Origin of the sequence: Cupriavidus sp. TMH.W2 (assembly GCF_050847365.1) — a bacterium.
GTDB lineage: Bacteria > Pseudomonadota > Gammaproteobacteria > Burkholderiales > Burkholderiaceae > Cupriavidus.
On sequence record NZ_CP193795.1, the window covers coordinates 57,672 to 109,669 of the forward strand.

The 51,998-nt window shown below is 59.3% G+C and carries 73 protein-coding genes and 1 pseudogene (1 of these 74 only partly in view); 52 read left to right on the forward strand and 22 right to left on the reverse strand.

Going from position 1 to position 51,998, the window contains the following annotated elements:
• A protein-coding gene (locus ACREYQ_RS31910) for a hypothetical protein (protein WP_432263282.1) crosses the window boundary here: on the forward strand, positions 1-449 show its 3' portion. It extends 193 nt beyond the left edge of the window; the window shows 449 of its 642 coding nt (coding positions 194-642); its start codon lies off the left edge, out of view; the stop codon is at positions 447-449.
• A 101-nt stretch (positions 450-550) separates the two neighbouring features.
• Here the strand turns inward: ACREYQ_RS31910 and ACREYQ_RS31915 are convergent, their stop codons facing one another.
• From ACREYQ_RS31915 to ACREYQ_RS31970, 12 genes are all read right to left on the reverse strand, one after another.
• Positions 551-766, reverse strand: coding sequence for a hypothetical protein (locus tag ACREYQ_RS31915; RefSeq protein WP_432263283.1), 216 nt, complete (start codon positions 764-766; stop codon positions 551-553).
• Positions 767-965: 199 nt separating this feature from the next.
• Positions 966-1,310 carry a hypothetical protein gene (locus tag ACREYQ_RS31920; RefSeq protein ID WP_432263284.1) on the reverse strand — a complete coding sequence of 115 codons (345 nt, stop codon included), beginning with the start codon at positions 1,308-1,310 and terminating at the stop codon, positions 966-968.
• 167 nt (positions 1,311-1,477) lie between these two features.
• A complete protein-coding gene (locus ACREYQ_RS31925; RefSeq protein WP_432263285.1) occupies positions 1,478-2,044 on the reverse strand; it encodes a hypothetical protein in 567 nt (188 codons plus the stop codon).
• A 208-nt stretch (positions 2,045-2,252) separates the two neighbouring features.
• Entirely contained in the window at positions 2,253-2,606 is a 354-nt protein-coding gene (locus tag ACREYQ_RS31930) for a hypothetical protein (RefSeq protein ID WP_432263286.1), read from the reverse strand.
• A gap of 86 nt (positions 2,607-2,692) precedes the next feature.
• The gene (locus ACREYQ_RS31935; protein ID WP_432263287.1) at positions 2,693-3,139 is read right to left on the reverse strand and encodes a hypothetical protein; all 447 of its coding nucleotides are present in this window, start codon (positions 3,137-3,139) and stop codon (positions 2,693-2,695) included.
• On the reverse strand, positions 3,136-3,516 hold the full coding sequence (locus ACREYQ_RS31940) for a hypothetical protein (protein WP_432263288.1): 381 nt from the start codon (positions 3,514-3,516) through the stop codon (positions 3,136-3,138). The genes ACREYQ_RS31935 and ACREYQ_RS31940 overlap by 4 nt, the downstream gene beginning before the upstream one ends.
• Before the next feature lie 76 nt (positions 3,517-3,592).
• Positions 3,593-3,868 carry a hypothetical protein gene (locus tag ACREYQ_RS31945; protein ID WP_432263289.1) on the reverse strand — a complete coding sequence of 92 codons (276 nt, stop codon included), beginning with the start codon at positions 3,866-3,868 and terminating at the stop codon, positions 3,593-3,595.
• Between the two features lie 10 nt (positions 3,869-3,878).
• The gene (locus ACREYQ_RS31950) at positions 3,879-4,469 is read right to left on the reverse strand and encodes an RDD family protein (RefSeq protein ID WP_432263290.1); all 591 of its coding nucleotides are present in this window, start codon (positions 4,467-4,469) and stop codon (positions 3,879-3,881) included.
• Between the two features lie 10 nt (positions 4,470-4,479).
• Positions 4,480-5,319 carry a DNA/RNA non-specific endonuclease gene (locus tag ACREYQ_RS31955; RefSeq protein WP_432263291.1) on the reverse strand — a complete coding sequence of 280 codons (840 nt, stop codon included), beginning with the start codon at positions 5,317-5,319 and terminating at the stop codon, positions 4,480-4,482.
• On the reverse strand, positions 5,316-5,696 hold the full coding sequence (locus tag ACREYQ_RS31960) for a VRR-NUC domain-containing protein (RefSeq protein WP_432263292.1): 381 nt from the start codon (positions 5,694-5,696) through the stop codon (positions 5,316-5,318). Before ACREYQ_RS31960 ends, ACREYQ_RS31955 begins: the two co-directional genes overlap by 4 nt.
• Before the next feature lie 131 nt (positions 5,697-5,827).
• Complete coding sequence (locus ACREYQ_RS31965) at positions 5,828-6,493, reverse strand: hypothetical protein (RefSeq protein WP_432263293.1); 666 nt, start codon at positions 6,491-6,493, stop codon at positions 5,828-5,830.
• The gene (locus ACREYQ_RS31970) at positions 6,486-7,511 is read right to left on the reverse strand and encodes a ParM/StbA family protein (protein ID WP_432263294.1); all 1,026 of its coding nucleotides are present in this window, start codon (positions 7,509-7,511) and stop codon (positions 6,486-6,488) included. Before ACREYQ_RS31970 ends, ACREYQ_RS31965 begins: the two co-directional genes overlap by 8 nt.
• 235 nt (positions 7,512-7,746) lie before the next feature.
• Here ACREYQ_RS31970 and ACREYQ_RS31975 point away from each other — a divergent pair, with 235 nt between their 5' ends.
• From ACREYQ_RS31975 to ACREYQ_RS32070, 20 genes are all read left to right on the forward strand, one after another.
• On the forward strand, positions 7,747-8,271 hold the full coding sequence (locus tag ACREYQ_RS31975; RefSeq protein WP_432263295.1) for a hypothetical protein: 525 nt from the start codon (positions 7,747-7,749) through the stop codon (positions 8,269-8,271).
• A gap of 2,028 nt (positions 8,272-10,299) precedes the next feature.
• On the forward strand, positions 10,300-10,581 hold the full coding sequence (locus ACREYQ_RS31980) for a hypothetical protein (RefSeq protein WP_432263296.1): 282 nt from the start codon (positions 10,300-10,302) through the stop codon (positions 10,579-10,581).
• A gap of 37 nt (positions 10,582-10,618) precedes the next feature.
• On the forward strand, positions 10,619-12,412 hold the full coding sequence (locus ACREYQ_RS31985) for a UvrD-helicase domain-containing protein (RefSeq protein WP_432263297.1): 1,794 nt from the start codon (positions 10,619-10,621) through the stop codon (positions 12,410-12,412).
• Positions 12,413-12,440: 28 nt separating this feature from the next.
• Positions 12,441-13,022 (forward strand): hypothetical protein, encoded by a 582-nt coding sequence (locus ACREYQ_RS31990; RefSeq protein ID WP_432263298.1) that lies wholly within the window; start codon positions 12,441-12,443, stop codon positions 13,020-13,022.
• A gap of 110 nt (positions 13,023-13,132) precedes the next feature.
• Entirely contained in the window at positions 13,133-13,438 is a 306-nt protein-coding gene (locus ACREYQ_RS31995; protein WP_432263299.1) for a hypothetical protein, read from the forward strand.
• Positions 13,439-13,480: 42 nt separating this feature from the next.
• Positions 13,481-13,846, forward strand: coding sequence for a hypothetical protein (locus ACREYQ_RS32000; protein WP_432263300.1), 366 nt, complete (start codon positions 13,481-13,483; stop codon positions 13,844-13,846).
• Positions 13,847-13,957: 111 nt separating this feature from the next.
• Complete coding sequence (locus ACREYQ_RS32005; RefSeq protein ID WP_432263301.1) at positions 13,958-14,461, forward strand: hypothetical protein; 504 nt, start codon at positions 13,958-13,960, stop codon at positions 14,459-14,461.
• Positions 14,462-14,510: 49 nt separating this feature from the next.
• Positions 14,511-15,125 carry a hypothetical protein gene (locus ACREYQ_RS32010; RefSeq protein ID WP_432263302.1) on the forward strand — a complete coding sequence of 205 codons (615 nt, stop codon included), beginning with the start codon at positions 14,511-14,513 and terminating at the stop codon, positions 15,123-15,125.
• 47 nt (positions 15,126-15,172) lie between these two features.
• Entirely contained in the window at positions 15,173-15,559 is a 387-nt protein-coding gene (locus ACREYQ_RS32015) for a hypothetical protein (RefSeq protein WP_432263303.1), read from the forward strand.
• Positions 15,560-15,612: 53 nt separating this feature from the next.
• Entirely contained in the window at positions 15,613-16,077 is a 465-nt protein-coding gene (locus tag ACREYQ_RS32020; protein WP_432263304.1) for a hypothetical protein, read from the forward strand.
• 33 nt (positions 16,078-16,110) lie between these two features.
• On the forward strand, positions 16,111-17,256 hold the full coding sequence (locus tag ACREYQ_RS32025) for a hypothetical protein (RefSeq protein WP_432263305.1): 1,146 nt from the start codon (positions 16,111-16,113) through the stop codon (positions 17,254-17,256).
• Positions 17,253-18,050: a hypothetical protein gene (locus ACREYQ_RS32030; protein ID WP_432263306.1), complete on the forward strand. Its 798-nt coding sequence runs from the start codon at positions 17,253-17,255 to the stop codon at positions 18,048-18,050. The genes ACREYQ_RS32025 and ACREYQ_RS32030 overlap by 4 nt, the downstream gene beginning before the upstream one ends.
• A gap of 25 nt (positions 18,051-18,075) precedes the next feature.
• The gene (locus tag ACREYQ_RS32035; protein ID WP_432263307.1) at positions 18,076-18,279 is read left to right on the forward strand and encodes a hypothetical protein; all 204 of its coding nucleotides are present in this window, start codon (positions 18,076-18,078) and stop codon (positions 18,277-18,279) included.
• 57 nt (positions 18,280-18,336) lie between these two features.
• Positions 18,337-18,684 carry a hypothetical protein gene (locus tag ACREYQ_RS32040; protein WP_432263308.1) on the forward strand — a complete coding sequence of 116 codons (348 nt, stop codon included), beginning with the start codon at positions 18,337-18,339 and terminating at the stop codon, positions 18,682-18,684.
• Positions 18,685-18,777: 93 nt separating this feature from the next.
• On the forward strand, positions 18,778-19,155 hold the full coding sequence (locus tag ACREYQ_RS32045; RefSeq protein WP_432263309.1) for a hypothetical protein: 378 nt from the start codon (positions 18,778-18,780) through the stop codon (positions 19,153-19,155).
• A 136-nt stretch (positions 19,156-19,291) separates the two neighbouring features.
• The gene (locus ACREYQ_RS32050) at positions 19,292-21,367 is read left to right on the forward strand and encodes a hypothetical protein (protein WP_432263310.1); all 2,076 of its coding nucleotides are present in this window, start codon (positions 19,292-19,294) and stop codon (positions 21,365-21,367) included.
• Entirely contained in the window at positions 21,367-21,864 is a 498-nt protein-coding gene (locus ACREYQ_RS32055; RefSeq protein ID WP_432263311.1) for an ASCH domain-containing protein, read from the forward strand. Before ACREYQ_RS32050 ends, ACREYQ_RS32055 begins: the two co-directional genes overlap by 1 nt.
• 2 nt (positions 21,865-21,866) lie before the next feature.
• Positions 21,867-23,471: a hypothetical protein gene (locus tag ACREYQ_RS32060; RefSeq protein WP_432263312.1), complete on the forward strand. Its 1,605-nt coding sequence runs from the start codon at positions 21,867-21,869 to the stop codon at positions 23,469-23,471.
• A 14-nt stretch (positions 23,472-23,485) separates the two neighbouring features.
• Positions 23,486-23,686, forward strand: a complete 201-nt coding sequence (locus ACREYQ_RS32065) for a hypothetical protein (RefSeq protein WP_432263313.1) — start codon at positions 23,486-23,488, stop codon at positions 23,684-23,686.
• Positions 23,679-24,932 carry a hypothetical protein gene (locus ACREYQ_RS32070; RefSeq protein WP_432263314.1) on the forward strand — a complete coding sequence of 418 codons (1,254 nt, stop codon included), beginning with the start codon at positions 23,679-23,681 and terminating at the stop codon, positions 24,930-24,932. Before ACREYQ_RS32065 ends, ACREYQ_RS32070 begins: the two co-directional genes overlap by 8 nt.
• A 169-nt stretch (positions 24,933-25,101) precedes the next feature.
• Here the strand turns inward: ACREYQ_RS32070 and ACREYQ_RS32075 are convergent, their stop codons facing one another.
• The gene (locus ACREYQ_RS32075) at positions 25,102-26,670 is read right to left on the reverse strand and encodes a hypothetical protein (RefSeq protein WP_432263315.1); all 1,569 of its coding nucleotides are present in this window, start codon (positions 26,668-26,670) and stop codon (positions 25,102-25,104) included.
• A gap of 506 nt (positions 26,671-27,176) precedes the next feature.
• Between ACREYQ_RS32075 and ACREYQ_RS32080 the strand changes: the two genes are divergently transcribed.
• From ACREYQ_RS32080 to ACREYQ_RS32090, 3 genes are read left to right on the forward strand one after another with little or no spacing between them, the layout of a single operon-like run.
• Entirely contained in the window at positions 27,177-27,371 is a 195-nt protein-coding gene (locus ACREYQ_RS32080) for a hypothetical protein (protein ID WP_432263316.1), read from the forward strand.
• 5 nt (positions 27,372-27,376) lie between these two features.
• The gene (locus ACREYQ_RS32085; protein ID WP_432263317.1) at positions 27,377-27,712 is read left to right on the forward strand and encodes a hypothetical protein; all 336 of its coding nucleotides are present in this window, start codon (positions 27,377-27,379) and stop codon (positions 27,710-27,712) included.
• A 40-nt stretch (positions 27,713-27,752) separates the two neighbouring features.
• Positions 27,753-28,238: a hypothetical protein gene (locus ACREYQ_RS32090; protein ID WP_432263318.1), complete on the forward strand. Its 486-nt coding sequence runs from the start codon at positions 27,753-27,755 to the stop codon at positions 28,236-28,238.
• Positions 28,239-29,376: 1,138 nt separating this feature from the next.
• Here the strand turns inward: ACREYQ_RS32090 and ACREYQ_RS32095 are convergent.
• The 3 genes from ACREYQ_RS32095 to ACREYQ_RS32105 form a co-directional block, all read right to left on the reverse strand.
• The gene (locus ACREYQ_RS32095) at positions 29,377-30,300 is read right to left on the reverse strand and encodes a hypothetical protein (protein ID WP_432263319.1); all 924 of its coding nucleotides are present in this window, start codon (positions 30,298-30,300) and stop codon (positions 29,377-29,379) included.
• The gene (locus tag ACREYQ_RS32100) at positions 30,301-31,413 is read right to left on the reverse strand and encodes a type IV toxin-antitoxin system AbiEi family antitoxin (protein WP_432263320.1); all 1,113 of its coding nucleotides are present in this window, start codon (positions 31,411-31,413) and stop codon (positions 30,301-30,303) included.
• 200 nt (positions 31,414-31,613) lie between these two features.
• Positions 31,614-31,751 carry a hypothetical protein gene (locus ACREYQ_RS32105; RefSeq protein ID WP_432263321.1) on the reverse strand — a complete coding sequence of 46 codons (138 nt, stop codon included), beginning with the start codon at positions 31,749-31,751 and terminating at the stop codon, positions 31,614-31,616.
• A gap of 351 nt (positions 31,752-32,102) precedes the next feature.
• On the opposite strand from ACREYQ_RS32105, the gene ACREYQ_RS32110 reads away from it, so the two are divergent.
• Positions 32,103-33,017, forward strand: coding sequence for a hypothetical protein (locus ACREYQ_RS32110; protein WP_432263322.1), 915 nt, complete (start codon positions 32,103-32,105; stop codon positions 33,015-33,017).
• Between the two features lie 194 nt (positions 33,018-33,211).
• Entirely contained in the window at positions 33,212-34,435 is a 1,224-nt protein-coding gene (locus ACREYQ_RS32115) for a DNA methyltransferase (protein WP_432263323.1), read from the forward strand.
• A 178-nt stretch (positions 34,436-34,613) separates the two neighbouring features.
• Here ACREYQ_RS32115 and ACREYQ_RS32120 read toward each other — a convergent pair whose 3' ends face one another.
• On the reverse strand, positions 34,614-35,147 hold the full coding sequence (locus tag ACREYQ_RS32120; protein ID WP_432263324.1) for a hypothetical protein: 534 nt from the start codon (positions 35,145-35,147) through the stop codon (positions 34,614-34,616).
• 840 nt (positions 35,148-35,987) lie between these two features.
• On the opposite strand from ACREYQ_RS32120, the gene ACREYQ_RS32125 reads away from it, so the two are divergent.
• Complete coding sequence (locus ACREYQ_RS32125; RefSeq protein WP_432263325.1) at positions 35,988-36,320, forward strand: hypothetical protein; 333 nt, start codon at positions 35,988-35,990, stop codon at positions 36,318-36,320.
• A gap of 116 nt (positions 36,321-36,436) precedes the next feature.
• On the opposite strand, the gene ACREYQ_RS32130 is transcribed toward ACREYQ_RS32125, so the two are convergent.
• The 4 genes and pseudogenes from ACREYQ_RS32130 to ACREYQ_RS32145 all read right to left on the reverse strand — a co-directional run bounded on the left by ACREYQ_RS32130 (position 36,437) and on the right by ACREYQ_RS32145 (position 38,609).
• On the reverse strand, positions 36,437-37,135 hold the full coding sequence (locus tag ACREYQ_RS32130; protein WP_432263326.1) for a hypothetical protein: 699 nt from the start codon (positions 37,133-37,135) through the stop codon (positions 36,437-36,439).
• Positions 37,132-37,719, reverse strand: a complete 588-nt coding sequence (locus ACREYQ_RS32135; protein ID WP_432263327.1) for a hypothetical protein — start codon at positions 37,717-37,719, stop codon at positions 37,132-37,134. Before ACREYQ_RS32135 ends, ACREYQ_RS32130 begins: the two co-directional genes overlap by 4 nt.
• Before the next feature lie 54 nt (positions 37,720-37,773).
• Positions 37,774-37,878 (reverse strand): annotated as a pseudogene (locus tag ACREYQ_RS32140) (nucleotidyl transferase AbiEii/AbiGii toxin family protein); the annotation flags it as partial.
• Positions 37,878-38,609, reverse strand: coding sequence for a type IV toxin-antitoxin system AbiEi family antitoxin domain-containing protein (locus ACREYQ_RS32145; RefSeq protein WP_432263328.1), 732 nt, complete (start codon positions 38,607-38,609; stop codon positions 37,878-37,880). The pseudogene ACREYQ_RS32140 and the gene ACREYQ_RS32145, both read right to left, overlap by 1 nt.
• Positions 38,610-38,908: 299 nt before the next feature.
• Between ACREYQ_RS32145 and ACREYQ_RS32150 the strand changes: the two genes are divergently transcribed.
• From ACREYQ_RS32150 to ACREYQ_RS32270, 25 genes are all read left to right on the forward strand, one after another.
• Entirely contained in the window at positions 38,909-39,214 is a 306-nt protein-coding gene (locus ACREYQ_RS32150) for a hypothetical protein (RefSeq protein ID WP_432263329.1), read from the forward strand.
• A 367-nt stretch (positions 39,215-39,581) separates the two neighbouring features.
• Positions 39,582-39,815, forward strand: a complete 234-nt coding sequence (locus tag ACREYQ_RS32155) for a hypothetical protein (protein WP_432263330.1) — start codon at positions 39,582-39,584, stop codon at positions 39,813-39,815.
• A gap of 55 nt (positions 39,816-39,870) precedes the next feature.
• Positions 39,871-40,074, forward strand: coding sequence for a hypothetical protein (locus ACREYQ_RS32160; protein ID WP_432263331.1), 204 nt, complete (start codon positions 39,871-39,873; stop codon positions 40,072-40,074).
• An 87-nt stretch (positions 40,075-40,161) separates the two neighbouring features.
• Positions 40,162-40,494, forward strand: coding sequence for a hypothetical protein (locus tag ACREYQ_RS32165; RefSeq protein ID WP_432263332.1), 333 nt, complete (start codon positions 40,162-40,164; stop codon positions 40,492-40,494).
• Positions 40,495-40,506: 12 nt separating this feature from the next.
• Entirely contained in the window at positions 40,507-40,788 is a 282-nt protein-coding gene (locus ACREYQ_RS32170; protein WP_432263333.1) for a hypothetical protein, read from the forward strand.
• A 75-nt stretch (positions 40,789-40,863) separates the two neighbouring features.
• Positions 40,864-41,265 (forward strand): hypothetical protein, encoded by a 402-nt coding sequence (locus ACREYQ_RS32175; RefSeq protein WP_432263334.1) that lies wholly within the window; start codon positions 40,864-40,866, stop codon positions 41,263-41,265.
• Complete coding sequence (locus ACREYQ_RS32180; protein WP_432263335.1) at positions 41,262-41,564, forward strand: hypothetical protein; 303 nt, start codon at positions 41,262-41,264, stop codon at positions 41,562-41,564. The genes ACREYQ_RS32175 and ACREYQ_RS32180 overlap by 4 nt, the downstream gene beginning before the upstream one ends.
• A gap of 1 nt (position 41,565) precedes the next feature.
• The gene (locus ACREYQ_RS32185; protein ID WP_432263336.1) at positions 41,566-41,856 is read left to right on the forward strand and encodes a hypothetical protein; all 291 of its coding nucleotides are present in this window, start codon (positions 41,566-41,568) and stop codon (positions 41,854-41,856) included.
• Positions 41,857-41,999: 143 nt separating this feature from the next.
• Positions 42,000-42,155 carry a hypothetical protein gene (locus ACREYQ_RS32190; protein ID WP_432263337.1) on the forward strand — a complete coding sequence of 52 codons (156 nt, stop codon included), beginning with the start codon at positions 42,000-42,002 and terminating at the stop codon, positions 42,153-42,155.
• A gap of 10 nt (positions 42,156-42,165) precedes the next feature.
• On the forward strand, positions 42,166-42,561 hold the full coding sequence (locus ACREYQ_RS32195; protein ID WP_432263338.1) for a hypothetical protein: 396 nt from the start codon (positions 42,166-42,168) through the stop codon (positions 42,559-42,561).
• Between the two features lie 21 nt (positions 42,562-42,582).
• A complete protein-coding gene (locus ACREYQ_RS32200; protein ID WP_432263339.1) occupies positions 42,583-42,921 on the forward strand; it encodes a hypothetical protein in 339 nt (112 codons plus the stop codon).
• Positions 42,922-42,937: 16 nt separating this feature from the next.
• Positions 42,938-43,243, forward strand: coding sequence for a hypothetical protein (locus ACREYQ_RS32205; protein WP_432263340.1), 306 nt, complete (start codon positions 42,938-42,940; stop codon positions 43,241-43,243).
• A 40-nt stretch (positions 43,244-43,283) separates the two neighbouring features.
• The gene (locus ACREYQ_RS32210) at positions 43,284-43,634 is read left to right on the forward strand and encodes a hypothetical protein (protein ID WP_432263341.1); all 351 of its coding nucleotides are present in this window, start codon (positions 43,284-43,286) and stop codon (positions 43,632-43,634) included.
• A gap of 1,269 nt (positions 43,635-44,903) precedes the next feature.
• A complete protein-coding gene (locus tag ACREYQ_RS32215) occupies positions 44,904-45,176 on the forward strand; it encodes a hypothetical protein (RefSeq protein WP_432263342.1) in 273 nt (90 codons plus the stop codon).
• Positions 45,177-45,193: 17 nt separating this feature from the next.
• Positions 45,194-45,382, forward strand: coding sequence for a hypothetical protein (locus ACREYQ_RS32220; protein WP_432263343.1), 189 nt, complete (start codon positions 45,194-45,196; stop codon positions 45,380-45,382).
• 15 nt (positions 45,383-45,397) lie between these two features.
• A complete protein-coding gene (locus ACREYQ_RS32225; protein WP_432263344.1) occupies positions 45,398-45,685 on the forward strand; it encodes a hypothetical protein in 288 nt (95 codons plus the stop codon).
• Positions 45,686-45,698: 13 nt separating this feature from the next.
• Positions 45,699-46,181, forward strand: a complete 483-nt coding sequence (locus ACREYQ_RS32230) for a hypothetical protein (RefSeq protein WP_432263345.1) — start codon at positions 45,699-45,701, stop codon at positions 46,179-46,181.
• 15 nt (positions 46,182-46,196) lie between these two features.
• Entirely contained in the window at positions 46,197-46,955 is a 759-nt protein-coding gene (locus ACREYQ_RS32235) for a TIGR02391 family protein (RefSeq protein WP_432263346.1), read from the forward strand.
• A gap of 14 nt (positions 46,956-46,969) precedes the next feature.
• Positions 46,970-47,542: a DUF4337 domain-containing protein gene (locus tag ACREYQ_RS32240; RefSeq protein ID WP_432263347.1), complete on the forward strand. Its 573-nt coding sequence runs from the start codon at positions 46,970-46,972 to the stop codon at positions 47,540-47,542.
• A gap of 13 nt (positions 47,543-47,555) precedes the next feature.
• Positions 47,556-47,771 (forward strand): hypothetical protein, encoded by a 216-nt coding sequence (locus ACREYQ_RS32245; RefSeq protein WP_432263348.1) that lies wholly within the window; start codon positions 47,556-47,558, stop codon positions 47,769-47,771.
• 30 nt (positions 47,772-47,801) lie between these two features.
• Entirely contained in the window at positions 47,802-47,996 is a 195-nt protein-coding gene (locus tag ACREYQ_RS32250; protein ID WP_432263349.1) for a hypothetical protein, read from the forward strand.
• A 149-nt stretch (positions 47,997-48,145) separates the two neighbouring features.
• A complete protein-coding gene (locus ACREYQ_RS32255) occupies positions 48,146-48,343 on the forward strand; it encodes a hypothetical protein (protein ID WP_432263350.1) in 198 nt (65 codons plus the stop codon).
• Positions 48,344-48,365: 22 nt separating this feature from the next.
• A complete protein-coding gene (locus tag ACREYQ_RS32260; protein WP_432263351.1) occupies positions 48,366-48,617 on the forward strand; it encodes a hypothetical protein in 252 nt (83 codons plus the stop codon).
• Between the two features lie 14 nt (positions 48,618-48,631).
• A complete protein-coding gene (locus ACREYQ_RS32265; protein ID WP_432263352.1) occupies positions 48,632-49,327 on the forward strand; it encodes an HNH endonuclease in 696 nt (231 codons plus the stop codon).
• Positions 49,328-49,374: 47 nt separating this feature from the next.
• Complete coding sequence (locus tag ACREYQ_RS32270; protein WP_432263353.1) at positions 49,375-49,962, forward strand: uracil-DNA glycosylase family protein; 588 nt, start codon at positions 49,375-49,377, stop codon at positions 49,960-49,962.
• Positions 49,963-50,150: 188 nt separating this feature from the next.
• On the opposite strand, the gene dsbD is transcribed toward ACREYQ_RS32270, so the two are convergent.
• On the reverse strand, positions 50,151-51,989 hold the full coding sequence (gene dsbD / locus ACREYQ_RS32275; RefSeq protein ID WP_432263354.1) for a protein-disulfide reductase DsbD: 1,839 nt from the start codon (positions 51,987-51,989) through the stop codon (positions 50,151-50,153).
• Between the last annotated feature and the right edge of the window lie 9 nt (positions 51,990-51,998).

Sequence of the window (51,998 nt, forward strand, 5' to 3'; positions counted from 1 at the left end):
ATGACGATCTCTTTATGAGGCGCGCAATCGAATTGGGCCACGGCGAGAGTAGTGCGCTCATCGGCGCAAGCATCATGCGTGTCATCGGGCGTGAGTTGCCGGAGGTGAAACTCCATCAGTCTGAGGAAGACCTTGCGGACGAAATCCGGCTCAGCGTTGAGGCGGACATCAGCAACAGCGGTGAGTTCAGCAGCGCCCAGGCGGAGACAAACGGCGGAATGGCCGTGTTTGATCTTGAGTTTTCGTCTGAGGAGGGGGTCGCCGAGGATGCCGAGGAGTGGGGGTTTGATGTGTCAGGTTCTGCCTCCTTGGAGCACGACGAAGACAGGGTCTACTGGGGGCACGAACTGAACGTGACTTCACGCGTCGTCTTTCCGAAGCTAGGGCGTCGGGTCCTCGGGGATTTCACAGTGAAAGACGTGGGTGCTAGCGTCTTGCCTTGGCGCTGACCTCTGGAAGTCCCGCTATCATCGCGCACCGAATTCCGGACGAATGAAATAGAAAGCCCCCTCATCGATGAGGGGGCTGCTGGTTGGGTTGGATATCCTCCTTATGCGACGAGCGTATGGAGGGACGAGTACACCACGAGGGATACTATGGAGGCGATTGCTGCCTGCACTTGCCAAGGCTGCGCGCAGATAGCCCTCCACAGTTCCCGAGGGTGCGTAAGCACGAAGATGACCGTCAACAACAGGTCAAACAACGCGAAGCCGCCTTTTGCCATGAGGCGCAGGACGGCGCTTGAGAAACGGACAATTTTGTCCATTCTGGCTCCTACTTAGCGAGAGGTTGACCGGCAAGGCCGGTTTGCCCAGAAGGTGGGCCGCCCCCCGAGGGAGGCGCAAGTGTCGGCTCGCTATTGCCCGACACATCGATCTGGATTTCGATCAGGATTTCCAGCCTCTCGTGTATAGCGACAAATTGGACGGTCTTCGTCCATTCCTCAACTTCTACGTAACGGCAGGCTAGGCCATACCTGTAGCGAGCGTTTCCAGGTAGCTGGCTCTGAAGGAGCCACACCCCAGAACCCACCGCCCTTCCTCCTCCATCTCGTACTCAGAGAAGACCCTGCCGGCGGCAAGACACTTCTCTTCGTTCTTGATAGCGCTTTCGAGCCGGATGATTTCGGTTTCGTTGAGTCGTCGGATGCTGCTCGTGAGCAGGTGCCTCAGACCCGATTTGTACTCGGGGCTTCCATGTCGATCCAGCCAGCGGGCGTGATCCCACATTGCATGGTCAGATTCGAATCCGAGCGCCGCGGCTTCGTCGCTGACTTCTGGCTTCTGTTCTGACGCCTTACCTGCATGCATGACTTCCTCCTGGATTGTTGAGCGTGCATTCCGGGATGAGAAACTCCCAAGGAGAAGGGGAGGCATCTGCGACAAGGAGCGCGCCAGCCAGCTTCTGTCCTTCCTTCCTGTCGTCGGCAAAAGAAAAGCCCGGCAGCCTGCTGGCGTGCCGGGTTCGGTATTGACGCTCAAGGAGCGGGTGAAACCCCGTTTATGTCGCGAGGCCTCTCAGATGCACGAGCGATCGCGGCATCTGCATGCATTCCCGAGAAGACTTCGACAGCGGCCAGGCGTCGACGATCAAGCCATTCATCACTAGGTCGCTCGTTGGACAGCCTGATGCCTTCGCAGTTGGCCACCAAGCACTCTCCTGTGCGCCGGTCCCAGAGACCGTACACGCCGTTTGTGCACGTCACCACCTGCTGGTTGGATGAAGACAACACGGAATACTCCCGGCCGGCATCGTCATACACCGGAAGACCAGGTTCGAGAGGAGCTACGGCCCTTGGATCGGCCTCCTGCAACACTGACAAGCTCCGCACGCGCTCAGCAGAGGATGCGGCGGCGGAAGGATCGCCGTAAGCATGTTCCTCATCGACCTCGCGAACCTCGAAGGTAAATCTGATTGCCGTTCCACGCTGAGTTTGCCCAGGGTGCCCGGAGAGGACGGCAGCCTTGATGATGTCGAGTTGAGCGGCCACTTGCTCAAGGGAAGCGTTGACGCCACCTTGGATTTTGATACTGAGTTGGTACATTTGAGACGCTCCTGTTTCCTGAGAGACAAAGGGTAGGTGTAGGCATTGCTAGTTGTTATGAGGAACAGCAGCTTGTACCCGACCTGCTGCTCCTTGACAGCCCTTGATTTGCAGGAAACCGACACCCTCAAGAGGTGCTGAAATCGGGCACGAAAAAGCCCTCCGAACGCAGATGCGCAGGGAGGGCTGAGAGCCACAAAAATTACGCTCAGGGGCGGGATGTGTTCTGTGGCTTAGTATCCTGTTGACCTAGCAGACGAACCGAATACGCTCCTGCAATCTTGCGCTCCATCGCAGCGACAAGCGCTGCGATAGTTTGCTCGATTTCGTTCTGAAGCATGCCGACGGGAAAAATCGCATAGCTAGCCGCTAGTACATTTTCGCCTGCACTGGTGAAGTCTCCGTTGGTGAGCCACCAGCGATTGCACTCCTGATCGAAACTCAACCAGATGCTGGCTTGTTTCGGCGCAACAACGGTCTCGAATGTCTTGCTGAAGGCATCGACAATTCGATCTTTATGCCAGCCGAACTGCGCAAGGCACTCAACAATCTTTTCTTTCATGATTTCCCCTGAAACGTGCCAATGTGCGGGTTTGCCTGGCAGAAGGGGATGCTGCACATGGTTTGATACCAAAAATTTCGGAGGGTCTAGGTCTTCAGCAGAAAGCGGAAGGCCTCAACCCAGCGGAATCTTGCGAAGCAGTGGAGTGCGTAGGCTTGGCGCATCCGACGCAAAACCAGCGGGTTTGCGCCGTCTGTTGGGGCCTGCAAGCGCAAGCCGAAACGCTCGGCTGCGAAAACGGCGACAGCGGCTGAACGGGACACGCCGTCATGACAGTGGATGGCCATTTCGTCGATGCCTTCTTGGGCTTGCTGCTCGATGAACCCGACAAGGCGAACCGCCTGCCGCAAGGTCATCATCTTGAAGTCGCCATAGCGGCTATCGATGTCATGAAATGTTTCTGCGTAGATCGCTTTCCAGCCGGGGACAAACTCGGGTGGCTCGGTGCCGGGATTGCGAATCGACACCACGACTCCGTTCGGGTTGCTGTCTCGATAGGCGATGTCGCGCCAATTGAAGAAGGCGATATTCATGCAACCAACTCCAAGGTGACGAGTTGCGGTTGTGTTTGGCCCAGAAGTCGGTCAAGTTCCTCGGCGATCATTGCGCCAGCCTTCGCAAGAAGCTCGATGCGCTCCTCGGTTGAACACGTGGTAGGGTCGGCCGGGAGCGTTCCGCCATACAGGCGCCGCTCGCCTACCGCTTGCCTGAGATCTTGACGACGATCCCACGGCCACGGATCTGCCATCGTGCAATCGCTGTCGTCCCCGTCGAGTTTGAAGAGTTGCTCGGGGGCGGCATAGCAGGCCGCGGCCATAGCCAACTGGCCGTCTTGGGTATCGGTGGCCAGGATTCGGCCGGCGGCGATGTGCCGCGCGTGCTCCATGGCGATGAGTTCTACTCCAGTCATATCGTTGCGCTCCAGGCCGGGGGGCAATACTGAGCCCACCGCGACTCGCCGCCCCTCATTTGAGGGCGACGGTGATTTAGTTGGTTCCGCCGCCGAACGGGTTGTCCACTTGCCGCGGCGGGGTCACCTTCACTTCCTCTGGAAGGTGCTCGCTTTGAAGTTTGGCGACGATTGCGTCCACATTGGCCTTCAGTGCCAGGGCAAGCCGAAGGCCTTTCTTGTCTCGCGTCAGGTCGAGGCTGCCGAAGATGGATACGCGGTCGATGCGGTTCTCGATGGAGAAGTCGCTCCCCAGTGTTACAGCGTCGGACTCGTTCTCGAAGGCGGAGATGGGCGTGATTCGGTCGGTCATGATGTTCTCCTCAAGCCGGTTTGCGGGAAAGCCAGGCCCTCCAGTTTGCCTTGGTCACGACGTTGGTTCCCGGGATGAAATCGTGCAAGAACTGGCCGCGCGTGCTCAGAAGAGGGATAAGCAACAGGAGAATAGCAACCACCGCGAGGAACACGGGGGAGGAAATAAAGAGCAGGCAAAGCACGGTCATAACCTTCATCGCGCTGCGCATGAGTGTTTCGCCCAGGCGGGCGTCACGATCCTTTGAGCTTGTCGTCTTGAGACAGAGCAGCCATTTCCCCGGGGTGCATTTCACCTTCCCCCAGGAGAACAGCGATTCGTACAGCCACCAGATAGCCGGCGAGGCTGCAAGTACGTATGGAGCAATGCCTCGCGCGATCGCCTCATACCAGGCGTAGGAGAGCCGGTCGTTCGGTACGCCCTGGAACAGTACCTGCAACTGCTCCATCGACGGTTGGTCCTTGATGGTCACCGCCAGCCAGGCGGCAGCGAGCGTAAAGATGGCCACAAAGGCCAGAAGCACGACAGCATCCGCTACGGTAGCGAGAAGTCGTCGAGCAACGAGGCCAAGCCTGGCCGGGATTTGGGCTTTCTGGATCACGAGTTTCTCCTTAGTGAATCAGTTGCTGAATGGAGCGTGCAATGGTCTTCAGGACGTGCTCCTCCTGATTGCCACGGCGGGCAGAATATCCGCGTGTGTTGGGGGAGGGGAGTGTCAGCTTGGTGCTCTTTGCTTGCTCTGGCAGTCCGGGAAAGAAGGTAATGCCAGCTACCTGCTCCAGTTCTGTGATCGACACAACGGAGTAGTCTGAGCCTTCCGCGTTGTTGGCAAGGTAAGCGGCGCCTTTGCCGGAGCGCGGATCGAAGACCAGCTTGAACAGCCGGGGGGGCACCAATACTCGCCCGTTCAGTTGGTTCAGCTTGCCTCCGGTGAAGAGAGGACCGGTGATCACGAACAACTCGCCCCGTCGCTCTGCCAAATCACGGACGGCTGTTTCGATTCCTGCCCACAGATGCCTGTTGTTGTCGGGATTCTGCGGAACGATATTGGCGAGGGAAAAACTCTCGTATTGAGCCTCCGCGGTGCTCATATCGCCACTTGGAGCGATATGGCCTCGATCCATTCCGGATCGGGAGAAGTCCTTCAGTTCGGATCGCTCCTCGCGTTCCAGCTTCGTCTCAGGATGGAAGGCATCGTTGCGCTCCATGGACCGAGCGCTCCTTACTCGCTGGGCCGTCAGGTGTTCAGCCGACCAGAGCGGAGTGCGGCTGATGCCTGAATGCATCACCGCAAACTGGCTGAAGCACAAGGCCTTGGTGCCTTGTGCCAGTTTGGCACTGGTGATAGCAGGCGCTTTGCCGTTGAAGTAGCTGATGGAGCAGTCTGCTTCATACGCATGGGCCACCATCGACACCGCGGCCAGTACGGCAGCGGCCAAGATCTTCTTCATTTTTTGTCCTTCGTGTGGGGGCAGTACACCGAACAGGGGAGGGTCTTCACTTGCAAACGGGCTGGGATGAAGTCCGCCAGTTGCGCCGGGTCATCGACCCATCCCGCGACGCCCCCGCCTTTGGCGACGTTCCGCAGGAATGCCCACTGATCATCGGTCGGCGTGTTTCCGGGGCGCTTGACCTCCACCGCGAAAAACCTGCCGTCCTTCAGTTGGCCAACGATGTCCGACACTCCGGGTTCCGAGAATTTGACGAATCGCTGGTTCTCACCTTCGCCAAACACCGCTGCACCGGTGTTCATCCGCATACACCAGGCGACACTCGGGTGGTGCTCAAGCAGCTCGAGGCAAGCCAGAAGAATGTCGGTCTCACGCACGCGCGGTTGGCGTGGGGACCGCTTCTTCTTTGCCTTGACGACGGCTTCAGACGGCAACGTTGGGGGAGCCGTCCTGCTGAGGCGACCTTGGATCGCGGCTAGATCTTTCTCTGTGAACCTGATTCCCATGATCAGCCAAACATCGTGTCCAGTCCCTCCAGCTCCCTGAGGGCGGCCGGATCAATCTCGGACGGGTTTGGCATCTGGATGGGCTGATCAGCACCGGTGGGCAATTCGTTTGAGACCGATGTTCCTGACCGTTCCGACTCCAGGGGCACCGAGGCGGATGAAATCACAGGAGCGTTGATTCCGATCCGTGTCCCTTGTTCGTCCTGGAGGGCGGGAGGCGCCTCGGGGCTCCGCTTCGGGGGTGCTTGAACGGCAGCAACAGCCGGCGGTGGCTGCGGTACCTCCACTGGTGCGGCTGGCGGCCCTGCTTCTTCCGCCGGGGCAACAGAGGCCGATCTGGTAGCCGGCTTTGCTGTCACGGAACGTTGCCGGACTGCCTTGTTGCCCCGACTGCGGGTCGGAACCTTCTTTGCCTGGCGAACCGGTGGGCCGGCTTCAATCAGTCCGCCCGAGCCTTCGAGGGCCTTATTGATCGCCGCGTCGAGCGTCCCAGCATCCCGGTGCGTGACGAACCACTGGTAGACGATGCCCCGGATCAGCGGAGTTTCGGTGCGGTACGGCATTTCCGCGAGAAACTCCAGCAGACCTGGGCAGGACGCCTCCGGGATCACCAGGTTGATCCGACGCTCCGTTTCCTCGGGGTCGAATACCCGGATGAGCTTAGCCATTCACAGCTTCCTGGGCTTGATTCTTCATGGCGCGGCGCAGGGCAATGCCCATGCCGTAGCGACAGAAGCCATTGGCAACAGCCATCCGTGGGTTCTCGAGCAGCACGCAATGAGGCCACTTCTTTTGGAGTTCCTCGACGATGAGCGGGGCACCACCCCCGGCCAAGAGCACGCCGTGCAGCTTGCGCACGTCGGTCGACAGGAGGGAGTCGGCCTTGGCGATGATCTTCTGGGCGACGTGAGACACGGCCACTGCCACGTCGTCAGCGATGTTCACGTCTTGGCCGAACTGGAGAATCGTCTTGGTGCGAATCGCCTGTTCGCATTCGATCAGGTTGGTGTGGATGCCCTTGCCGTTGAGGATACGCAGCAGATGCTCCGCAGCGAAGTTCAGCCCCTCGCACGAGCTCGCGCCGCGTTCGATGTATTGACCTTCGAGCATCAAGAGGAAGTCGGTCGTGAAGTGTCCGACTTCGATGACCGCCCAACTCTTCTTCCGGCCGGCGCTGTCCTGCATGTGTTGCTTCATCGGGACGCCGGACTTGTCGAGGTAGAAGTCACAGTAAGCACCCATCGGTTGCGGCAGCACCCGCATATCCGCCTGGACGATCTTCAGAGTTTCGGATTTGAGTTGTTCCTGCTGAGAACCGTACAGGGAAGCGGGGGTGCCAATAACCAGGAGCGGGTCGCTCAGGCCGGGAACGCCGCGGGCGGCAAAGCGCTTCATTGTCGAACCCACCAGCGCCAAGTATTCCGGGGTGTTGATCCAGTCGTGCGACAGGCCGACAGTCGTTCCGGCGCTACCTTGGAGGCGAGCCGTGTCTCCGGTGAAATAACGCTTGCCGTGCACCTCGATGATCTCGGCTTCGGCGCGGCGTGCCGTGGATTCGTCGGTCAGATCGATCGCGGGGGAGACGATCGACGGGAAGGTCAGCGGGTAAAACATTCCATGAGCGAAGGCGGTGGCCTTCACGGCGCTGCGGCCTACATCAAGGCCGATGATGGTCTGGTTCTGCATGAAATCCTCTCGATACAAGTCGGGAAACTGCCCTCATCGGGCCTGTTTTTGATGCGCAATGAGCAATGCCAATTGCGCAATGCTCATTGTGTAGTGCATACAGCACACTCCACACTGGCAGTTATTCTAGGATACATAACACGTATTGACAATGCACCTAGCAAGAAAAGATAATCTGGCCGTCTTGGCCCAACCCGCACAGTAGAACTCGACCCCCCCGACGCACGCTTAATACATGGTAGATACGACCCCCCCGACTATCGCGGAATTAGCCGATCTCAAAGAGAAGGCAATCAAAGCTGTCTCAGCAGCCATCTCCTTCATCTCCGACATCGACTCAACCCTCGCGATGATCGATGGTTTGATGTACGTGATGCAGCCGTTTAAGAGCGGACGGATCGGTATCAAATTCATCAAAAACAATGGCAAACTGCGCCCTCAAGCACGCGTGTTCCGTCAGCTTCGCAGTCGCCGGTGGGTCTCTGACTACGTGAACCACAAAGGTCTGGTTCGGCGGGTCAGGAAGTCTCGTGAGTTCGAGGCAAACCACCAGTTGCTAAGGACGCTATGCGAGCACGTCACGAATCTCATTCAGATGCGCATGGACATGGTTGATCGCCTGAAGGTGGCAGACATGTCGTTCACGAACACCTTGAAGGCTCGCGGCGCCTACATGAAGCAGACCTCCTCACTCATCGGCGCCATGCACGAGAGGATCGCGGAGCGGTTTGAAGGTGAGATGGAGATGGACGACGAGTAGAGCAGCGGAGTGATTCTCTTAGCCGGGCGGAGCCCTGGTGCCTAGCGGTGCCGGGGCTTTTTGTTTGCGCAAAGTGATTGCTTCGGCCGGGCGGAATCCTGAGCGGAGTTGATCACTCGGCTTGGCCGGGTTGAGCCGAGCCACTGGCCTGGCGGAGTATGTCGGCGGAGACGCTGCCGGGCTTGGCGCGGGGGTAGCGAACATGCTGGCCTGGCGGAGATTTGGGTGAGGTGATCACTGGGCTTCGGTCGATGCGTAGTTGCTCCTTCGGCAGAGCGAGGTCATGGGTGGTACGGCGCCGGGGCTTTGCTGGGTGGAGCGGGCATGTTCTCTCGGCGTGGGCACGGGTTTGGCTGTGCCTGTCCTTCGTCCGGGTGAAGTGTGTCCTTCTCTCGGCGGGGGTTCGGGCTGGTGGTTCTGGTGGCGCAATGGTTGCTGGTTCTCTCGCCGTGGTGGCGGTCGTCCTTTTCATCCTCTTTTCTCTCTGTGTGTTCATGGGTGCGGGCCGGTTGTGCTGGTGGGGCAGGTGGCTGGTGTCTGGATTGCGCAATCCATCTGTGGAGTGAGTGTGCTGGCTGGCGATGGATCTATGCCGTGTGATCTCGGGCTGCTTCTTCCGTGGAGTGGACCTGCTGGCCGGCGGTGGCCTGAGGCTGGGTCTTCTACGGCGGCGATGAGCCCGCCGCGGCCGTTGGTTCCGCCGGCGCAACTGCGTGGCCCCGTGAGGGGCTATGGTTCTGCCCCGGGGATAACTATTTGGCCGCTGGTCTGTTCTGCCTGTGTGTGCATTGGCATTTCTGCCCGGCCCTGGGGCGGGCTATGGTGCCGGTGTGAGCATAACCATTTGTCCGGCTTCCCCGTGGTGCCGATGGAACATTGGGCTCGTGTTGTCCCGGTGTGAGTGCCGGGCTCCCTGGTGTGGAGTGGTGATGTCTGCTGCTCCTTCTTGCCCGGTGGTCTTTCGGCGGAAGAAGTCGCTCGGCCGGGGTGGGGCTCTGGATCGCATGCCGTGGTCTTGGGGTGGGGCTGATCGGGCCGAGCTCGAGGTGAGCTGATGGGATGGAGTGGATAGAGGGGATATAGATGCGGCCGTGGTTCTGCCGGCGGCGCAGTGTTTGCCGGGCTGGCGTGGTGATCTGGTTGGCCGGCGGTGGCCAGGGCGGAGCGGCTGCTTCTGCTGGCGGGGGATTGATGCGCAGTGTGTGCTTCTGCTGGGGGCGCGAGGATCTGCGCTGAGGCGGGGTTTGGCGTAGTGAGTGCCGCTGCTGGCGGGGGATCGGGTGGAGTGTCTGCTTCTGCCGGCGGGGAATGGGTGAAGTGGGTCGATCTGCTGGGGGGATGGCGGAGTCGGGCTTGGGCAGGCGGATGGTTGGGCGGAGTGAGTGTGTCTGCTGGCGGGGGGGGGGATTGGCGCCTGGTAATGATCGCGGCGTGCGAGGGGTTGGGCTGTGTCGACGCAGGTGCTGGGCGGAGTGGGGATGTACGCTGGCGGAGGGTCGGGTGAAGTCGGTGCTGGGCTGGAGGGTGCAGTGATGTGTTCGCGGGCGGGGATTGGGTTGGAGTGAATGTTGGGCGAGACGGGTGGAGTGTTCGTGTTGGCTGGCGATGGATATGAGTGGAGTTGAGCTCGGGCTGGTGCTGGTGTGGAGTGTGTTCCGGGCGGCTGGTTGCTGTATGGGCTCTCGCGCCGGCGCCGGATGGGAACATGCGGCCCGGCGAAGCCGGGTTGGGGCTGCTGGCTGGGGATAAATAGTTGGCCTATGCGAGTACCCTAGGGCGCTTCCCTGTGGGTAAATGGTTGACCTGCCGCTGACCCCTATAGGTGCGGAGAGTGGGTAAATGCTTGGCCTAGCTCGTCTCGCCTCTCTGCCGAATGAGGTGGAGGAGAGCGCTACCTTATACGCCTCGACCGTGGGTAAATGGTTATGACGCGTAGATGTAACACGTATGTATAAAGTGCTTGCGTCGATTCGATACTATGGCTAGTATGGAGGCATAAATGGTTGGACACACACGAAGGGGTCTGAGATGAACACGAAGCTGAAGGTGGCGATGACGGTGGCAGGGGTGGCGGTGATCGGCGGCGCAATCGCCCTGGCGCCGGCTCTGCATGACCTGGCCTGGCTGAAGTGGGTTCTCTACCTGGTGGGTGCTGCCCTGATGAGCCCCCTGTTTGTAGCGATCTGGGGTGGCGCGGAGGAGGAGGTCAAGACCAAGGGCTTCCGCGGCTTCGAGGAAACCAATATCGGTGACTCGATGCAAGACATCTGGGGCATGAACGGCCAGGACCACCACCACCGGAACGATTGACCCGGGTGGATTGTGCAATACACGAGAGGATACTGAGATGAGCAAGGCGACGAACGAACAACTGAAGGCGGTGCACAGCACGGTTCACCGGCTGATCGTTCAAGCCTTCGCGGGCGCGGGCAAGACCTTCACGCTGGTGGAATTCGCGCTGGCCAACCCCCAGGACCGTATCCTCCTTCTCGTCTACAACAAGGCGATGCAGGAAGAAGCATCGGGCAAGTTCCCGGGTAACGTCGATTGCCGTACTACCCACTCGCTGGCCTGGCACTTCGGCCGCCGCTTCAAGGATGCCGACAAGCTGGGTAACCTGCGTCCGAGCGATCTGATGCGTGCCTTTGATCTGAAGGTCGGCTTTGCTCGCCTCCTCCTGACCACCATCGAGAACTTCCTCTTCTCGGCCGACGACGACTTCGCCAGCCACCACGTTCCGCAAAGCGTGGCCGACAAGGACGTGAAGATGGTCGTGCAATGGGGCCAGTACGTCTGGGCGGCCATGCAGGATCTGGACCGCAAGGACGTGCCGATGCCCCACGACGGTTACCTGAAGCTGTTCCAACTGTCGAACCCGGATCTGGCCCGCCGCTATGACATCATCCTGTTCGACGAGGCTCAGGATGCCAACCCGGTGACCACCGCGATCGTTGCGGCTCAGCGTTGCCGTCTGGTGATGGTTGGTGACAAGTACCAGTCGATCTATGCCTTCCGCGGCGCCGTGAACGCCATGGAGCGCATTGAGGCCGACGAGGTGGTGTACCTGACCGAGAGCCGTCGCTTCGGCGCAGGTGTCGCCAAGCTGGCCTCCATGCTGCTGACTACGTTCCGTGGCGAGGAGCATCCGGTGCGTAGCGCCTTTCCGGAACGCCAGACCAGCTATCAGGTCGACCGCACGAAGCCTTACGCGATCATCGGCCGCACCAATGCGAAGCTGTTCGGCAACGCCGTGGGGCTGCTGGGCCGCAAGCGCATGCACTTCGTCGGCGGCGTGGAGAACTACCCGTTCGACAAGCTGGTAGACGTGTGGCACCTGATGAACAATCAGCCGGGTTTGGTGAACGACTCCATGTTCAAAACCTTCGGCTCCTTTGCGCAACTGGAGGACTACGCCAGCAAGGCCGACGACAAGGAGATCCTTTCCCTGATCGGTGTGGTCAAGGAATACCGCGCCCAAGTCCCGGCCCTTGTCCAAAGGATCAAGACGGAAGCAGTGGAGCGCCAGGAGGATGCAGATGTCAGCCTGACGACCGCCCATCGCTCGAAGGGTCTGGAGTTCCCCCAGGTCGTGCTGCTGGACGACTTTGAGGATTTCGTGACTGAGACTGGTGACTTCCTGGTCCTCGATACCCCCGAGCTGATGCAGGAACTCAACCTACTGTATGTGGCGTTGACCCGTGCTGAGCATGTCCTCGAGCTGAACGTCCAGATGCGCGATATCGTCGAGGTACTCTCTGTGCGCGATCCGGATGCTATGTCGCTCCTGAGTGCGGGGGCTACCGAACAAGGTAAGGGGGAGGTTGGCCTTCTGCCGGGTTTTGATTACACTCCGCGTATTGCTACGCGTGATGTATCCGAAATGCAGGAGGAAGAACAGGGCGCACTTGCCGCGGATGGGCAATACGCGCTGGGTGCTGGTTCTGAGATCGAAAGCATGGTCGAGCTGGCAATCCTTCGCCAGGGCCTGCTGCAAGTTGCGCGGCTGGCGCAAGAACTACGCGTCGAGCGCAACGAGATGACGAACATCATCGTCGGGATGATCCACAAGGGCCGTCTCTCGGGAGTGCTGTTTGTCGGTAGCCCGGAGGTCGCCGCCCGTCTGCGGGCAGAGACGTTCTGAGGCCTTGGGATTTCTCTGAGAGAAGAGCATGGACATGATTGAACAAAAGCAGACCGAGGCGCGGGCTCTCAACGAAGCCGGGCAGGAGCCCTCGCCGGCGATCTACCCGGATCGCTACATCGACATCGGGAACGGAACCTTCTACGTGCCGCAGCAGAACGCGTGGTGGGACCGCTACCTTGCGGTGGAGGCGATCGATGTCTCCAACGGTACGGAAGAAGCGGCGTCGGTCATCAGGTATCCAGGCCACGCCTGGAAGGGTGGACTTGGCCCGATGGCCGGGCGGCTGTTGGCCGAACTCTCGATGCCGCGCTTTCCGACACAAGAAGCCCGCTTGGCTTCTGGCAAGGGAAACAGAATCGCCGAGATCATGAATCCGGGACCAGCAGTGTTTTGGCCCGCCACCCTGTATGTGACGCCGGAAGGCGTGGCGGCTGGTTTCGGCGAGCTCGACTGCGTGGCGTTTGCCGATGAGCAGAGCCTGATCAATGCCCTGACGGCCCTCGCCGCGAAACTCCCGCCGCGACAGTTGCAGTTGATGCCCTCGTGGGTTCGTGACATTGCCAACGAGTTCGCCGACTGGACGCCCGACGCGGGCAGTCCGCACTGAGCGCGGAAGCCCTCCCTAACCATGGCACATTTCGGCGGGACGCCAGCCAGTGCTGGTCTGTGATCTCAACGCATTCCCTGACGATGGCACATTTGGACGAGGTAACCAGCATGGCAGCAGACCGGTTCTCCGCTGCACTCGAAGTGAGGGTGCTCTGGGCACACCTCCGGATCGCAGCAATCGTTGACCCGGAGAACGTGGTGGACAGCAGGGAGTTCGACCAGGCGCTGTCCGCGGCGACTCAGCTTGGAAGGACTGCCTACCCGGACAGCAAACCTCCGCTGATGATCGCCGACGTGTCGCAACTGGTGCAGTGGTTCCAGGAGGGGATCGCCGACGCGGCCATCGACCATGAGATCGCGCACTGCCTTTGGTGCCAGGACGATACCGGCAACCCGTGCCCCCAGCAAGGCTAATCCCACCGACGGAAACGTTTAGTCAAGAAGCGGAGAGAAACGATGAATACCGACAAGCGAGCGTTGACCCGGCGACAGGCGGAGGCGGTGTGGCAAATCCTGGTTGACTGCTGCGGCGCCAGCAGAAACGCGGCCGATCGTGAAGGCTTCGTCCAGATCATGTCGAGCCGCGCTGCCGTAGCCGAGTGGCGCTTCGATGCCTCCTGCGGTTTCAGCGCCGTCTTCCGCTTCCCGGATATGAGCCTGGTGAACGTCTCCGAGCAGCCGACGAACAAGTGGGTGGCCATGGTCGTGCGTGCCAACACCGAACTGCGCTACATGGTGCCGGCCGGGATCGAACTGCTCGAGCCCGCCGGCGTGCGGACAGCCGTTGCTCGCGCCGATGACATGGCGCTGGCCTTTGCCTGATGCAACACACCGCATCCACTGTTTAGTCAAGAAAAGCGAGAGCAGCGAGATGAACACGAAGGAAATGAACGGCGACCAGGCATTGCGGTCGGCAGCAAAAGAGGTACGAGCATGAGATACGTCCTGCTTGGCGCCGGCTGGTACTTCAATCCCACTGTCAGCATGCAGGGGGTTTGTTACGTGGCGGATTCGCTCGCTCCTCGGCAAGAGATCGAGCCTGGGTGCCGCTACTACGGACCTGCAGCATGGGGCGGCAAAAACGGCCCCCTCTATGGGCGCGAGTTGGTGAAGATCCGCCCGCTTCACTGGAACGCCTGGTACGCCAAACTCGAAGACGAATTCTATGGTGGCGCTCCCCAGACCGAAGTCCTCCGCGTGTGGCCGGCGACCCTGGCCGTCACCGACGCAGGTCGCGAAAAAGGCCTCGGCGTGCTCGACGGCATCACGGTGGGCAGTGAGGAGGAGATGATCGCACGCATGAACTTCTTCGCGCAAAGGTATGCCGTGCAGTCTCCGCTCCTCTACACCGGTCAGGGCAGGCTACAGAACGTTGCCATCCATCTGGCCGAAGTCGCCGGCGCCATCGCGCCGCGGCGTGAGGCCGTGCCCCTCTAAGGATGGCACATTTCGAAATCGCTGTTTGGTCAAGTGACGAATGAAAACGATGAGCACGCACGCACCCTTCGCACTGACTCGCCCGCAGGCGGAATCCGTCTGGCAGATCCTGGTGAACTGCTGTCTGGCTTCGAGCGCGGCCGAGGATCAGGATGCGTTCATCCGGGGCCTGACTCGTGAGAACCCAGTACGCGAGTGGCGCTTCGCTGGTGCACTTGGGTTTGGCGGCAAGCTGCGATTCCCGCGGCTGACTGTCGATTGCTACCCAGAGGACCTCACACCCGAGCGGCAGGCCATGATCGATCGCGCGAACGTTCAACTCGCCGGCCTGGGCAAGTCGGGAGATCTGCCGGCGGCATCGACAGGTTCGACCGCCGGGTCGAATCCCGTTGGCAACATCGAGACATCGTTCGCGGCCAAGCCTTCACTGCCTGAGATCAAGCCGCTGGTGCGCGCCTGGTATGCGAAACCGGGCAACGGGGCGGGTGGGCTTTTCCACCTGATCATTGAGGGCGGGAACAACGAGCAGCGCTGGGCCAATGCCGCCCTGGAAGCCGCGCGTGCGTCGGGCGATGCCGACGCGATTTGTCTCGGCGAGTTGCTGGCGGCGATGTCCCCGACTCAGCGCCAGAAACTCAGCAAAACCTGGCATCTCACCGACTGAGATGTTTTGCCAAGAAAACGAACAGCCATCGAAAAACGTTCCCTGCCATGAACACCGCAACTGCTGTCGCCCCGATTTCGGGTAGCTCCGTCACCGGGAAACTCTCCTTCTTCATCTCCATGCTGCTGTGCGGGCTGACCCTGAATGCCTATGTGGCGATGGTGAAGATCGAGGCGACGAAGGTCTCGACTTCGGTCAACCAGCCGTCGCGGTCACCGGGGGAAGTCCTCGTGACGTGGCCTGGTCTGGTCAACCAACTCAACAAGACCAAGCCGGAGTGCAAGCCGCTTCTCCACGCGGCAGAGAAGGTCGCAGGCTCGTGGTTCGGCTGGATGCCGGTGCCGGACAACGTCTGGGATAAAACACTGCTCGATTTCAAGGCGAAGGCTCGCTTGGCCGGCTGCCTGGTGCTCCATAAGGGCGAGGCGCACTAACTCATCGACTGCACCTCACAGGAAAAGCATTCTTGCAACGAACTGGTCAAGTGATGAATCGCTCCCAACGCCCGCTCGAGCCCAACGTTGAAGTCATGGCGCTAGCCCGGAAGATCCTTGGCACCCGCTTCGAGGTGGACCACAAGGACACGAACGCCATGCTGGCCTTGGTGCGCGGGCTGCAGCTCCCAATCGAGTACGCCTACTTCGGTCCACGATCCATCGATGCAAAGTCCGTGGTCCAGGAAGTGGCTGACCAGAATCTGCGGCTGGCGCCTATGCACCGCATTCAACGCAAGATCGACGGCCTGACAGGGAAGATCGACGGCTCGCTGGCGTCGTCTGTGGCGAACTTCGACCCGTCACGACTCGGTGGTTCCGGAGCCGCCGGCCGACAGCGAGACCGTGCGCGTGCATCGGAAGGCCGGAACATCCTGTCCATTCGAGTAGCTCGCCTCCAGGCCGAACTCGACCGACGGGCCATCGAAACGAACGTGTCTCAGCAGCAGACCGGCTGAGCGTACCCAATTCTGCGAGAGGAAATAAAAGCGATGAGCAACCCGGCCAAGCAACGCGTAACCGCCCGAAGCGAGTTCAACGACAACGCTCCCTATTTCCGCGAGCGCCTGGAGCGCGTACTCGCGGGTATCGATCGCTACACCCGCGAAGAGCTTGCGCGGGAGCTTTCGCGGATCGCCAGTGTGGCGAATCACGACGTGGCCTTGAAAGAACTGAGCACGCCGCGGCCCGGCGAACTCGTCGCGCAGCTGGCCAACAAGCCCGCGCGGACGGCCGCGTTGGGCGAGGAGACGGACCAGGGCGGCGGCGGACCGGCCTGTCTCTCCCTGCCCGGTGGTGGGAAGGCGCTCACAAACGCGCCCGCCGGCGGCGGCAGCTACGATCTGATCGCAGAAATCGACGGGATGGGCTCGCGCATCGCAGTGCTGCTCGAAGCCGAGCGGCACCTGCTGGGCAAACTTTCCATCTACGAGCAGGCACTGACTCAGGACAAGTTGGGAGATGTCTTCATCGCAGGCATCCTGAAGATGGGCCACACGATCGATGACGAGCACGTGACTTTCCACCGTGCCTGCGGCTCGGAAGACAACGCACTCCGACAACTGTCGGATGCGGTGGTGAGCACGCTTGTGCAATTCGTCTCGACAGCCGTGGGGGAGAGCGCCGGCGGCGCGCACGAGAAAGCCGTTTCGGTGATTCGTCGTTCGCACGGTTTCACCGTGAAAACCGACGGTGAGTTGCTCGGGCTGACAGAAGGTGACCTGGGATACGAAGGAACCGGGCTGAAGATCGACATGACTGGATGGCTGGAGGTGGCCGGAGGCGGTGCTGGCGCCGTGAAACTGTCGCAGGAACAAGCATCGGTGGGTTGGCGCTGGCGCCCTGCCAAATCCGATCACTGGACGTACGTCGACGGGCACCCGAGCGACGACCAGCATGCGTGGCTTAGCCGCTTCGGCCATCGATTCGAGAGCTTGTTCACTGCTCCCGTGAAGCTGGGTGCGGCGCTGCCGGATGGTGAGAAGCTGTTGGAAATCGCCAGGGTCACCGGATTGCGCAGTGCCATGCACGGCGTTCGTGCCTGCGATGCTCGCGAAATGCTCAGCACGTTCGTTCGCGAGGTGGCTTCGGCTGACCGGTTGCCTGTCGCCGAGGAATCCAGTGAGGTGGGCGCATGAATGCCAACCTGTCGCCGAAATCGGTGAAGCCGGCCGCCGCATTGCGCTGGGTAAAGCAGGCGTTTGACCTCATCGGCCGAGGATTCATTGCCTGGCTGGTCTTGATGCTCATTTTCTGCCTGGCGATCTACCTGTGCCGCGCATCGTTGCTGATCAGCCAGGTCGCCGCGGCGGTGGCCTACCTGTCTGGCATTGGCGTGGCCGCGCTTGTTGACGATGCGAGCGAGAAATCGTTCGTGGAGATCTTCTCGGCTGCGCGGGCCGAGCTTGGGGCTGCGGTGCGGTTCACCCTCATTCTGACGTTCGCTGCCACAGCACTGTCCGCGGTGTTCTACTGGATCGGGGGCCGTCCGGGCGACTGGTTTCTTCGGCTCTATGATCCGTCTCTACTGGCGCCGGCTGCGGACGGCGATTCCTTCGTGGCGCTGAATAGGGTGTTTCTGTCCTCGCTCATGGCACTGATTCTGTTCCAGATCACGTTTCTCATGCCATTCATTGCTGCTACGTTTCAGTATCACCTTCAGACATTCTTCGGGGTTGGCTGGTTTCAGGCCTTCCGCCTGGGCAATGCCGGCGTCCCGGAGAAGAACGTGGGCGCCATGCTGCTGTTCAACTCGGTTATCTACGCGGTCCTGCTCTTCGCGGCGGCGCTGGCGCCCATCGCCGCTCCGGTCGTTTTCGCGTTCCTGTCAGCGTACTCGTACGTCGCCTTCCGTGAGATCTACCTAGGTGTCGGCGAAAACCGCAAGGTGGTGCTCGCCGAGGTCCGCGGCAACGTTGCCTCAGCAGCATAGGCCCCCTGCACAAAGGAGTCGTCGCATGCATGCGAGACAAGTCAGGCTGCCCAATGGGCTGACAGTCGATGTGGAGCACTACCAGAAGTCCGGCAAGTGCTCGCGCGAGCTCGGCCGCTGCGGCAACCGGATGGGTGCGCTCTCTCTGAATCGCACCCGGGAAGAGGTGCTGTCGAAGCTCGATGAGCTCCGTGCGATCGTGGGCAGCACTTCAGATGAAGTCCAGTAGTTCGGTCAGTCGAATCAGCGTCGAATATCACCAGAAACACCGATCAGGAAGATGGCCATGGCCAAAGACGATTTCATCCGAATCAAGTACACGCGCGAGGTCGATGGTCGCAAGAAGCGCACCTCAGTTTCTGTCGATCCAGACCTGTTCCAGATCTTTGCCAAGATCCGTGGCGCGGTGCCGGCGGCACGAGCGGTCCTGCGCGAGTGGGCGATGGAGATTGACGCGGATCGCCAGTGGAGCGAAGGCAATGGGTTTGATGCGGGGATCGGTCTCTCGCGCCTGGTGCAACGACGCATGTTCTCGGAGATCAACTCCTTTGTGGACAAGGGGATGGTCGTAGTTCTCCAGGAAGACGCCGGACGGCACCCCAATGCGCCTGGCCCAAAGAGGGGCGCGCACTGACTACCTCCTGGTGCACCAGCAGCGTCCTGGATGACGTAACCATTCTCATGGAGTATTATGCAGACGTGTTATGTATCGTGCGGAGGCGCAAAAATGATCGTCGGTAATCTGGAGAATCTGGTTTCCTATCCTGTTGTCTGCCTCGCAATCAGCATGTGGTTGGGCCTGATGTTCTTCGTCCTCGTGATCAAAGGTGTGCGACCGGCCTTGACGCGAGCCTTTGTACGCGCTTTCATCTCATCTTCCCTCATCTGCGCCGGAGCGGTTGTAACGATCGAGGTAGGCGGCGTACTCATAGTCGTCGGCTTTTATCGGTTTGCATCGATGCTGGCCAGGCTCGGGGCGCCCAGTTGGATGGGGACCTATCTTTTTCCCGCCAGTGTGCTTGCGATCGTTGTGGTTCTGTTCGATCGCGTGTCGCGAAGTCTCGACAAGAAGAAGCGTGGCGAAGCGCCGGCCGAAGCCAATTGAATCGGTACCCTGGGCAATCAGGGCCAATCTCGCGCTAGTGGCATTGCTAGTTGCTGGTTAATCCGCAGGTGATTCGGTCGCTTGCGAATGTTGTTCTTGACCAAACGTTCCGAATTGATGATTATAGATACGTGATATGTATCTGAAATGGACGGATATGAAAGACGCCAATGAGCAGCAACCCTTTACAGTGCTGAATCAACCGAGCATGGGCAACGACCATCCGTCTCAACCAGGCTATTGCATGGGGATAGCCTCGGGAAATGCAAACGAATCGCCCCCAGAGTTTTGGTGGATCAACCATGGCACGCACGGCCATGTCACGATGCGTCGAGACGAAGCTGAGTGTGCGGCCGAGGCCGGAGCTACGGTGCATCACTACCCCGTCCCGCATGGGCAAGATCCAGAGCCGGGCGCGTGGGTTGGCCTGACCGAAACAGAGCGCGACCGCTATGTCGGAGAACTTATCGACTATGGCACGGAAATCGCTCTGCCACTCTATGCCGTGGTAGATCGCATCGAGATGGATCTGCGCCAGCGCAACGCCACTCACCGAAGCGTCGCCGGAGCGGTAGGGATGGAGGCGATCCGCGAGAAGCTGGCGCGATTCGGTCGCGAATGGTTCGACGCGCTGACCACCATCGGCATGCTTCGTCGCGTTCGAAATACCCCGGCATCTTGGGAGATGACTGCGGCCGCGGAGTCCATCCTCGCTCAAGCCGCTCGGCCTGCCGACGATGAAGTTCAGCCCGGAGACGCACGTCTCACCGTCCCTGCGCAGACGGCGTCGCTTGCCCAACAGCAGAACGAAACAATTCTGATCGGGGATGTGGTCTACGTCAGGGCGGGAGGGTTCAGGGAAGATGCGAAGGGGCGCAACCTACCCGTGTTTATCGCCGAGGAAAACCCTCTGAAGTTGGAGCGTGGGAGCGCATCGCCTGCCGCACTGACGGATCGGCAGATCGCCGCGCAAGATGCGCGTTACGAGATTGATGGCGCGATCACATGTGGGCGCATGGGCACCAATAAGCCACCGACTGGCCACTGGCTCACGGAATACTGGAGCATCGGCCGCGGGTTGGCGAGGCTGGGCGAAACCAGCGCTTGGGAGAACCAGACGCCCGTCGCTGCCCCTAGCGCTATCGCGCAACAGGCGGCGCACTTGGACGAAGCAATGCGCAAAGCAGTTGTAGCAACCGAACGGCGATTCGCCGCTCCTTCGCCGAGCGCTTCAGCACAGCAGGATGTGCTGCCGGCCTGGAGGTTCCGCAAACGTGAAGGTGGCGTCTGGGTTGTAAAACCCCCTGTGGGCGATGAATGGGTCGCTTTCCAAAACACGCCGGCATATACGCTGATAGAAGCTATCCACGGTGCACAGCAATGCAATGGATCGCACGACACCCCGGTGGTCAGCGAACACCTCCCCGCACGGCTCGCTGCCCCTGAGCCGAGCGCATCGCCAGAGAGCGCGCATACCGCGATTCCGGGCTGTGTCACGATGAGCTACGGCGATGGCATCGTCACACTGCGCTTTGATTCTGAGTATGCGACTCAACGGTTCATGTGCACCTACGGCCCGTCTGTAGAGATTGACGCTGCGCCGAGCGCATCGCCTGGCGTCCTGACGGCCGTGTCAATTGCCGAAGCCGCCATGGTATTCGGCAACAACTATTCCGACGATCCGCGCTCGATAGTCGATGCGATGAAGGGCTTTTGTGGCGGGGCCGATCATGTGCGCGCTCTGCTCGCCGCGTCGCGCGCTGCGCTGACGGTGCCGGAAGTCACGCCACGCCGGCCATACGACGCTGACAGCATGCCCGGCTACGTTGAGTCCGACAACGACTATGCCGGCAACAACATGGAAGCGGTGGTCTGGTTCCTGGACAACCGCGACATGCTGGCCGCCAAGCTCGCCGCATCGCCTGCTGCAACGAATGAAGTGCAAGAGGCGTTCATGAGGGTATGTGAAGCGCTTGGCATCGCGGCTACGGCCTGCGCCTATCTCGAAGTGCCAAGGCTGCTCGGGGCTTCGCCTACCGATCAGGGCGAGGATGCACGCCGACTGGATTGGATGGCTGAAGTAAAGGCGGAATTGCGGCGTACGGTCCGCGATGATTACATGCTATGCATCGGCAGCAAAGCGATCCGCACCGGGAAAACGCCGCGTGACGCCATTGACGCCGCCATGAGCTCCAGCCAGGCGGGTGCGTGATGAAGGCGCTATCCATGCGCCAGCCGTGGGTTTGGCTCATCGCTCGACCGGACCTGACCGACCCGATAGCGCGGGCAGCAGCAGAGGCGCGCGGAGAAATCAAAGACATCGAGAACCGGACGTGGAAGCACAGCCACCGTGGCCGCACGCTGATCCACGCCAGCAAGGGCATGACCAAGGCTGAGTATGAGGATGTGCAGGACTTCCTGTACGACCTTCACTCGCACGCTGGCCTGGGCGACGCGATGATCCAACTGCCCCCGCGCGAGGAACTAGAGCGCGGTGGCGTCGTCGGCGTGGCGGACATCGTGGATTGCGTGCACTTCGAGATGGGCGCGTCGCCCTGGCACATGGAAGGCCAGTGGGGCTTCCACATTGTCAACTCGCGACCCCTGACCTTCGTACCGTGCAAGGGCGCGCTCGGCTTCTTCGACATCCCGGCAGATGTGGCCGCGCACCTCCGCGTCATTGGCGCCATGCCACCCACAAAGGAGTAAATATGCTGAACGGCGAATACCAAAGCATGGCAGCGAACGCCACCGTCCAAGCCGCCCCGAGCGCCGACCGCGACAAGGTGCTCGACGAAGTGATGAAGGAACGCGATGATTACCACGAGATAGCCGATAAGCTGGCGGGTGCCATTGCCGAGCATCTGGGCGTGGACATTGGCGAACACAGTAGCGCCAACTGCCCGTGGAGGGCGGCTTTTGAAGCCATTGCCGCCGCCCCGGCGCCGGGCGCATCGCCTGCCACGTCAACGGGAGCCGAGGCGGTGGCGTGCCAGGAAAGGCCGTGGCGCTGCTTCCACTGCGATGAGACCTTCACCGACCGCGCCGCGGCGGCTGAGCATTTCGGCACGTCGCTCATGCAGGAACCGGGATGTCAGATCGACCTCGCAAAGTTCCGCGAGATGGAAGAGTTGGTGCGCCGGTCTAGTGCCGAAGATACTGACCTACATCGAGAAATCGCGCGACTTCGATGCGAACATGCGACAGCCTTGCGTCGAGAGGAAGAAAATGGCTATGCGCGTGGCCTTCGCGACGCCAAGCTCTATCCCGCAGACGTTACGCCGAGCGCATCGCCCGCCGCGCTGACGGCGACCGAAGCTGACGCAAAGTGGGCTGAGGAGTGGGCACGGTACAAACTGCCAGCGCAATACTGCGTACCATTCCGGCAATTCTCCCGCGCCCTGCTCGTCGCATCGCCTGCCGCCCAGGCGGCAGATGCGAGGCCGGTACTCCCGCTAGTTGTGCTTGATGCGCTGCGCTTCTATGCAAGTGGAGGGCATTTTGTCCTGGCAGACGATACGGCTTGGGACACGGTATCCGGCGAGCCGCAGAATTTCTGGTGCGACGAAGCGGGCACGGCCACGGTGGAGGACGGCAGCATCGCCAAGGCGGTTCTGCAAGGGAAGGCCTTCGCCTTTGAGGAACCGGAGCCGGCCATTGAAGGCGAGGTATTCATTGCCGCGCCCGCGACTGTGCCGGCTTCATCGCATCCCGTTGTCGCCGTGTTGATCGAAGTGGCACGCCTCGCATATCTCGCGCTGGATGACGCCGAAGAGCGCGTCAGCACGAACGGCCGCGTCCATGTGCTGACTGCTATCGCGTTTGATGGCCTGTCTAATGTGCTGGACAAGCTGGATGAGTTGCCCGACGACCAGCCCGGCCAAACCATGGGGCCAGCGCAGAAGGCGGAGTGGGCGCTGCGCAAGCCGGCCGCAACGGTGCAGCCGGATGATCCGGATGGAGGCGTTGAAGCGGTCATTGCATGCCTTGGCGATGACGCGGCAGCACTGCGCGATGAGTACCCGGAGATCGCGGGGAACATGGACAAGGCCGCGGAACTGCTTGCCGAACTGATACGGCTGGATGGCATCTATCGCGAGCAGCAAGACGAGCCATGCAGCCGACCGCTATGGCTAGCGACTGCGCACCACGACGCGGAAGCCCTGCTCGCCGCATCGCCTGCCATCCAGGTGGAGGATGCGCGCGATGCCGCGCTGTGGCGTAAGTGGCTGCCGTGGCTGCGCAGCAAGAACCGTATCCCGTATGACTTGTCCCAAGACATTGCTGCCATGAGCGCCAGCAATGGGGGTACGTGATGGCGGCCAATATCGTGAGCGACAAGCGCAAGGCACAGGCGCGGAAACACGCGCAAGAGGTGCATGTCTGCGTATGTGGCAAGGAATGCAGGGGCAATGGCGGCTGGAGCAGCCACAAGCGCGTCTGCGAGCAATGGAAGGCCGCGCGCAAGGCCGCCGACAAACGCGAACGTGACGCCGCCTTGAGTTCCAGCAAGGAGAGCAGCAATGGCTAACAAAGAAGGGCTCTGGTGCCCGGACCAGTGCCCGATTTCCGGTCTGCCGTTCTTCATGTGGCTGAATCATCCGGAATTGGGCTATGTCCCGACCTATGGCGGCCCGTTTGACAGCTACACGCTGGCCATGGTGACCGATGACGGCGACATTCGATCTGAGCGCTATGACCCTGATGCCGGCGAGTGGGTCGAAGGCGGCGAACCCATGTCCGCGTGTGACGACCTGATCGACGCCATCGATGGCCGCACGCCGAACGCATCGCCGCCTGTCGCCCCGAAGGATGAGCGCGAAGCGTTTGAGCATCGCTGCTATTACTCAGAGGGCGCAATCCCGGGATGCGTTGCCTTGGAACGTGATCGAGTAGACGACTACCGCGACCTTGACACGAACTCGGCTTGGGAGGTCTGGCAGTTGGCGTGCGAATGGCAACGCTCCACCGCCCTGGCGAAGCAACTTCACGAGCCTGCCGCTCCCGTGACGCAGGAGCTGATCGATGCGTACCTTAAAGCACTGCCGTGGCTCGACAGCTCGACAGTAGATCCAATCGAAAAGGCGCGGCGCGTGCTGCGGCACCTGATTCAGTCAAATGAGGTGTACTTCTTCGATGACGGGTATCCTCGGCGCGATGTTATTTCGCGCAACGCAGAATGCGTGCTGAAGGTGATTGACCACCTCGCCATTCTCGCCCAATCCGCCCCTCGCGCTGACCATTCTTGTGACAGCGCCGAGATGGTGGCTGCGCCGGTGGCCGAATTGATCGTTGGGCCGGACGCAAAGGTGCGCGACATTGAGCTGCGCGCCGGCATTTCCACGCCGCTGGCCGAAGGCGTGTATCCGCTGGTGATCTACGCCCCGAGCGCCAGCACGCCTCAGGCGGGGCCGGAATTAGAGCCTGTATATGGCGACGTGCTCCCGCCGTTGCGCGCGGATGTTCTGATCCACCTGGCCAGCCTGGACAAGTGGGTGCCGCACAAGGTGATTGGGTACTACGTCTGGCCAAGCCTGAAGGGCGATCCGAGCGGGCAGCGCGTCTTTGTCCGCGTGCGCGATAGCGCCGGAACGCCAAACGCCCGGATGCTGTGTGACGTGCGCCGCCCGGACGGCACCAGCTACTTACCCGCCGCCACAACGCAGGGCGTATCGCCTGACGTGCAGGCCGAGGTAGTGCAGATCGCAATGGAAGGTGATGCAGCCGCGAGTAGCGGTGGCAACGACCACGTGGCCGTGGGCCTGGCTGATCGTTAACGGGCACGAGACATTGAGAAGCCGAAGTGCGCTACCCAACGAGGTGGCAGGCAGTCTGCGCAGGGGCGGCGTGCGTCGGCCGATTCGCTGAGTCTGAGGCCATCTCAATCACGGCGTCCGAAATCGGGCCATGGTCACCATTCTGGTCGACGCGAACAAGGAAGTCGCATTAAGTGGCGAGATAGATGTGGCCCGGGGGATCTCCCTTCGTGTCTGACTCGTGAGCTTTTACAAGGTAGGGCATGCGCCAAATTATCTTGCGCAAGCTAAAGCCCTCTCCGTATGCCTGTCGCTTCCAGTGACCACGTACCCAATGCGTGCTCACGGTGCCCTTCGCGACGCCTATTTGCTGCTGCTTTTCTATCTGCATCGCGAGCGCGCTCCCGCATAAATGAACGGCTGAGAAGCCAGCAGCCTCAAGTTTCGATCGAGCGCGCTTGCGGTCCTGGTTGTTCTTGGCTCGTTTCAGCTCGCTAAGGCGGTAACTTGGAATTGATGACGGCCAGACTTCTTCTATGTCCTTTGGATATGCCGTGATGTAGCAGAGCGCGTTTACGATCAGTCGAAGCATCACGAGATAGGCGTCGTGTTTGGGCTGGAGTCGTTCAAGCTCTTCCTTAGCATTCCTTTGTGTGACCGAGACCAGAACCGTGTCTTTAGCGATCCCCATGGGTTTGGCTCGTTCCCGCAAGACTTCTTGCGTCTCAATGGTATCCCGCTCCCGCTTGAGCTCCTCTATTTTCTCCGCGAGCACAGCTTCGACCGCGATCGCCAATGGCATCTTCGATCGTTCCTCGGAGATGCTCTGTGTGTAGCACGGCTCAATGTTTCGATCGAATGCGACATACTCGTCAAACGATGGCGGCGCAGCCACAACATTGATCATTAGTGCCTTACGTACACCTTCGATTCGTGTTTCCGTAATGTACGCACCCTCAGCCTTCCAGCCGTCACCAAGGTCGAGATCATCCTGAACGCCGAAATGGAGGTAGATCGAGGGATAGGGCAGCTTGATCTCGTCGACCGCGATGTCGTCAACATCCGACTGGCGAAACATCGCAGAAAGTTGCGGCGGGATGTCAAAGATTTGGCGCCCAGCAGCAACATAGAGGGCGAAACCAGCCAATACGTCGTGGTAGCGGGAAAGTGAGCGATAGTGCTTATTGCCCGATGTGCGTCCGCGCAACGGCCGCTCCGCCAGGAACGCGTTATGCGCTAGAGCCATGGCGCGAGCAGCACTATCGTAGAGGTCCATCGTAAGGAGTGGACGACCTTGCTTCCGACCGACCGCGGCAACATCCCTACCCCACGGAGTTAGTCTTAGAAGGCGTTGGGGGTGGTACTTGTACAGCGGTGAGGCATCGGGCGGCGCAGGCGGGCTAATCCAATGCTCATACTCGGCCACTTCATCAAACACCTGTTCCTCGGGCAGAAGGTCGATTAGGTCCTCGTACTCCGCATGAGTTATCCCGTGGATCTCAATACATTCCCACAGGACTTCTTCTGTCAGGAAAGATTGTGGAGGATTAATCCACACAATTTGAAGCTGTGCGCGCCCGCTAGTTTCTCCCAGGGCGATTCGTTTCTTGGCCAGAGTCGATGCGCTTTGGTAGCTGGTGAGGAGGGCTGCCATTACATGAACAGAGCCATTCCCATGTTGCACATGCGTTCTTAGGCCTTCCATTGAGGTATGGATATACGCCGGCAACTCCTCTTTGCTCACGATCGGATAGGGCATCGCCAGTCATCTCCAATGGGTCTTGACTGTTCCGCATTCTAGACAGTCGTCGGTGTTTTGGGATCAAAGCGTGATGCTTGCTACCTGGTTGCCATACGGAGGTCGTTGCCATTGAGGCTGGTGCAGCCAGTGTCGGACGCCGAGGCATAGGCCCAGCCGATCTCTGCGTGATCCTAACCCCACCGAGCAAAACGGGCAATGCGATGTGACTATCTCTAAGGTGGCCTCGTGCAAGTGACGAAAGGTGCACAACATCCACAAAACTCCAGCGAAGTTCTGAGCAAGCGTTACCTGGAAATGCTGTCGAGCCAGGCTGGCCGCTTGGCCCTCACTCTTCCCTGAGCGTGCGACGCTGCCCAATATCGCTCCCCACTCGAACTGGAGCGGTGCGGAGGTTCCCCTTGTATGGTGGCTTGCGCTCGTTGAGACCTCACTGCACTTGACTAAATTCACCGTTACAGTATTATAGATACGTGTGATGTATATAATAAACCTTCGCGGAACTCATGAGCGCGATCAAACTTTCACCGGCTCAGCTTATCCTCCTCAAGGAGAAGAGCGGCTCCTTCGTTGAATCCTACAAGCCGGGGCAAAAACTCAAGGCGCTTGGTCTGATCGACTGCAACGGAGACGGTTTCCACATCCAGTGGAAGATCAACGCCTCCGGCGAAGCACACTTGTCATCGCTGGGCACAGCATAACGGACATGACTACCAAGACTACTGGCGCTGAATTCAAGCGCTTCTACTCAGATGTTTCGTTCTGGCCTGAGGGCGCGTATCACGATGACCAGGTGATCAAAGTCGACGGAGAACAGTCCACGGAGGCTACAGATCTCAATGCGATCGCCGACTCTGCCACGGTTCTTATTGAGGCAGGGTATGTCGTCCTGCCAAGTGTGGAGGAGGGGCAGAGTCTGGAGTCCTACTTTCGTCGCTGGCGCAAGCAACAGACGGTCCGCACCTTGGTCGTTGATGTCGATGCGTCGAAGCTGGACGTTGTCATTGAAGCGATTAAGGCCGCTGGTGGCAGCGTCCGGTGAGAGGCGTGACAAGCGACTCGTGAAGCCCAGAGGGGGTACTGTGATCGATCAATTCAAGGTGGCTCGACCCGAGCCTGAGATTTTGAGCAAGCACGCGCTTGATAGCCGATGGAATCGCATCCAGGACGCTAAGAGCCCTGCCGAGGCGTTCCAGGCCGAGGTGCGCAGCATTCTCGCTGCTGTGTTGCCGGAGGTGTCTGCAACGGCTCGTGGAACTGAGCGCGACCAATGCTTGGCAGTCGTCCGTGAAGCTGCTGAGCATTGGGAGAAGGACTCTCCCCCTGGGGCATCTCCGACGAAGCGAGAGGCGCGTGCCGCGCGCTTGCTAGAGAAGGCAATTGTGGCCATGGCTGCCGGTCAACCAGCCGTGCCGAATGCGACCTACTACAACGCGGCTGAGGACCTGGCGGTGAAAGTCATTGGCGTCGATGGGGCAAACGTCTATTACAGCGGCGACGCGAATGGCTTTGCTTCGCACGATGAATTCCGCAAGGCGTTTGTGCTGCACAGCATGGGTGATCGGTGATGAGCGCTCTCCGCGAGATGCTGAATGGATGTGCCTGCGCGAACGCGGAAGTAGTCTGCCGGAGTACCGGCTTAGGTCTTAACGAGGCGAATTGCGACTGAGACCTTTCAGTTTGGTCGGCCGCAAACGTGTGATGAGGCTGGGGACTGCTAGAGCCATAAATCCGGGACGTTGCAACGAGCCGCGGGAAACACGACCCGAGTGCGCGGCCAGAGGCGGGGAACGGTGGCAGACGCCGGTTTTGCAAGCCAGAGCTATTGCAGCAGTGCGTAACCGATCAAGAAGTGTGGGTGGAGGATGCCCCAGGCACGAACCTCAAGTCTTTACTAGTCTTGTCGATGACACGGGAAGCGTTCATGAGGGGCTTCTGGACGACAAGCTCTGCCACCATCTCTATGCGCGCCAGATTTCTCGTTGTAGGCTTTGGCCGGTTCCTTGCTCAACCTCACATTATCGAGAGTCCTATGCCTTTACTACTGCGATACAAGAACCTGCCGAAAGAAGTAGTGTTCTTTGAGATCTTTCTCTTCCTGTGCGGGCTGGCCTTAATCCTTGGCTCAGGCACTGCTGTTATCAGAGTATGGCACGCTGAGCCCTGGTCACTCACATGGGTCACGGCATTCGCGATGATCGTCTTGCCCCCAGTTGTGGCGGCCTGGATGTACCTGGGAGATATGCATCGCGACAGATTCTTGCCACTCTGGATTCTCGCGTCCTGGGCGACTGGAATCGTGTTGGCAGTCGTTGCTCACTATGGGATTGCAGGCTGCCGCGCGTGGGTGGCTGCCCATCCCTTCTTTCTTCAATAGCCTGCCATACGCGGCAACAGGGACCTTGAGAGAAATCTAAAGGGGGGAGATCTGATCGGGATGTGCGGCATTCCCCGACCCTTCGTGTCAGCAGAAAACCGGCAGACGCAGGCGCGGTTTACCTGCATTGCCTGCGGTTTCGAGGATAACGCCGATCTGGTCTGCGCGGAATCACCAGTCTGGCGCGGGGGATACCGAAGCAGGGACCCGCCGAGTCGTTTTCGCGCATCCTATTGATGTAGCGGCTGCGGCGCTGTTCATTGGGTCGCACCCAAGTCTTCATCCCAAGTACGCCCAGCGGCAAACCAGCGCCTCATCCAGCGGTGCCGTCAAACCCCGGAATCGTGCTCCTCCAGTCGGGCCTCGATGCGGTTGAGCAGCGCTTGGACGAGACCCGAGGCGTAGCGCTGATTAGCCACCAATCCATCCTCGTCCTCATCGCCGTCGACACCGTGGAACTTCGCGTAGGCCACAGATCCGGCCTTTTCGTATCCCTCAGCGTCCTCGTCATCACAGAAGCGGGAGCGCAGCGCTGCGAGTCCTGCTTCGATCGCGGCAGGGTGAGCGTTGGACAACTGCCTCTGGACGAAGAGCTCTGCGACCTCATCAATCGTTCCAGCGTACCGGATCACGTGAATGAGGTCGCCAGCATCCTTGTTCTCCATGCGATCGGCGAGTGCCAATGCTTTCAGAATGACAAAAGCAGGCACATCGGCGAAACGGACCACCTCGGTGGAAATGCCGCCACCGTCCAGCAGTTGTCCCGTTACCTTGCGCTCCCCGTACCAATCGTGCACGATTCCTCCAAACCGCACGGCCAGGGCCGAGACACGTTCACCATCGACGGTGACCGGTTTCCCGGGACGGTCGCTGCCCGCGTCGCGAAGGAATTCGACGAGCACATACGTATGTGCGTCCACTTTGCGCTTCCATTGCCACGAAGATAGCGTGCCCTTGGCGGTGACGTAGCGCTCGAATCCGCGAGCCGCAAGCTGGTCGGCCAACGCGCTATAGCCTTCTCCGTCAGCGATCACCGTAATGTTCAAGACGATGTCGACGTCGGAGGTCCCAGCATGGGGCGGTACATCCGGTGGTGCTTCTGGTGTCAGATACCGTGGTACAAGACCGCCCACGAGTCGCAGGGTGTCTTTGAGACTGCCGAACGCGCAAAGCAGGGTGAGCAAGGTGCTTTCGCACGCTGCGGTAACGTCGGCGCGATATCCCGCCGCAGTGGTGGGCTTGACTCCAGCCATCTATATCTCCAGTTGTTCAAGAACGTGTTGGGCCAATTCCTTGTTTCTGCCTCGTCCGTCGAGCAGGTCGAGGTAGAAGATGAAAGGGCTCGCAAAATATGACGGGTAGTCCGGGAAAGATTCGCGGAACAGTAGGCTGGCGCCGTCGCGTTCGATGATGGTAACGTTCGCGCCCTTCTCGGCTGGTTTCAGGCCGATCTCGCGCGCAAGTCCTTCGGCGTGCCCCGGTGGGACGATGATCTCTGCGGTATCTACGCTTGTAAGTAGCGGGGCGTAGATGTTTGCGGCGACCGCACCAGTGAATGCCCAATCGAACGAGACGCTGGCCTTCTCGATCTGGTATGTGAGGTGCTCGAGCAGCAAGTTGGGCCGCTCCGTGAACGCGTACCAGCGGGTGCGCTTTTCCTTGCGCTTCGTCCAGTCCGTTGCCCACGCTTCCAGCAGTTGCTTTGGCTTCGTCAGTCGGCGCCGAAGTGTTCGGCCCGCGCCACTGGATTCGCACCACTCGCGCCGCTCGAGTTCCTGAAGTACTACGGAGCAAGTGTACGATGAAGTCCGGGACATCTCCGCGAGTTGGCTTCCGGTCATCCACTTGTTCCGATTGACTAGGAGTGCGTGCACGACCATTTCCCGCGAGTCGGTGAACAGCGACGTCCCTTCCTTCTTTTTTGACGGTAGGTCTGGCCGCTCGATGTTGATTAGCCAGTTGCGCCAGCTCAGACGCAGGTTTCCGTTACGCTCGAAATAGCCGATTCCGCGATTGCGAAGCTGCTCTCTCGCCCCGGGGCTTAGTGATTCGGCCGCGACCAGGAGGATCAGGTCCTGTGGACGCTCCGAAGCAAGCTTATATTCGGAGAGTTTCCATACTGCCCCCTGTATATCGCGGGGGTACGCGAAACGCAGCGCTTCCACAGCGACTTCGACCGACTTGCCAGCGACATCGAGCCCCAGCGCCAGATCCAGGCTTGGGCCGCTCGTGGGCCTCGGCCAGACGTGGACGACGCTGATCCGCCCGTCCGTGGCCTCAGACAAAGCGATGCCTAGGTCGTTTGCAATCTCGGCTTCAAATGCGGCGCGGGCTCTTGCCGTCTGATTCTGAGCAGATTTGTCCATGGTACCTTAGCGAAAACGCGTTCTCTTGCTGTACGGCATACGATACCATTTCTGCATTAGTTTAGCAAAAACGGCTGTATTAGCTGAGCAGCTAAACTAGAGAGGAGCGCGTGTGATGCTGTCGCCGCCAGATCGCCATTGGCGCTCGCCGACTGAGTTCTTAGCCATCCACAAGCGGCTGACGGGGCACGCCTGCTGCTTCAGGCGAGCCCGCGGAAAGCTTGAGGGGCGAGCAGGAACGGCACCTTTGAGACGATCTCGACTGCGCCCATGTCTTCGTGGGGTGGATTTAGCAGCACGTTGAAGTCGAGTGGGCTGAGAGCGGATGCCACGCGCATTGCGAGTTGCTCCTGTGCAGCCAGCCATTTAGCGCCGATGGCAAGAGTCGCAAGCGGCCCTCGCCCAAACTCTCCCCAGCCAGGCGGCCGGGATCTCGTGCACGCCGCGCGGCGGGGCGCCGCCGAGGATAGGTGAAGCCTGAATGGCTCAGCTACCCCTTAATTTTCTTGTGACGTATCCGACAACTCTTAGGTCTTGGCACATTTCGCATTCTGGCGGCCATTCCGCGTGGCCGGGGTGGGCCAATCGCCACTATAGATGGCACTTTTTCCCATCTGGGCGGAGCCGTGCACCTCATTCGATACTGGTGGATATTTACGGATACACATGACGTATCTAACGGTGTTACGATGTGGCCGCAGATCTGTGTCTGGCACATTTCTAACAATAAGAGGATCGAAATGAAGAATGGAGCATTGACGAGAAGTCACGGTTTGGGTTTGGGAGTCCTGGTCGCGGCTTTGCTCGCTGCCTGCGGTGGTGGTGGCGGAGACGAATCCCCGTCCTCCGGCCCCACGTCGCCTGCGGCGTCGTCACCGGCCGCGCCGGCGCCGGGGCTAAAAGTGCAAGGAAGCGCGCAGACTGTTGCCGCAGTATCGGGGAAGGTCAACGTGATCTTGTCCGCCCCGGCCTGGTCGTCCGATGGTTCGATCGCGAGTGGCACCTATTTCATGGGAGCACCATTCGATGTAGTGGGCCTGAAGGAGGCTGCTCCTGGCGCTTACAGCGAGTTCGTCACCGGCACCAATGTCGCAACACTGAGTTCTTCGGCAACCATTGCAGAGGTGGCCGGCAATGGCCAATTCGCGATCGGCCGTTGGACCGACGGCAGCGACACGCTCGGCGGAACGTACAACGTCAACCAAGGCAGAACCTACGCCGTTGGCACGCCCGTCACTGTGAACCTTGCCGTTGGCACGGCCCTCAATTGTTCGCTCGTCGCGTCAACGAAGCCGACCTCCGGTGCTGGCAACGCATCGCCTGGTACGCTTGAGATCGCGACGGCGAAGGTGGCGATGTCCTCGATGGGCTCTCTCGTCTATAACCTGAACCTGACCTATTCGATTGGCTCCGATTTGCATCAAGCGTTCAGCGCTACTGGGGTCTACGCGAACTCCGGGGTCTTCAGCTCATCCACGAAGTCGACGCTGGTCAGCCGACTCGTCGGTGCTGATCCGGCGAAGCCGTCTCTGATGCTTTCGTATGGTGTTCAATCAGCGTCAACGGGCACTGTGAACGGCGTGGCAGTCCTGGGATGTTCGTGATCGCCGAGAGCGTGATCAGTAAGCCGGCTTGAGCCGGCGCATGAAGCCCGCGGGTCCTTGTCCCGCGGGCTTTGTCGTTATAAAGACTTCGCGAGACGGCTGGCGGTGTTGCAGCTGGAATAGCCTTGCTCTGAAAGGTACTTGCCGCTGTTTCCCATAACCAGTGGCAAGGCAAACCCTAATAGGAGCAGAGAATGCGACAAACACAGCAGCAAATCATCCTTCCCCTTCTGGATTGTCTGGAGAATCAAGGCGGGAAGGTGCACACGAGAGACCTCTATGAGGCTGTAGCCACCAAGTGCTCGATCCCGGAGGAAGAGCAGGCGCGTACGATTCACCTGAATGGGCGGGAAGTCAATGTCTATCAGAGATCTGTGCGCTGGGCTCAGCAGCGTGCCAAACTCATGGGGCTCGCCTCACCGACAGGACGTGGCGAATGGGTGCTCACGGGGAAGGGAAAGGATGCTCTACGGCAAGCTGCTCCTGGCATCGTCATCACGATCTTTACGACGAGTATGGGTGTGGCGCTGTTTGGGCGAGCAGAAGAGGCGGTCGCACATATCGAGGATGGGTCGGTCAATCTCTTGATGACAAGTCCGCCTTATCCTCTGCTTCGGGAGAAGCAGTACGGCAACAAGCACGCCGCGGAGTACCTGGATTGGTTGATGAGGATTGCTGAAAAGTGGCCTCGAAAGATCGCCCGGGACGGGTCGATTGTGCTGAACCTTGGTGATGCGTGGAACAGCGGGGAACCGACTCTCTCGCTTTACCAGGAGCGCTTGCTGGTCCGCCTAGAGGACGAGTTGGGCTGGAAGCTATGCATGCGGTACGCCTGGCACAATCCGGCGAAGATGCCGGCGCCGGCCGAGTGGGTAACTGTTCGTCGAGTCCGGGTGAAACCGTCTCTCGAACAACTGTACTGGCTTGCGCCTAATGATGAGCCCTACGCGGACAATCGCAACGTTCTTGTGCCATACAGCGAGGCAATGAAGTCGAGGATTGCTTCTGGTGGAGAAAACGGTGGATTGAGGCCAAGTGGTCATCAGTTGGCTGCGGGCGCTTTCGATATGGACAATGGCGGCGCGATCCCAGGGAACCTGATCATCGCATCGAATACGTCTTCGAACAGCGCTTACATCCGCGGTTGTCGCGAGCAGAACCTTCCGGTCCATCCTGCTCGTTTCCCGCGCGAACTTCCAGAGCACTTCATCAAGTTGACGACCAAACCCGGGCACACGGTCTATGACCCATTCTGCGGATCATTGCAGACAGGCGAGGTAGCCGAAGACCTTGGGCGTCACTGGATAGGCAGTGACTACACATTGGAGTACCTCTATGGTGCTGCAACGAGGTTTCCAAACGCTCAGTTCCAGCGAGGTAGCATGAACGACTTCCGACAGCAGGGAGCCCTTTTCTAGGCGCGTTTCTTTGCGCAAACTGGCCCACGCGTTCTTCGGAACCGTGGGCTTTTTTCTGTTTCATCGCCGATTTCCGGGGGAGGCAGATGAGCCGGCTGCTTGATGGAACTACAGTAATGGCGCACGTGCACTTGATAACGGCCGTTAAAGTCGAGGCACTTCGGAAAACGCCGTGAAGTCACAGGCAGCCGCCATGCAGCACCAGACGCAAGGCGGTGGGGTTTCGCGGGACGATCGCAGGCGCATCGGTGGATACAGGCAGAAGGCGTGGAAGCGGGTCATTTTCGGTCGTCCCCTGAGAGAAAGCGCGCAGCTTCCTCCGTACGGGCGGATCGACTTCGTTGGTGACGTCGACCCACAGCGATGCCTGATCCGGTGTTCCTGGCACCCCAAGCGAGCACTGGGGATTGGCACCAGCAACCCTGACTTGAACCAGATGGGTGCCGTCGTCGGCAACGACGTGAAACGCTTCGACGTGTTCAAGCAGCAGCGCGCGGAATTGTTCGGAAAAGTCGGCGGTTCTACCATGCTCGTCGAAGTAGTACACGTTACTGCCGGCCTGCCAGCCGGGCGGAACAGGCTCGAACCGCGGTGAATCGCGCTTCGGGAGGCGACGTTTCGTTGCACAGAACTGAGATGCACAGCACGCCACGACGCCAACTGCGCTCGCCAGAACAGCAAGTAGCGCGAGGGTTCCAGTCATTCGTTTCATCCGATTTCTCCCCTTCCGACGTGCCCTGAGCGCGGCGCCAAAGCGTGATGTAGGAAGGCCCCGAACCGCAGTAGTAAGACGATTGGAATGTGTACATGCCGGCGCGATCACGGCTGGTATCAGCTAGTGCCGGGGTGTTAACGGTAATGACCATAAGCGCTGTGAAAGCAATAAGCTGCGGGTGGCTGCAAGCGATGCCAACAAAGCGCAATTCTAATGCCGATTCTAATACACTCCGCTGATCATCAATGGAGACCAAGAGCCGGATATGTCCGGAATCGCACATAGCCAGTCTGAACAGCGCGAGCGCGGCGTCGACTCCTTTGTACGGCGGCGGCCACTGTCGTGGACGTTACGGCTGCCTTCGCCACTTACAGCGATCCCGTCAAATTGGGAGTTCTGGTCGCTGGGGTGATTTGAACGAGGGGGGTTACCCGAGGGAATGCGACATGGGCTTGAAGTGCAAGAAACCTGTCGCCTGGGCAAGACACCTTGGCGCACTACAAGGACCGTGTCGTTCGAGTGCTGGGCGAGGCTTGAAGCCAGCGGTCGATAATTGAGTGGGTCGACGAGAACGACAATCCGAAGCGTAGTGCGGTGAAGTGGATTAACCTTCGGCCGCTGTCTGGTCACTCTTCTAACGATGGCACAATTCGTCTGAATAACGCCAACGCAGGCGCATGGCCCCCTTGGCTGCTGATTCAGGGCTCTTGCCCGTCGCCGATCGCTTTGGCATCATGTTATTGGTATGTGTTGTGTATGAATTCGCATCATGCTGCTGACAAACCCTCCGGGATTCTCCGTCGACGAAGTCGCCTCCCAACAGAAAAGGGCGTTCCTATGAGCCGTACTCCGATTGACCTCACCTTGCTCGGTGAACAGCTTGTTCTGGCGGCAAAGCTGCCTTCGAATCGTCCCGGTACCGGCATGGCTGTCAGCCTCAAGGGTGCACTGCTGAACGCGGCCAGCTCACTGCGTGACATGGCCAAGCCGCCGCAGACCGACGACGAGGTACTTCAGAGCGAGCACGAGGAGCGCTGCTTTCAGGCGCAGCCGCAGGCCCAGGCCTTCGTGCTTGAAGAGCTCGTGAAGCATTTGGATCAACTTCGCGTGGCAGTGGAGGCCGGCAACACTCCCACCGTACGTCGATTCCTTGATATCTACGGACGCTGATCAGATGTCTGGCGGCTCCGATTGGCTTTGAGGGTTGGGCTTGGAGGAAGGCTTCGCGCCTGGTCTCGAGCGAATAGCCAATGCTCGGCTTGAGCCCGGAGGAAAATGGCCTCGGGCTAACGCCGGCCAAACCCCTCGACCGCCGCTCGGCGGTGATAATTTGGGTTCTTGATCTTCAACCAATCTTGAGTTCGTCCGGCCCTGTAGGACGAGGCCAGGCGCTTAGCGACGATTCCCTCGAGGCCTGCGTCGCAAGCGGCGTGATAGGCGCTTGCCACATCTGCCTCGATGACGATGGAGAGGGCGAGGCCTTCCATTTCTTCGACGAGATCTGTCAATATCACCCGACGATCTTCCAAAGAGGCGGGGCGGAGATCGGCTGTGCCTATTGCAAGGACATCGAACGCCACGAAGGTGCTTGGATCTCTCAGGCGGGCTTTTCGCACAGATCCGGGACTTCTGGTAACGGCGCGTCTACTCAGTCGCTCCCACGATGTTCCAACTTGCTCGTCATACACCACGAGCTCACCATCCAGGACGAAATTTCCCTCTTGGGCCAAAAAAGCCTCAACGACTTCAGGAAAGGATGACGACATGTCGTGTCCGTTCCTGGACAAGAGTTGACACTGGCCCATGCGCTTGATCGCGAGAGATCGAAAGCCGTCGTACTTCAAGTCTGCACGCCAGCCTTCGCCGTGAAAAGGTGTTCTCGTACGGGTGGCCAGCATGAGATCGAAGCACGTGATTTCGTCCACCAGCCGCCTAGCAGCCGGCACCCTGGTCTTAGTGCCACGAATACTGACCTGCATGTTCATCGTCTCTGCTGATGGTATTCGCTGAGAGCTTTTGAGATGAAAGGATCGGCCTCGGCGGGGTTTAGCCCTCGCATGATGTCGCCAGCGGTGATGGTGAGGTTTTGGAGGACGGTTTCGATGTCGTCCACTGCCATGGCGCATTCTTGAGTCCACTCGGCAACCGCGGCGATTGCCTCTTGCAGGGCATGCTCGACGGAAGGGCGATCGTACTTGAGCATGATTTCGCCACCTGACCCGCGGCGTACAACTGGTTTCTGGACCATGCAGCAGATCCATGTGAGCGACAGCGACGGGTGCAGCAGTGCAAACCACCATGGAACTTCGGCAGCCAGACTTTGGATAAAGGTGCGCACTTCGTCGATCTCATACAACTCTCGCGGATCTTTGTCGTAGCCATCGATGCCGATCAACAGCTTGCCGGCGTTGGTGGATAGGTGCTCAGCAGTATCGCCAAGTATTCTGAGTGCTTCAGCGAGTTTGCTGGCCTGATGCGATGTGACGCACGAATTCTCAACCTGGCAGACGAGGAGTCTCCCGCGCAGCGGGTCTTGCAGCAGCATCATCTGGATGCCATGTTCTGTCATGTATTGCTCTCCTGTGTCAGTCCTCGACTAGCGCCGGCATGGAAGCTGAGTTACCAGGTTGATGGCGGTGCCACCTTTCATGGCGAACTTGTCGGTGTCGAAAATGTCCGGCGCGATGGCCAGCAAGAGTCGAACAGTTTCCAGGTATGTATCGTTCATTACGGTTTCAACGTTAGGCGATCGCCGTCTTTTGTCTTGTTCGACCAGCGCTTGCCCGGGCCGAGGCGGTCGACGTGCTTTTGAAGGTCTCGGCCCCACGAGAACTCGCTTCTTTGGCCCAGGTCTCGCACCAACCTGACGACCTTGACGCGAGTGCAGTGCATCATGAAATCGTCAAGAACGCTTGGCCTCATATTGCGCAGAGTAACCATCAGGGTGACGGCCTCCTCCAAGGATTGCCCTTTTCCGATGTCGCTTGCAAGCTCTAGAAGCGCCCTTTCAGGAACAGAGACCAAGACGTGCGGGCTGCGATTCGGAAGCGGCTTCAAACCCATCTGGTTATCGAAGCTGTCATCGAATAGCCGTGTCGTCTGGTAGGAGTACAGCATGTGCTCCTTGATCCATTCCGGGAATTCATAGGATTTGATGCCCCAGAGGATGACCCGCTGGCGGAAGGCAATGTTGTGGCGGGCGCCTTGCCAATCGAGGGCGGTTATCCCGCCGACATGGAGCCCCGGGATGCGCCGGCTCAGGAACGCGATGATGCCATCATGAGTAGGGGTGTCCCCCGTCAAGAGGTAGGCCCCTTTGGAGAGACGCTGGAGCCATCCGGCGTCGACCATATAGGTGGCTATGCGGGGTGTGACCCCCATATCGCGGAGCATTTCCAGGTCGAGCGGTTGCCCCCGAGGTGCCTGCTCCATCAGTCTTTGGAGTGTTTTGCTACCCATTGTCGTTGACGCGCGTTATTTGCTCGGACAAACCTCCGAAGAGTTGTAATTTTAGCCGAATAAATAACGCACGCCAAGCATGCACGGCGTTTGAGGTGCCGGCATGATTGCGTTGTTTTTTCCTGGAAGATTACGAAATCTGGTATGTTTTCCCGATCAATCAACGCGGCAATTTGAGATCTATAAGGCGCTTTTTGTCGACTTGTACTCAAGATCTCGCGGCCTGGTACGTAAGTAAGCAAACCTTGGGCGGGTTCTGCCCCCGAACGCTGGCCGGTCGCCGGCAAACCGATTTGGACATGGCAACTATCGATCTGAATACCCCTGGCGCTCTCTCGCTTAAGAGCGTTGCTGATCTCCTCGCTTCTGGCGATGACTCCACGCATACCCAACTTCGAGTCTCGAGCGCTGGGATCGCTTCGCTGTCGAAGACCGTTGGTAACGTCAATACGGGCGGCCTTGCCTTTCGCCTCGAGACGTGGACGGCCGGCAACGGATATGTGGGACAAGCGGCCGCTGCTGACGCCAAATGGGTAAAGCGCGTTCACGATGTCCTCCAAGCCAACTGGCCGACCCCCTCGTCGACCTACATTGACTATTTCTGACGGGCCTGGCAGAGGCTGCGCTCAGCCTCTCGCCAACCTGACTATCTATCTCTGACCAAGATGCGAGGCAAGCCCCGGCCTTCAGGCAGGGAAAGGGCAGCGCGGACGTGCCTGATCCTCTCGCAGAAGGGCGGACCCAACGAACTGAGCATCAAGTGCCGACTAACGATGCCGGCGCGCAAGTTGATGACCTGGCCGCCGACAGTCTGCAATGCCATGTGGCGGGACCTTGCCGCGCCGCAGGACTCGGCAAGGGCTACGGCAGCTCGAGGGGCCGCGCGAGTTAAATCACGGCCTGCCGCGGCCGATATTCTTAGGGGTTTGCTTGTGCTATTCTTTGGTGCACAAGTACACCTACCACGACGCTATGAATGAAGTGAAAGAGGATAACGGCGCGGCACTCCGAGCCCTGATCGAGAAAGCCGGAATTACGCAGGCGGAAGCGCTAGCGTTGGTCAACAAAGGCCAAGCTTTCCCGATTTCTATGTCTACGTGGAAATCGTATCTCGCTGCGTCTGACAGTGTGCGGCGTCGCAATTGCCCGGACGCGGTTATTAACCACGCGAGAAAGACCATCGCCAAGGCAATTCAGCGCGCTTGACATGGTGCACATGTGCACCTATCATTAGGTCACATTCAAGAACGGAGAAGCGGCCATGATGGCTGTAGTCAGTGAGAACGAAGCAATCGCCAATGCAGATGCGCACGCCACCAATGCGGGCCTGCCGTCGTACACCGACTTGCTGCGTTTCGCGCAGCGCATGTCGTATCCGGACGCCGGCGAACTGCTGGTGCTGGATGACTACCGGAACATCGCACGCAACGTGGTCGAGCCGGACGGCAAGCGCATCTATTTCTAAGCAGAATCCGCCTGCGACAGCGAGCCACGCGATCCGCGCGAACCACCGGAAGGCCCGGTAATGGGAAGGTTCCAAGGAAAAAGGACTATGGGCATCGGAAGCGCAGCAAACACCCACACGATGTATGACACAGTGGGGCACGAACACCTTGACAGCCTGGTGAACTGGGCGATGGGCGAGTATCCCGACGCTGGTCTGCTGCTGATCGAGTGCCGCGATGGTCGTTGGTTTGTTGAGGTCGAGTACGGCGAGGAATTTGACGCCGTGGCAGGCGTGTCGAAGCCGAACATTGCACCATACGTCGAGCCCCAATTTTTCGCCAGCGAGGATGCCGCACGGCAGTTCGCTTTCACTTGCATCAAACAGGTGTACCCGGCACTGGCCGACCGTGACCTGGGCGAATACTACGACAAAGAGTAACTGGAATAGACCATGACTGGAATTGCGATCACGCTTGCTTTGATCTGCGCCGCGCTCTGTCTCGTCATCTGGCGGTTGATCCAACGGGCCGAGATGGCACGGGAGGACTTCGACAATCCCGAGCGATTGCCGATCGTTCTCTTGGCAATGACGAAGCGAGTCCAATACCGCGGCGATTGGGAAACGCTGGAAGACATGCGCCACTCTGTACGGCGTGCGCTAGCAGACATCGATCGTATCCGGCACGACGCCAGCAATCGGGCATTGCGAGATTCGAAGGCTCATGTTTCCTGAGCAGGATGTTTGGCACCTTCGCTTGGATCACTATCGCTCAGCGTGCAATCACGCCGGCCGCTCACAGGAAGATGAATGAAAGGTATTGTCGCTAATCGTGATGCAAGCGTTGAATGTCTTCAAATTCCAAGACACGTAGAACAATTACTCGCTCTGCACGGTATCAAGACCGTCCGTGACTTGGAATCGTGGACTGACGCCGAGATCCTTGCGCTTGATGGCTTCGACGTAAATGCATTGGCCAAACTCAAGTATGGTCTGGCGCAGGACGGCTACAACCTAGGCGGGCCGCCCGACACCGATGCGAGTTGCTATCGTTTTGAAGACCCTTTGCATCCGAAACCCCGAAATGTGCCATTCGAAAAGCGATGGGAGGATTTTCTACCAACGGTGAGCGGTCAGAGGAAACAAGCATCCAGTGTGGCTCGGACAGTGTCGCGCGCACTCGGACACGCTAAACAAGGGAAAAAATCGTGAGCCCTCCGCGCTACAAAAATCCTCAGTTCCAGAAAATGTATGACGCCATGCTGGCTGCAGCCGCAGACTGCTCGAGCGAGTTGTATTTCGAAGGTCGGCCGCACCGTGGCGCGGGACATCGCACTGCATTCTGGGATGGCTACGCTGGTATTGAACGCAGCGCCAATGCGATTCCGGGTACGCTGAGAGCGGTCTGCTTTTCCGCCGGCAAGGCATTCGCAAAGACCAACCCTGGTATCCCGAAGGAAGAGGCAACTTGGCTGCCTGGGATCACCAAACAGGGCGAGACGAATCAGTAAGATGGAAAAGAAGATGATGAGATTCAATGCGCGAGGCGCGGCTGTCGTCTCGCAAACCACCAACGACCTTCTCGACGGTAGCCTGGCCACACAGGTGCTTACCGAAGCAGAGAAGGCAATGAAGGGTTGGATCGTTCGTAGCGATGGCGATTATCTCTGTCCAAAGGATGGCGATGTGGGCTTCACGGCAGACCTGGCGGAAGCTGGCGCCTTCGACACCGAGGAAGCGGCCATAGAAGCCGGACGTGACCATTGTGACCCTGGATACGTGGTGATGCGCGATCCGCGCTGACAAGACGGAAGAGGACATGCAATCGCGCTGCGCTCAGTGGTTCCCGATTCTCTGGAAGCCGGCTTCGCGGTTCGAGTAGACGCGACGGAAAGGTGAATATGTCTCGCACACCATGGCACCGACGTTTGGGACTGGAGTGGTCGTTGAAGATGATTGGCCGCCAGGTCGTACAAGCCAATGTCTTTCAGTGGCGTGAGGTGCCGGGGGCGGGATACTCAAAGCGCGTCCGGATTGCGAAGGCGTCTACATTGAGGGAAGCGCTCGCGAAGGCGAAGATCAAGCTGAAGGTTGATGAATAGGAAAAGGGCTATGGACATCAACGCAATCATCCAAGCAGCCAAGTTGGGGCGCACTCGAAATGACGCGCAGGAAGACACTTGTGCGGTGTTTGCGGCTGCGCTGTATGACGTGTTGTCGGCTCATGGGATTCCGTGTCAGATGGTCACAGCCGTAAAAAGGGAGGGTCACGCCTGGGCGCATCTGATAGTTGAGATTGCCGGCCGCTACTACGACTCTATGGGCGAGTTCTCGACCAGCATCTATCGCGCGCGGGCCAGGATTCATCCGACAGTGTCCCTGGACATCGCGTACCAGCCCGACGTTCGGAGCGATTGCTATGAGTCGGAGTTCGACGAGTTGCACGCCTTCTACGTCAACATGCTCAACAAGGCCATGCTTGGTTCGGTTGCCGCGAAGCCTGCCTAATTTCACAGGAAAAGAGGAGCCATGTCGCTTTCGCTTACGCTGGTGTTCGACAAATACAGACGCGACCACGATCCGATCATCGCTTCAAATCGAATCAAGTTCGAAGGTGACGCAGTGAGTCTTCGTGAGGCGCTGAAGCCGGTTACGTTGCCGTTGCCCACCGGTGTGGAATGGCTAACAGAAGATGTCGGTCTGAAGTTGTTCAAGACCGATCCCTACGATGACGAATTGACCTTTGTGTCGGCGGGCCTTCTTGCCCAGCGGCTAAACGAAGCTGCGCAGGGAGCTTGGGGAAAGGCCGTGGCTGAATTCGTTCAGGCACTCCCGCCTGACTCACGCGTAGTGCTCTGGTGGCACTAGGACTGGAGAAGCGACCATGACGGCAGACACAGCAGTTCGCACCAAGCAGAGCGCCACCAGGCTAACAGTGACAATTGCCGTGGCGGGTGGCGCGCAGAAGGTAGTGCGCCTGGGCAGTGCTCAAATCTATGTGCTGAACATGGTCAACCCGGAATGGCCGACGCCCACGCCTGACGCTCGATCCAAGCGGGTTCTCGAATCGCTGCGCGTGCACAAGATGGTGTATGAGAACTATGGTCGCTGGTACATCAACGCCGCAGGCCTCTGGGCACTGGAAGAGGCTAGGAATCAAGGCTTCGATGCCAGTGGCGATAAAATCTAAGAGGCAGGCAAAGCGCTGTAATCATGGGAAAAATGCACACATGAAGCACACAGTTTCAACCGTGAAATACGTCAGCAGCAGCGCCGACAATGCTCGGACCATCGTTGCGGAGTTTTGCCAAGAGGCTTTGGCGGAGGCCAGCACGCGGCTAGGCCGCCTCACATCCATTTCCAGCCTTGACACAATCCTTGATGCCGCACAGCTTGCCATTGCTGCTGATGCTAGGGCCGGCATTCGCCACCTCAATGCAGCCCTTCAAGCAGTAGCTGAGCATCACCACCGCGGCTCACTATCCGGCCGTTTTGATGAAACGCTCGCGCAGATCGTCAAGATGCAAGACGAGGCCGAGGCGACGTATCGCTGGCTACACATGCTGTACACACGCGACTGACCACAGAAATCTGCAATGGCGAACTGCAAAGACTCGATGGGCCGTTGGCTGGATTCGGGGTTGAAGAACACCCCGCGTGGGCCGCTCACATGGCAGCCACCGGGCAAGACCGGATTGCAGGTCCACGTCGCCATCTGTGCGGGGCAACCAGTCGCGCATCTCAAGTCAACGCAACCATTTCAGGCGGGATGGATCGCAAGCATCCCTGGGTGGTTATGGTCGGCCCCTGATCCAACTTCGACTGCGGCGGCGCTCGGTGTCAACGAAACACCGGTACGGCGCTTTCCGAATGTAAGGGCGGGAAAGGCGGCGGTAGAGGCGGCCTTCCGGCTGCTCAATCAAGACCTGTAGGAAAAGAGGGCCAAGATATGTCGTTTCAACGTGAAGTGCCAATGGACGTTCGAAGCGCCGACATTGAAGCTGCAGCACGCGCGCTACACGAAGCCCAGCGGCCGGCAGGAGCGCGGACTTACGTCCACTGGAAAAAGCAGCTTCCGGAATACCAGGCACACATGCGAAACCGGGTTCGCCTGGTGCTTCGAGAAGCCATGGGGCTTGAGTTGCCTGACGAGCCCGTGGCGACCGCCTAAACCACACGGAGAAGCTGATGCAGCCTGCGCCCTCCATTCTGTCGCTCTTACGACCCGCGTATGAGCCGTGCCCTGGCTTTACAAGGGGATGTAGAGAGGCCGAGTGGAACCCTGCAGGCGGACATGTCCCCCGTGGCTTCTGCGGGGCCACCGCTGGGGCGGAAGAGGTTCGCTTGGTCCTTGTGTGCGCCGAGCCAGGAAACCCCCACATCTCGGAGTCGCATGAAAGCGACGGGTCGCCTGACGGACACCTAGCATCCGTGAATAGGTACGCATGGGGATGCTTTGCGACCGGCAAAGATCTGTTCCACAGGAACGTCAGGAGATTGCTCGACCTCTGTTGGCCGGAATCTTCGTTCGAAGATCAGATGCGGAAAACGTGGATTACCGATTCCGTATTATGCTCAGCTCCCAAAGAATGCGGTCCGGTGAAGCACAGCATGGAGCAGGAATGTGCGACGCGGTTTCTAGTCCCACAACTTGGCCAGTTCCCCAACGCGATGGTTGTAGCACTCGGGCGAAAGGCGGAGCGCCGCTTGCGTCGTGCCGGAATCAAAGGCTACGAGTATGCGTATTCGGTGGCCCCACCGGGATGCAATCACGTGCCTGCACTCCCTTCTTGGGAGAGAATCGCCGTGCTCATGCACGAGCGCATCGTCAAGCCATAGGAAAAGACCTCGTGCGCAACAGCTACCACGCCACCGCCAAGTATCTGCCGAGCCCGGAGCTGCCCGAAGGGTACTCCGGGTTCATCAAGGCTCACCAGGGCCAGTGTGGGACTTGTTCCAGGCGCCAAGTGCCCGAGTTGCAGTTCGGCAACGGAGAGCGCGGCGAAGTGTATCTGTGCGAGGCAAAGCGCAAGGAGCTCGGCTTGGAGGACGAACGCTGCGCAACGAAGCGTCGTTGCCGCAGCTCTAAGCCGGCGCTGGCCGAGCCATCAGCATCGAACTGAGGCAAAGGGAAAGCGCCATGAGCCAACAGCCATTTTGTATCGGTGATGAAGTCTTCGTGGAGGGGCGCGAAGGTCTATGGGTCATCGCCGAGATGGTTCAAGAGGGTGACGGGATAGTGACTGAACGCCCCTTCTGGTTGAGACCGGACGGAAGCTGGACAGGTTGGATTCGTGCTTCGTTGGGTGAGCTATCCCCGAGTGAGTGATTTCAAGGAGAAAAGATGGGTACATTCAGTCTCGTGGCCTGTATCGTCACGGCTGCCTTCTGTGCAGTGCACTTGCTGCGCCCGGTAAGCCGGGCCGAGAAAGCGTACCTCGTGCATATTGCTGAAGGCGATTCGAAATCGGAGGCGATTGTCGATGGCCTGGTGGCCAAGAAATGGTTGCCCTGGACCAGGTATGACTCTGCCAAGCAATTCGTTAAGCGGCGCAGAGAACACCGCGAGGTTGACGGGATGTTGGCAAGATCGGCAGCTCGAAAAGCTGTCAGCGACGCACGGCGGAAATAGGACGGAGAAGCAGATGATCATGAGTTGGGGATGCCGTACGACGGGGCTTGCATGCGCTGTGGCGGTAGCCGGTCTGCTTGCAGGGTGTGAACGCCTCCGCGAGCAGGCTGCCGCGTTTTACTACCAAGAGTCGAAGGTCGCAGCCCCGACCGTTGTGCTTGGCCCTGGCCATATGGTGGTTTTGGCTAAGGCGGGGGAATCGGGAAGTGCCTCTTTGACACGCGAATCAGCGATCCTTTCTGGGTTCGATAAATGCCCTGAACAGGATCGCTTCATGACGATGTTGTCCGGGCCTGCACTTGATGAGGGTCGGAACGACTGCATAGTGCTTGACGATGCCCGCACCACAGTGACGGTTCAGGTGGCTTATTTGAATGCGCGTAGGGCCGCAGTCGAACAGTGGGCGATCAAGCGCGTCGCCGGGCCAGAAGGCGAGCGGGTGAGTTTGGTTCCACCGAGTGGTGCCCTGCTCCTGGATGCACCACGTCATATCTGAACGGACAGGAAAAGCATGGCGACCCTTCAGAGCATCGTCCCCGACGTAGAGGTATTGCTTGCGCTCGCGCCCGAAGAACTAGCGAGAATTCTTCTCCCACTGGCAAAACAGAGCCGGCAGAACGCGATGTTCTCAACGGCGACCGCAACGCCATACCTGTACGGTGCGCAGCCCGGACTTAGCCAGGGTAGCGGCTATCCCTACCACCGTCAGGCGCAAATTGAGATTGCGCTGGCCGAAGCGTGGAACTGGCTACAGGTCAATGGCCTCATCCTACCCGCTCCCGAACCCAACGGCCGTAACGGCTGGTTCGTGGTCAGCAGGCGTGGAGAGGCGCTGACTACCGAACAAGAGTTCCGGACCTTTGAAGAGGCAATAGCTTTCCCAAAAACGCTGTTGCATCCCATGATCGCGGACAAGGTATGGCTAAGCCTCGCCCGTGGCGATTACGACGAGGCTGTCTTCGCAGCATACAAGGCAGTTGAGGTTGCGGTAAGAGACGCTGCGGCCCTATCTCCGACTGACATCGGCACCAGCCTGATGCGCAAGGCGTTCGACAAGTCCACCGGTCCACTTACAGATCTCACTCAACCTGAGGCAGAAAGAGAAGCGCTCGCACACCTATTCGCGGGTGCGATCGGCTCGTACAAGAATCCGCACTCGCATCGGACTGTCACTATCAGCGATGTGCGAGACGCGCAGGAAATGGTAATGCTCGCATCGCATTTGCTACGGATCGTTGACGCTCGCCGTCTACTTCGCGCAACACCTTAGGAAAAGAGGAAGAGATGTCTGAGGGTTTTCACGTACACGGTGCCCATGACCACGTGCTGGAACACGCGGCGGAAACTGGCCATGCTGATAGCTTTGCCGGGCGCATTGCCGTAATGACGGCGATTCTGTCTACGGCCGGTGCAATCTTCGGCTACCAAGGCGGCGCCACGCAGAACGAGGCCCTGTTGCTGAAGAACGAGGCCGCTATCCATAAAACGGAGGCGGCCAATCAGTGGGCCTACTATCAGGCAAAGGGCCAAAAGCAAGCCATTGCTGAACTCACAACGCAACTGCCTGGCGTGGATCAAGCTGCGGCAAAGAGAGAGGCTCAGCGGTATGCGTCCGAGAAGGAGACAATCCGACAGAAGGCGGAGGCGCAGGAGCAGGCAGCGATGAAAGCAGATGAAGCCAGCGAGGTGGCCGTTCACCACCACCACCGTTGGGCGCAAGCTGTTGTTGCTATTCAGGTCGCGATTGCTCTGGCGGCCATCACCCTGCTGTCGCGGCGCCGCTGGTTACAGGTCGTCTCATATGGAACGGGTGCAGTCGGTATAGTTTTGGCAGTTCTTGCGCTGCTTCATGTCTAGGAAGGAGAAGCGGATGACCACGAAGGTTTGGAATCTCATGTACGCCGTAGGCAACACGGGCTGGATCGTTGGCGATGCGAGCAATCCTCAGCAACGCAAGTCTGCGTTGGAAGGCGCGTCGGTCATCGACAAGAACGGCTGGCGTGTCTGGGTCGAGCACCACAAGACGGGCGAGAGGCTGTACGAAAGCGAGCGCGAGAAGGCGCATCGCGAAGCCACCCCCGCGTAGGGGGAAAAGGCGCAGGCGCAAAGGAAATCCATGGAAGTCAAATACCATTTATTGAACTCGGATAGATCGTATATGCCGATCTTCAGTGACGAGCCCCTGGGAGGCACCGACGAGCAGTACGCGCAGTTCGTGCAGTCTGAGAAAGAGCGAGAGGCTGAGGCGATGGCTCTGATGGCGGCCGGCAAGACGGTCGTAGGTATGCCGAGCGAGCCTGTCGCCGAATGAATAGAGGAAAGCCTACCGCCGGCATCAGCGACTCGGGCTTACCGCCGCCATATTTCTCACGGTTCTTGGGTCGGTGGTCTGGGGTTACGGGGACATGGTTATCAAAGTAATGGAACATTGAGAACGGAAAAGGCAAAGGGAGATTGACGATGGTCCAGATTTCAAACGCCGAGTATGCAACGCTGATTGGCGAGCGCGACGCACTGAAAGCCAAGGCCGCGATGTTCTGTGACGTGGTGGAAGCCTTTCTGCGTTCCGGCGAGGAAGGCGTGCCGAAGTCATTGCAGAAAGTGGACGAGTCGCGTGTCGCTGACGAGTTGTACGCGCTGCGCGCACTGACTGTCTAACTTGTCGAGCAAAGGAAAGTAAATGGGCAATGACGCCAAGATGCAAAAGTGGGCCGGCGCTACAGAGCGCGAACAGCGCATTGCAGAGCTGCGGCATGAAGAACTGAGTCTTCACGCCGTGATCGCTAGCATTGATAGGAAGCTAGTCGGCGGTTCGACGGCAGTCAGCCTCGCGTTGCGGGATGCCAGGAAGCGCGAGTTGGCGGCTGTGGAGGCAAGGTTGATCGCCTACAGCGAGACTCCAAAGTCCCCGGCTGAGACGGGCGGCGAATAGAAAGCGGAAATTCGATGAAGGACAGGACGCTACCAGCTTCATCAATGTCGCGTGATCGCGAGTCCATCCTCGCTGCCATGGGCTATCGCGATTACGAGCACTATCTGTCACGAGCCCTCCGGAAGAAGATCAAATATCGAGTACTAGAGCGCGATGGCCATACATGTCTGCGATGCAATGGGCAAGCTGATCGTGTTCACCATCGAAGCTACTCTGAGGCCGTGTTGAAGGGGACGGATGACGAGCAGCTCGCATCGCTTTGTGAGGGATGCCATCATGTTGTGGAGTTTGATGAGGAAGGATCTTGGAGAAGCCATTGCGAGGAGGAAGCTGTTCTGTCAGCAAAGTGTGCTCGAAGCGACTACCCTGAGATCAAGATTAATCTTCGGCAAAATCGGATGCGTTTGCCCGAAGCATGGGACCGGATGAACTGGTGGCAGCGTATGGGGTATCGAACGGCATATAAGTTGGCGCACCAAACACGGAAGCCGTCCGGCTACGGGGCCATCATGATGGAGTATTGGTTGACCGTGTTAGACGTCATTCAACATCGGACGGCAGTGACGCACTGGCGGCGCGATCTACCAGATCTTGAGGCGTACTTGTTGGCACGCGGTATGCGTTTGCATCGCCGCGACGAAAGACCAAGCCGCCGTCGCGACGGTGCGGGGGTCACAAGATTTTCGCTAAAAGGAGGAAAGGCGTCGTGAGGAAGGCGTCGTGAGGAAGGTGTCGAGGTTCGCTCTCTATTGCAACTATGCCCACGTCCTTTGCGGTCACCGATAACTCTACGACCGTGTCCGTTGATGGGCTCGAGTTTCGAACGCTTCGCGACATCCTTCCGGAGCGGCCCGGGCTGAAGGTGCTATTCGTTGCTAAGACCCCGGCACCGGTGAGCGTCGACGCAGGCCACTACTTTCAGGGCAAGCATGGCAAGGCGTTCTGGAATCGGTTGATGGAGTATGGCCTTTTCAACCCAACCACCAAGTTCGAGGACGACTCCCTGCTCGATCATGGCTTCGGAATCACGGATATCGTCAAGCTTCCGAGATCGTACGGAAGCGAACCTTCGCGTGCTGAGTACGTCGCTGGCATGGACCGCATTCTGGAAGTGATCCGTGCGCATCGCCCATCCGTCATCGTGTTCGTCTACAAGGGAGTTCTCGACAAATTTCTCTTACACCGCTTCGACATCCGTAGAAAGTCCGCCTACGGGTTCAACCCGGATCTGGAGGAACACTTCGGTGCGCGAGTGTTTGCCTTCCCGCTGCCGGGTACGCCGTGCACTGCTGCACAGGCCGTCGCGGCGATGAACGATCTTGCAGACGTGCTTGGGCGCCGATAAGAGTGTTTGCTGCCCGACATCGCGCCGCACCCCGACTCAGCCAGCGGTGCAGGTCGCTGCCCTGGGACCTTAATCCGCTGTGCGCTTACCATCCTTTGCCCGGTATCGGTCATTAAAGACAGCTCATGAAACGAAACCGCCCGGTAGTCGAAACCCGGGCGTTTTGTATTTTGGAGAGTGGACTTAAACTACAGCAGGCTATCAAGCTTGGGAACAAGGGTACTTGGTGAGATAAGCCCAACGACCCGGGAGTGTTCCTTGCCGTTTTTCCCATACATGACCAGTGCCGGTGGACCATACAGGCCGAACCGTTTGAGCAGGTCCTGGTTGGTGGTGCTGTTTGATGAAACGTCGATCCGAAGAAGCGTCATCCCTCGCAGCCTGGTAGCAACATGTTCATCTGAGAAGGTCTGCGCGTCCATTTCCTTGCAAGCAGTGCACCAGTCGGCAGAGAAGTCCAGTACGACGGGGCGTCCATTGTTGCGATCAAGTGCGGCGTCCAGTTCTTCCGCATTGCGTACTTGCCGGAACCTCACGGCATCTTTCGACTGAGCTTCGACACTACGAACAAGACCAGTTAGTGGCTCGAGGGGATTGTTGCTTCCGGCAAGAGCTCCCACCAATTGTGCTGAGCCAGAGATGGCGATCAGGATGCCGAGGGCTTTACCCAATCGATGCCAGGCGGATGCAGTTGGACCCAGAGAGTCAAAGGCCTTAAGGAAGACAGAGACCCCAATGGCGAGCATCGCCCAAGCCACCATTACGGCCCATTCAGGCACAAACGGGCTGGCCGTGAAGATGGCAAGAGCGAGCATCCCAACACCGACGGTAGCCTTGACGGTTTTCATCCAACCGCCGGCTCGCGGCAGAAATTGGCCTCCAAACGTACCGATCAGGAGGAGGGGTAGCCCGAGGCCGAGGGCCATTGCATAAAGTGCGGCTCCGCCCAGCAGTGCATCGCCCGTGCTGCCAATGTAGCCAAGCGCCAGCGCTAACGGTGGCGCAACGCACGGGCCGACGATCAACGCTGAAAGCGCCCCCATAGCGAAGACACTCGCGTAGCGCCCGCCGTGAAGTCCATTGCTTGTCTGAGACAGCTTCGATTGCAGCGCGTTTGGAAGCTGGATGGCAAACAGGTCGAACATCGCCAAGGCGAAAACGACCATCATTGCCGCGGCTGACAGGATCACTGCCGGCTGTTGTAGCCAAGCCGTGATCAGACCACCGGTGAGGCCTGCGAAAACGCCCACCGCCGTGTACGTGAGTGCCAGGCCTTGGACGTAGGACATCGCGAGGAGGAAGCCGCGTCGTCGGGTAAGCGTTGCGCCTTGTCCGGCAATCAGCGAGCTGAGTATCGGAAGAAGAGGGTACATGCAGGCTGTGAAGGCGAGGGCAATACCGGCAAGAAAAAAGGTGCCGATGGTGCCACCAACGGCCGTGCGAGACAGCGTGGCCTCACCGGAGTTGGTCCCCTTCTGCTTGGGTGACGCAACATCATTGACAGGCCGACCGGCTGCCGGCTCGATCCGTGGGGCAGAATCCTTGGCGACGCCCTGAGTAGCGATTGCCGTCGACTCATTTGGGATATCGAGCGCGGTCGAACGCGGAGTGTTCTTGGCGGTAGCGCCTGGCTGGCCTGCCTGTCGGATTGGGGCCGAACCGTTCACCTCAATGATTTTGGTTTGCGGCGGATAGCAGACGCCAACCTCGGCACAGCCTTGGTACGTGGCCTTCATGGAGAAGTGCCGCGGTGCCCCATCTTTCACCTCGAGAATCACGGACGCACCGTGCTTGAAGACCGTCTGCCGGCCGTAGAACTGGTCGCTTTTCTCTTCTCCCTGAGTGAATTCTGGCTTGCCGATCTGCTGAGGCGGATCACTCTTGAAGGCCATCCGGTCCCGATACAGGTAGTAGCCGTCGGCGATCTTGAAGCTGATGATCACGGTCTTGCCATCTTGCCGAACGCTCGCGCTGAAGGCTTGCTCGGGGCTGAGCATCTGGTTGCTCGGCTGAGAGTTGGCGGACATGGCACTTGC

Excerpts from the sequence above, each read along its gene's own strand:
- ACREYQ_RS32235 (WP_432263346.1), top strand. The coding sequence starts at position 46,197 with ATGGCGACCCTTCAGAGCATCGTCCCCGACGTAGAGGTATTGCTTGCG.
- ACREYQ_RS32135 (WP_432263327.1), bottom strand. The coding sequence starts at position 37,719 with ATGACAGAACATGGCATCCAGATGATGCTGCTGCAAGACCCGCTGCGC.
- ACREYQ_RS31925 (WP_432263285.1), bottom strand. The coding sequence starts at position 2,044 with ATGTACCAACTCAGTATCAAAATCCAAGGTGGCGTCAACGCTTCCCTT.
- ACREYQ_RS32225 (WP_432263344.1), top strand. The coding sequence starts at position 45,398 with ATGGGTACATTCAGTCTCGTGGCCTGTATCGTCACGGCTGCCTTCTGT.
- ACREYQ_RS32010 (WP_432263302.1), top strand. The coding sequence starts at position 14,511 with ATGAGCACGCACGCACCCTTCGCACTGACTCGCCCGCAGGCGGAATCC.
- ACREYQ_RS32100 (WP_432263320.1), bottom strand. The coding sequence starts at position 31,413 with ATGGACAAATCTGCTCAGAATCAGACGGCAAGAGCCCGCGCCGCATTT.
- ACREYQ_RS32230 (WP_432263345.1), top strand. The coding sequence starts at position 45,699 with ATGATCATGAGTTGGGGATGCCGTACGACGGGGCTTGCATGCGCTGTG.
- ACREYQ_RS31945 (WP_432263289.1), bottom strand. The coding sequence starts at position 3,868 with ATGACCGACCGAATCACGCCCATCTCCGCCTTCGAGAACGAGTCCGAC.
- ACREYQ_RS31955 (WP_432263291.1), bottom strand. The coding sequence starts at position 5,319 with ATGAAGAAGATCTTGGCCGCTGCCGTACTGGCCGCGGTGTCGATGGTG.
- ACREYQ_RS32015 (WP_432263303.1), top strand. The coding sequence starts at position 15,173 with ATGAACACCGCAACTGCTGTCGCCCCGATTTCGGGTAGCTCCGTCACC.
- ACREYQ_RS31920 (WP_432263284.1), bottom strand. The coding sequence starts at position 1,310 with ATGCATGCAGGTAAGGCGTCAGAACAGAAGCCAGAAGTCAGCGACGAA.
- ACREYQ_RS32260 (WP_432263351.1), top strand. The coding sequence starts at position 48,366 with ATGGGCAATGACGCCAAGATGCAAAAGTGGGCCGGCGCTACAGAGCGC.
- ACREYQ_RS32115 (WP_432263323.1), top strand. The coding sequence starts at position 33,212 with ATGCGACAAACACAGCAGCAAATCATCCTTCCCCTTCTGGATTGTCTG.
- ACREYQ_RS31965 (WP_432263293.1), bottom strand. The coding sequence starts at position 6,493 with ATGGCTAAGCTCATCCGGGTATTCGACCCCGAGGAAACGGAGCGTCGG.
- ACREYQ_RS32265 (WP_432263352.1), top strand. The coding sequence starts at position 48,632 with ATGAAGGACAGGACGCTACCAGCTTCATCAATGTCGCGTGATCGCGAG.
- ACREYQ_RS32195 (WP_432263338.1), top strand. The coding sequence starts at position 42,166 with ATGGACATCAACGCAATCATCCAAGCAGCCAAGTTGGGGCGCACTCGA.
- ACREYQ_RS32095 (WP_432263319.1), bottom strand. The coding sequence starts at position 30,300 with ATGGCTGGAGTCAAGCCCACCACTGCGGCGGGATATCGCGCCGACGTT.
- ACREYQ_RS31930 (WP_432263286.1), bottom strand. The coding sequence starts at position 2,606 with ATGAAAGAAAAGATTGTTGAGTGCCTTGCGCAGTTCGGCTGGCATAAA.
- ACREYQ_RS32055 (WP_432263311.1), top strand. The coding sequence starts at position 21,367 with ATGAAGGCGCTATCCATGCGCCAGCCGTGGGTTTGGCTCATCGCTCGA.
- ACREYQ_RS32075 (WP_432263315.1), bottom strand. The coding sequence starts at position 26,670 with ATGCCCTATCCGATCGTGAGCAAAGAGGAGTTGCCGGCGTATATCCAT.
- ACREYQ_RS32005 (WP_432263301.1), top strand. The coding sequence starts at position 13,958 with ATGAGATACGTCCTGCTTGGCGCCGGCTGGTACTTCAATCCCACTGTC.
- ACREYQ_RS32035 (WP_432263307.1), top strand. The coding sequence starts at position 18,076 with ATGCATGCGAGACAAGTCAGGCTGCCCAATGGGCTGACAGTCGATGTG.
- ACREYQ_RS32020 (WP_432263304.1), top strand. The coding sequence starts at position 15,613 with ATGAATCGCTCCCAACGCCCGCTCGAGCCCAACGTTGAAGTCATGGCG.
- ACREYQ_RS32165 (WP_432263332.1), top strand. The coding sequence starts at position 40,162 with ATGGGCATCGGAAGCGCAGCAAACACCCACACGATGTATGACACAGTG.
- ACREYQ_RS32210 (WP_432263341.1), top strand. The coding sequence starts at position 43,284 with ATGAAGCACACAGTTTCAACCGTGAAATACGTCAGCAGCAGCGCCGAC.
- ACREYQ_RS32170 (WP_432263333.1), top strand. The coding sequence starts at position 40,507 with ATGACTGGAATTGCGATCACGCTTGCTTTGATCTGCGCCGCGCTCTGT.
- ACREYQ_RS31980 (WP_432263296.1), top strand. The coding sequence starts at position 10,300 with ATGAACACGAAGCTGAAGGTGGCGATGACGGTGGCAGGGGTGGCGGTG.
- ACREYQ_RS32155 (WP_432263330.1), top strand. The coding sequence starts at position 39,582 with ATGAATGAAGTGAAAGAGGATAACGGCGCGGCACTCCGAGCCCTGATC.
- ACREYQ_RS32255 (WP_432263350.1), top strand. The coding sequence starts at position 48,146 with ATGGTCCAGATTTCAAACGCCGAGTATGCAACGCTGATTGGCGAGCGC.
- ACREYQ_RS32245 (WP_432263348.1), top strand. The coding sequence starts at position 47,556 with ATGACCACGAAGGTTTGGAATCTCATGTACGCCGTAGGCAACACGGGC.
- ACREYQ_RS31940 (WP_432263288.1), bottom strand. The coding sequence starts at position 3,516 with ATGACTGGAGTAGAACTCATCGCCATGGAGCACGCGCGGCACATCGCC.
- ACREYQ_RS32240 (WP_432263347.1), top strand. The coding sequence starts at position 46,970 with ATGTCTGAGGGTTTTCACGTACACGGTGCCCATGACCACGTGCTGGAA.
- ACREYQ_RS32130 (WP_432263326.1), bottom strand. The coding sequence starts at position 37,135 with ATGAACATGCAGGTCAGTATTCGTGGCACTAAGACCAGGGTGCCGGCT.
- ACREYQ_RS32200 (WP_432263339.1), top strand. The coding sequence starts at position 42,583 with ATGTCGCTTTCGCTTACGCTGGTGTTCGACAAATACAGACGCGACCAC.
- ACREYQ_RS32080 (WP_432263316.1), top strand. The coding sequence starts at position 27,177 with ATGAGCGCGATCAAACTTTCACCGGCTCAGCTTATCCTCCTCAAGGAG.
- ACREYQ_RS32270 (WP_432263353.1), top strand. The coding sequence starts at position 49,375 with ATGCCCACGTCCTTTGCGGTCACCGATAACTCTACGACCGTGTCCGTT.
- ACREYQ_RS32220 (WP_432263343.1), top strand. The coding sequence starts at position 45,194 with ATGAGCCAACAGCCATTTTGTATCGGTGATGAAGTCTTCGTGGAGGGG.
- ACREYQ_RS32045 (WP_432263309.1), top strand. The coding sequence starts at position 18,778 with ATGATCGTCGGTAATCTGGAGAATCTGGTTTCCTATCCTGTTGTCTGC.
- ACREYQ_RS32175 (WP_432263334.1), top strand. The coding sequence starts at position 40,864 with ATGAAAGGTATTGTCGCTAATCGTGATGCAAGCGTTGAATGTCTTCAA.
- ACREYQ_RS32040 (WP_432263308.1), top strand. The coding sequence starts at position 18,337 with ATGGCCAAAGACGATTTCATCCGAATCAAGTACACGCGCGAGGTCGAT.
- ACREYQ_RS32110 (WP_432263322.1), top strand. The coding sequence starts at position 32,103 with ATGTGGCCGCAGATCTGTGTCTGGCACATTTCTAACAATAAGAGGATC.
- ACREYQ_RS31935 (WP_432263287.1), bottom strand. The coding sequence starts at position 3,139 with ATGAATATCGCCTTCTTCAATTGGCGCGACATCGCCTATCGAGACAGC.
- ACREYQ_RS32145 (WP_432263328.1), bottom strand. The coding sequence starts at position 38,609 with ATGGGTAGCAAAACACTCCAAAGACTGATGGAGCAGGCACCTCGGGGG.
- ACREYQ_RS31975 (WP_432263295.1), top strand. The coding sequence starts at position 7,747 with ATGGTAGATACGACCCCCCCGACTATCGCGGAATTAGCCGATCTCAAA.
- ACREYQ_RS31915 (WP_432263283.1), bottom strand. The coding sequence starts at position 766 with ATGGACAAAATTGTCCGTTTCTCAAGCGCCGTCCTGCGCCTCATGGCA.
- ACREYQ_RS31985 (WP_432263297.1), top strand. The coding sequence starts at position 10,619 with ATGAGCAAGGCGACGAACGAACAACTGAAGGCGGTGCACAGCACGGTT.
- ACREYQ_RS32050 (WP_432263310.1), top strand. The coding sequence starts at position 19,292 with ATGTATCTGAAATGGACGGATATGAAAGACGCCAATGAGCAGCAACCC.
- ACREYQ_RS32185 (WP_432263336.1), top strand. The coding sequence starts at position 41,566 with ATGGAAAAGAAGATGATGAGATTCAATGCGCGAGGCGCGGCTGTCGTC.
- ACREYQ_RS32000 (WP_432263300.1), top strand. The coding sequence starts at position 13,481 with ATGAATACCGACAAGCGAGCGTTGACCCGGCGACAGGCGGAGGCGGTG.
- ACREYQ_RS32030 (WP_432263306.1), top strand. The coding sequence starts at position 17,253 with ATGAATGCCAACCTGTCGCCGAAATCGGTGAAGCCGGCCGCCGCATTG.
- dsbD (WP_432263354.1), bottom strand. The coding sequence starts at position 51,989 with ATGTCCGCCAACTCTCAGCCGAGCAACCAGATGCTCAGCCCCGAGCAA.
- ACREYQ_RS32105 (WP_432263321.1), bottom strand. The coding sequence starts at position 31,751 with ATGCGCGTGGCATCCGCTCTCAGCCCACTCGACTTCAACGTGCTGCTA.
- ACREYQ_RS32060 (WP_432263312.1), top strand. The coding sequence starts at position 21,867 with ATGCTGAACGGCGAATACCAAAGCATGGCAGCGAACGCCACCGTCCAA.
- ACREYQ_RS32150 (WP_432263329.1), top strand. The coding sequence starts at position 38,909 with ATGGCAACTATCGATCTGAATACCCCTGGCGCTCTCTCGCTTAAGAGC.
- ACREYQ_RS32025 (WP_432263305.1), top strand. The coding sequence starts at position 16,111 with ATGAGCAACCCGGCCAAGCAACGCGTAACCGCCCGAAGCGAGTTCAAC.
- ACREYQ_RS32125 (WP_432263325.1), top strand. The coding sequence starts at position 35,988 with ATGAGCCGTACTCCGATTGACCTCACCTTGCTCGGTGAACAGCTTGTT.
- ACREYQ_RS32120 (WP_432263324.1), bottom strand. The coding sequence starts at position 35,147 with ATGAAACGAATGACTGGAACCCTCGCGCTACTTGCTGTTCTGGCGAGC.
- ACREYQ_RS31995 (WP_432263299.1), top strand. The coding sequence starts at position 13,133 with ATGGCAGCAGACCGGTTCTCCGCTGCACTCGAAGTGAGGGTGCTCTGG.
- ACREYQ_RS32070 (WP_432263314.1), top strand. The coding sequence starts at position 23,679 with ATGGCTAACAAAGAAGGGCTCTGGTGCCCGGACCAGTGCCCGATTTCC.
- ACREYQ_RS32205 (WP_432263340.1), top strand. The coding sequence starts at position 42,938 with ATGACGGCAGACACAGCAGTTCGCACCAAGCAGAGCGCCACCAGGCTA.
- ACREYQ_RS31990 (WP_432263298.1), top strand. The coding sequence starts at position 12,441 with ATGGACATGATTGAACAAAAGCAGACCGAGGCGCGGGCTCTCAACGAA.
- ACREYQ_RS31970 (WP_432263294.1), bottom strand. The coding sequence starts at position 7,511 with ATGCAGAACCAGACCATCATCGGCCTTGATGTAGGCCGCAGCGCCGTG.
- ACREYQ_RS32160 (WP_432263331.1), top strand. The coding sequence starts at position 39,871 with ATGATGGCTGTAGTCAGTGAGAACGAAGCAATCGCCAATGCAGATGCG.
- ACREYQ_RS32250 (WP_432263349.1), top strand. The coding sequence starts at position 47,802 with ATGGAAGTCAAATACCATTTATTGAACTCGGATAGATCGTATATGCCG.
- ACREYQ_RS32085 (WP_432263317.1), top strand. The coding sequence starts at position 27,377 with ATGACTACCAAGACTACTGGCGCTGAATTCAAGCGCTTCTACTCAGAT.